Origin of the sequence: Nocardia sp. NPDC006630 (assembly GCF_040611495.1) — a bacterium.
Lineage (GTDB): Bacteria > Actinomycetota > Actinomycetes > Mycobacteriales > Mycobacteriaceae > Nocardia.
The window spans coordinates 1-56,997 of the sequence record NZ_JBEXOK010000012.1; the positions used below are offsets into that span (position 1 = coordinate 1).

54 protein-coding genes, 1 rRNA gene and 1 riboswitch (1 of these 56 only partly in view) are annotated in these 56,997 nt (G+C 67.0%); of the genes, 30 read left to right on the plus strand and 25 right to left on the minus strand.

The window, feature by feature from the left end; all coding sequences use genetic code 11:
• The 4 genes from rrf to ABZX86_RS32400 all read left to right on the plus strand — a co-directional run.
• Positions 1-91 (plus strand): 5S ribosomal RNA (rrf, locus tag ABZX86_RS32385); the annotation flags it as partial.
• A gap of 330 nt (positions 92-421) precedes the next feature.
• On the plus strand, positions 422-2,467 hold the full coding sequence (gene fusA, locus ABZX86_RS32390) for an elongation factor G (protein ID WP_355128988.1): 2,046 nt from the start codon (positions 422-424) through the stop codon (positions 2,465-2,467).
• Positions 2,468-2,656: 189 nt separating this feature from the next.
• The gene (locus tag ABZX86_RS32395) at positions 2,657-3,082 is read left to right on the plus strand and encodes an SRPBCC family protein (protein WP_355128990.1); all 426 of its coding nucleotides are present in this window, start codon (positions 2,657-2,659) and stop codon (positions 3,080-3,082) included.
• Positions 3,075-3,536, plus strand: coding sequence for a MarR family winged helix-turn-helix transcriptional regulator (locus tag ABZX86_RS32400; protein ID WP_355128992.1), 462 nt, complete (start codon positions 3,075-3,077; stop codon positions 3,534-3,536). The genes ABZX86_RS32395 and ABZX86_RS32400 overlap by 8 nt, the downstream gene beginning before the upstream one ends.
• Before the next feature lie 8 nt (positions 3,537-3,544).
• Here ABZX86_RS32400 and ABZX86_RS32405 read toward each other — a convergent pair whose 3' ends face one another.
• The gene (locus tag ABZX86_RS32405) at positions 3,545-4,381 is read right to left on the minus strand and encodes a GNAT family N-acetyltransferase (RefSeq protein ID WP_355129362.1); all 837 of its coding nucleotides are present in this window, start codon (positions 4,379-4,381) and stop codon (positions 3,545-3,547) included.
• A gap of 89 nt (positions 4,382-4,470) precedes the next feature.
• Between ABZX86_RS32405 and ABZX86_RS32410 the strand changes: the two genes are divergently transcribed.
• The 11 genes from ABZX86_RS32410 (at position 4,471) to ABZX86_RS32460 (ending at position 15,020) form a co-directional block, all read left to right on the plus strand.
• Entirely contained in the window at positions 4,471-5,109 is a 639-nt protein-coding gene (locus ABZX86_RS32410; protein ID WP_355128994.1) for an HAD family hydrolase, read from the plus strand.
• Positions 5,110-5,223: 114 nt separating this feature from the next.
• Positions 5,224-5,339, plus strand: a riboswitch (SAM riboswitch).
• A 37-nt stretch (positions 5,340-5,376) separates the two neighbouring features.
• Positions 5,377-6,531, plus strand: a complete 1,155-nt coding sequence (locus tag ABZX86_RS32415; protein WP_355128996.1) for an ABC transporter substrate-binding protein — start codon at positions 5,377-5,379, stop codon at positions 6,529-6,531.
• 4 nt (positions 6,532-6,535) lie between these two features.
• Positions 6,536-8,371 carry an ABC transporter permease gene (locus ABZX86_RS32420; RefSeq protein ID WP_355128998.1) on the plus strand — a complete coding sequence of 612 codons (1,836 nt, stop codon included), beginning with the start codon at positions 6,536-6,538 and terminating at the stop codon, positions 8,369-8,371.
• Positions 8,352-9,302 (plus strand): ATP-binding cassette domain-containing protein, encoded by a 951-nt coding sequence (locus ABZX86_RS32425; RefSeq protein ID WP_355129000.1) that lies wholly within the window; start codon positions 8,352-8,354, stop codon positions 9,300-9,302. Before ABZX86_RS32420 ends, ABZX86_RS32425 begins: the two co-directional genes overlap by 20 nt.
• A complete protein-coding gene (locus ABZX86_RS32430; RefSeq protein WP_355129002.1) occupies positions 9,289-10,080 on the plus strand; it encodes an ABC transporter ATP-binding protein in 792 nt (263 codons plus the stop codon). The genes ABZX86_RS32425 and ABZX86_RS32430 overlap by 14 nt, the downstream gene beginning before the upstream one ends.
• Positions 10,077-11,087 (plus strand): putative FMN-dependent luciferase-like monooxygenase, encoded by a 1,011-nt coding sequence (locus ABZX86_RS32435; RefSeq protein WP_355129004.1) that lies wholly within the window; start codon positions 10,077-10,079, stop codon positions 11,085-11,087. Before ABZX86_RS32430 ends, ABZX86_RS32435 begins: the two co-directional genes overlap by 4 nt.
• Positions 11,084-11,530, plus strand: coding sequence for a hypothetical protein (locus tag ABZX86_RS32440; RefSeq protein WP_355129006.1), 447 nt, complete (start codon positions 11,084-11,086; stop codon positions 11,528-11,530). The genes ABZX86_RS32435 and ABZX86_RS32440 overlap by 4 nt, the downstream gene beginning before the upstream one ends.
• Positions 11,523-12,182, plus strand: a complete 660-nt coding sequence (locus tag ABZX86_RS32445; RefSeq protein ID WP_355129008.1) for a peroxidase-related enzyme — start codon at positions 11,523-11,525, stop codon at positions 12,180-12,182. The genes ABZX86_RS32440 and ABZX86_RS32445 overlap by 8 nt, the downstream gene beginning before the upstream one ends.
• An 806-nt stretch (positions 12,183-12,988) precedes the next feature.
• Entirely contained in the window at positions 12,989-13,621 is a 633-nt protein-coding gene (locus ABZX86_RS32450; protein WP_355129010.1) for a TetR/AcrR family transcriptional regulator, read from the plus strand.
• A gap of 127 nt (positions 13,622-13,748) precedes the next feature.
• Positions 13,749-14,090 carry a hypothetical protein gene (locus tag ABZX86_RS32455; protein ID WP_355129012.1) on the plus strand — a complete coding sequence of 114 codons (342 nt, stop codon included), beginning with the start codon at positions 13,749-13,751 and terminating at the stop codon, positions 14,088-14,090.
• Between the two features lie 69 nt (positions 14,091-14,159).
• Positions 14,160-15,020: an alpha/beta fold hydrolase gene (locus tag ABZX86_RS32460; RefSeq protein ID WP_355129014.1), complete on the plus strand. Its 861-nt coding sequence runs from the start codon at positions 14,160-14,162 to the stop codon at positions 15,018-15,020.
• Positions 15,021-15,069: 49 nt separating this feature from the next.
• On the opposite strand, the gene ABZX86_RS32465 is transcribed toward ABZX86_RS32460, so the two are convergent.
• Entirely contained in the window at positions 15,070-17,127 is a 2,058-nt protein-coding gene (locus ABZX86_RS32465) for a prolyl oligopeptidase family serine peptidase (protein ID WP_355129016.1), read from the minus strand.
• Positions 17,128-17,262: 135 nt separating this feature from the next.
• Between ABZX86_RS32465 and ABZX86_RS32470 the strand changes: the two genes are divergently transcribed.
• The 3 genes from ABZX86_RS32470 to lpdA all read left to right on the plus strand — a co-directional run bounded on the left by ABZX86_RS32470 (position 17,263) and on the right by lpdA (position 20,083).
• The gene (locus ABZX86_RS32470; RefSeq protein ID WP_355129018.1) at positions 17,263-18,267 is read left to right on the plus strand and encodes a membrane dipeptidase; all 1,005 of its coding nucleotides are present in this window, start codon (positions 17,263-17,265) and stop codon (positions 18,265-18,267) included.
• 69 nt (positions 18,268-18,336) lie between these two features.
• The gene (locus ABZX86_RS32475) at positions 18,337-18,645 is read left to right on the plus strand and encodes a nuclear transport factor 2 family protein (protein ID WP_327142553.1); all 309 of its coding nucleotides are present in this window, start codon (positions 18,337-18,339) and stop codon (positions 18,643-18,645) included.
• Between the two features lie 34 nt (positions 18,646-18,679).
• A complete protein-coding gene (gene lpdA, locus ABZX86_RS32480) occupies positions 18,680-20,083 on the plus strand; it encodes a dihydrolipoyl dehydrogenase (protein ID WP_355129020.1) in 1,404 nt (467 codons plus the stop codon).
• Positions 20,084-20,209: 126 nt separating this feature from the next.
• Here the strand turns inward: lpdA and ABZX86_RS32485 are convergent, their stop codons facing one another.
• Positions 20,210-20,596 (minus strand): helix-turn-helix domain-containing protein, encoded by a 387-nt coding sequence (locus ABZX86_RS32485; protein WP_355129022.1) that lies wholly within the window; start codon positions 20,594-20,596, stop codon positions 20,210-20,212.
• A gap of 111 nt (positions 20,597-20,707) precedes the next feature.
• Between ABZX86_RS32485 and ABZX86_RS32490 the strand changes: the two genes are divergently transcribed.
• Positions 20,708-21,553, plus strand: coding sequence for an SDR family oxidoreductase (locus tag ABZX86_RS32490; RefSeq protein WP_355129024.1), 846 nt, complete (start codon positions 20,708-20,710; stop codon positions 21,551-21,553).
• A 39-nt stretch (positions 21,554-21,592) separates the two neighbouring features.
• On the opposite strand, the gene ABZX86_RS32495 is transcribed toward ABZX86_RS32490, so the two are convergent.
• The 5 genes from ABZX86_RS32495 to ABZX86_RS32515 form a co-directional block, all read right to left on the minus strand.
• Entirely contained in the window at positions 21,593-22,069 is a 477-nt protein-coding gene (locus ABZX86_RS32495) for a hypothetical protein (protein WP_327142547.1), read from the minus strand.
• Between the two features lie 190 nt (positions 22,070-22,259).
• Positions 22,260-23,519, minus strand: coding sequence for an RNA polymerase sigma factor (locus ABZX86_RS32500; RefSeq protein WP_355129027.1), 1,260 nt, complete (start codon positions 23,517-23,519; stop codon positions 22,260-22,262).
• Positions 23,520-23,522: 3 nt separating this feature from the next.
• Positions 23,523-23,879: a YciI family protein gene (locus tag ABZX86_RS32505; RefSeq protein WP_355129029.1), complete on the minus strand. Its 357-nt coding sequence runs from the start codon at positions 23,877-23,879 to the stop codon at positions 23,523-23,525.
• A gap of 20 nt (positions 23,880-23,899) precedes the next feature.
• Positions 23,900-24,475 (minus strand): dihydrofolate reductase family protein, encoded by a 576-nt coding sequence (locus ABZX86_RS32510; RefSeq protein WP_355129031.1) that lies wholly within the window; start codon positions 24,473-24,475, stop codon positions 23,900-23,902.
• An 82-nt stretch (positions 24,476-24,557) separates the two neighbouring features.
• On the minus strand, positions 24,558-24,935 hold the full coding sequence (locus ABZX86_RS32515; RefSeq protein WP_355129033.1) for a VOC family protein: 378 nt from the start codon (positions 24,933-24,935) through the stop codon (positions 24,558-24,560).
• Between the two features lie 117 nt (positions 24,936-25,052).
• Here ABZX86_RS32515 and ABZX86_RS32520 point away from each other — a divergent pair, with 117 nt between their 5' ends.
• Entirely contained in the window at positions 25,053-25,826 is a 774-nt protein-coding gene (locus ABZX86_RS32520; RefSeq protein WP_355129035.1) for a TetR/AcrR family transcriptional regulator C-terminal domain-containing protein, read from the plus strand.
• A 175-nt stretch (positions 25,827-26,001) separates the two neighbouring features.
• On the plus strand, positions 26,002-26,643 hold the full coding sequence (locus ABZX86_RS32525) for a GNAT family N-acetyltransferase (protein WP_355129037.1): 642 nt from the start codon (positions 26,002-26,004) through the stop codon (positions 26,641-26,643).
• 40 nt (positions 26,644-26,683) lie between these two features.
• Here the strand turns inward: ABZX86_RS32525 and ABZX86_RS32530 are convergent, their stop codons facing one another.
• From ABZX86_RS32530 to ramB, 8 genes are all read right to left on the minus strand, one after another.
• A complete protein-coding gene (locus ABZX86_RS32530) occupies positions 26,684-27,223 on the minus strand; it encodes a carboxymuconolactone decarboxylase family protein (protein ID WP_355129039.1) in 540 nt (179 codons plus the stop codon).
• 300 nt (positions 27,224-27,523) lie between these two features.
• A complete protein-coding gene (locus ABZX86_RS32535) occupies positions 27,524-28,357 on the minus strand; it encodes a GntR family transcriptional regulator (RefSeq protein WP_355129041.1) in 834 nt (277 codons plus the stop codon).
• A gap of 38 nt (positions 28,358-28,395) precedes the next feature.
• Positions 28,396-29,088 (minus strand): urea ABC transporter ATP-binding subunit UrtE, encoded by a 693-nt coding sequence (gene urtE / locus ABZX86_RS32540; protein WP_355129043.1) that lies wholly within the window; start codon positions 29,086-29,088, stop codon positions 28,396-28,398.
• Positions 29,081-29,944, minus strand: a complete 864-nt coding sequence (urtD, locus tag ABZX86_RS32545) for an urea ABC transporter ATP-binding protein UrtD (protein WP_355129045.1) — start codon at positions 29,942-29,944, stop codon at positions 29,081-29,083. Before urtD ends, urtE begins: the two co-directional genes overlap by 8 nt.
• Positions 29,941-31,131: an urea ABC transporter permease subunit UrtC gene (gene urtC / locus ABZX86_RS32550; RefSeq protein WP_355129047.1), complete on the minus strand. Its 1,191-nt coding sequence runs from the start codon at positions 31,129-31,131 to the stop codon at positions 29,941-29,943. The genes urtD and urtC overlap by 4 nt, the downstream gene beginning before the upstream one ends.
• Positions 31,128-32,012 carry an urea ABC transporter permease subunit UrtB gene (gene urtB, locus ABZX86_RS32555; RefSeq protein WP_327142535.1) on the minus strand — a complete coding sequence of 295 codons (885 nt, stop codon included), beginning with the start codon at positions 32,010-32,012 and terminating at the stop codon, positions 31,128-31,130. The genes urtC and urtB overlap by 4 nt, the downstream gene beginning before the upstream one ends.
• A gap of 331 nt (positions 32,013-32,343) precedes the next feature.
• Positions 32,344-33,618 carry an urea ABC transporter substrate-binding protein gene (gene urtA / locus ABZX86_RS32560; RefSeq protein ID WP_355129049.1) on the minus strand — a complete coding sequence of 425 codons (1,275 nt, stop codon included), beginning with the start codon at positions 33,616-33,618 and terminating at the stop codon, positions 32,344-32,346.
• 346 nt (positions 33,619-33,964) lie between these two features.
• The gene (gene ramB / locus ABZX86_RS32565) at positions 33,965-35,374 is read right to left on the minus strand and encodes an acetate metabolism transcriptional regulator RamB (protein WP_327142533.1); all 1,410 of its coding nucleotides are present in this window, start codon (positions 35,372-35,374) and stop codon (positions 33,965-33,967) included.
• Between the two features lie 127 nt (positions 35,375-35,501).
• Here ramB and ABZX86_RS32570 point away from each other — a divergent pair, with 127 nt between their 5' ends.
• Positions 35,502-37,055 carry an ATP-dependent DNA ligase gene (locus ABZX86_RS32570; RefSeq protein WP_355129051.1) on the plus strand — a complete coding sequence of 518 codons (1,554 nt, stop codon included), beginning with the start codon at positions 35,502-35,504 and terminating at the stop codon, positions 37,053-37,055.
• Positions 37,056-37,329: 274 nt separating this feature from the next.
• On the opposite strand, the gene ABZX86_RS32575 is transcribed toward ABZX86_RS32570, so the two are convergent.
• The 4 genes from ABZX86_RS32575 to ABZX86_RS32590 all read right to left on the minus strand — a co-directional run bounded on the left by ABZX86_RS32575 (position 37,330) and on the right by ABZX86_RS32590 (position 41,884).
• Positions 37,330-37,776 (minus strand): DUF4254 domain-containing protein, encoded by a 447-nt coding sequence (locus ABZX86_RS32575; RefSeq protein WP_355129053.1) that lies wholly within the window; start codon positions 37,774-37,776, stop codon positions 37,330-37,332.
• Positions 37,777-37,850: 74 nt separating this feature from the next.
• A complete protein-coding gene (locus ABZX86_RS32580; RefSeq protein WP_355129055.1) occupies positions 37,851-38,669 on the minus strand; it encodes an alpha/beta fold hydrolase in 819 nt (272 codons plus the stop codon).
• Between the two features lie 48 nt (positions 38,670-38,717).
• A complete protein-coding gene (locus ABZX86_RS32585) occupies positions 38,718-40,283 on the minus strand; it encodes a glycoside hydrolase family 20 protein (RefSeq protein WP_355129057.1) in 1,566 nt (521 codons plus the stop codon).
• Positions 40,280-41,884 (minus strand): CocE/NonD family hydrolase, encoded by a 1,605-nt coding sequence (locus ABZX86_RS32590; protein WP_355129059.1) that lies wholly within the window; start codon positions 41,882-41,884, stop codon positions 40,280-40,282. Before ABZX86_RS32590 ends, ABZX86_RS32585 begins: the two co-directional genes overlap by 4 nt.
• A gap of 303 nt (positions 41,885-42,187) precedes the next feature.
• Here ABZX86_RS32590 and ABZX86_RS32595 point away from each other — a divergent pair, with 303 nt between their 5' ends.
• Entirely contained in the window at positions 42,188-43,132 is a 945-nt protein-coding gene (locus tag ABZX86_RS32595; protein ID WP_355129061.1) for an ATP-binding cassette domain-containing protein, read from the plus strand.
• Positions 43,129-43,890, plus strand: coding sequence for an ABC transporter permease (locus ABZX86_RS32600; RefSeq protein WP_355129063.1), 762 nt, complete (start codon positions 43,129-43,131; stop codon positions 43,888-43,890). Before ABZX86_RS32595 ends, ABZX86_RS32600 begins: the two co-directional genes overlap by 4 nt.
• Here ABZX86_RS32600 and ABZX86_RS32605 read toward each other — a convergent pair.
• From ABZX86_RS32605 to ABZX86_RS32625, 5 genes are all read right to left on the minus strand, one after another.
• Positions 43,874-47,128 (minus strand): BTAD domain-containing putative transcriptional regulator, encoded by a 3,255-nt coding sequence (locus tag ABZX86_RS32605; protein WP_355129065.1) that lies wholly within the window; start codon positions 47,126-47,128, stop codon positions 43,874-43,876. The two genes, ABZX86_RS32600 and ABZX86_RS32605, sit on opposite strands and share 17 nt — an antisense overlap.
• Positions 47,129-47,258: 130 nt before the next feature.
• Positions 47,259-48,047: a DeoR/GlpR family DNA-binding transcription regulator gene (locus tag ABZX86_RS32610; protein ID WP_355129067.1), complete on the minus strand. Its 789-nt coding sequence runs from the start codon at positions 48,045-48,047 to the stop codon at positions 47,259-47,261.
• 13 nt (positions 48,048-48,060) lie between these two features.
• The gene (locus tag ABZX86_RS32615; RefSeq protein ID WP_355129069.1) at positions 48,061-48,948 is read right to left on the minus strand and encodes a carbohydrate ABC transporter permease; all 888 of its coding nucleotides are present in this window, start codon (positions 48,946-48,948) and stop codon (positions 48,061-48,063) included.
• Positions 48,945-49,841 (minus strand): sugar ABC transporter permease, encoded by an 897-nt coding sequence (locus ABZX86_RS32620; protein ID WP_355129071.1) that lies wholly within the window; start codon positions 49,839-49,841, stop codon positions 48,945-48,947. Before ABZX86_RS32620 ends, ABZX86_RS32615 begins: the two co-directional genes overlap by 4 nt.
• Positions 49,838-51,091 carry an extracellular solute-binding protein gene (locus ABZX86_RS32625; protein WP_355129073.1) on the minus strand — a complete coding sequence of 418 codons (1,254 nt, stop codon included), beginning with the start codon at positions 51,089-51,091 and terminating at the stop codon, positions 49,838-49,840. The genes ABZX86_RS32620 and ABZX86_RS32625 overlap by 4 nt, the downstream gene beginning before the upstream one ends.
• A gap of 151 nt (positions 51,092-51,242) precedes the next feature.
• Here ABZX86_RS32625 and ABZX86_RS32630 point away from each other — a divergent pair, with 151 nt between their 5' ends.
• The 6 genes from ABZX86_RS32630 to ABZX86_RS32655 all read left to right on the plus strand — a co-directional run.
• Entirely contained in the window at positions 51,243-52,157 is a 915-nt protein-coding gene (locus tag ABZX86_RS32630) for a sugar isomerase (RefSeq protein WP_355129075.1), read from the plus strand.
• Positions 52,158-52,169: 12 nt separating this feature from the next.
• On the plus strand, positions 52,170-53,108 hold the full coding sequence (locus ABZX86_RS32635; RefSeq protein ID WP_355129077.1) for an ROK family protein: 939 nt from the start codon (positions 52,170-52,172) through the stop codon (positions 53,106-53,108).
• 178 nt (positions 53,109-53,286) lie between these two features.
• The gene (locus ABZX86_RS32640) at positions 53,287-54,426 is read left to right on the plus strand and encodes an amidohydrolase family protein (protein ID WP_355129079.1); all 1,140 of its coding nucleotides are present in this window, start codon (positions 53,287-53,289) and stop codon (positions 54,424-54,426) included.
• An 8-nt stretch (positions 54,427-54,434) separates the two neighbouring features.
• Positions 54,435-55,373 (plus strand): hexose kinase, encoded by a 939-nt coding sequence (locus ABZX86_RS32645; RefSeq protein WP_355129081.1) that lies wholly within the window; start codon positions 54,435-54,437, stop codon positions 55,371-55,373.
• On the plus strand, positions 55,364-56,215 hold the full coding sequence (locus tag ABZX86_RS32650; RefSeq protein ID WP_355129083.1) for a class II fructose-bisphosphate aldolase: 852 nt from the start codon (positions 55,364-55,366) through the stop codon (positions 56,213-56,215). The genes ABZX86_RS32645 and ABZX86_RS32650 overlap by 10 nt, the downstream gene beginning before the upstream one ends.
• A 112-nt stretch (positions 56,216-56,327) precedes the next feature.
• Positions 56,328-56,997: the 5' portion of a hexose kinase gene (locus ABZX86_RS32655; protein ID WP_355129085.1), read on the plus strand. Its footprint extends 278 nt past the window's final position; the window shows 670 of its 948 coding nt (coding positions 1-670); its start codon is at positions 56,328-56,330; the stop codon falls past the right edge of the window.

The following is a 56,997-nucleotide window of genomic DNA, read 5'->3' on the forward strand; positions in this document are numbered from 1 at the left end:
GCCCGGTCCCATTCCGAACCCGGAAGCTAAGGCCACCTGCGCCGATGGTACTGCACTCGACAGGGTGTGGGAGAGTAGGACACCGCCGGAACATCATTCGCAAAACCCCCAGCCTTCGGGCTGGGGGTTTTGTCGTATCCGGACACCCTTCGCACCGATTAATTCGGTTTCGCCGATCGACGGGGTTCCGTACTCTCACAGGAGATCTCGTGCCGAATGGCACGCGGACATCCAGGAGGGAGACCGTGATGCGTGACGCACGCACGCTTGTCGCTCCCCGCCCTCGCTTCGAGGTGATCCTGGTGTCCTCGCCGGCTCGGTGCCGGCTGCGCGGCCGGTACTGAGTTACCCGGGCGACCTCTCTCGTCGTCTCGGGAATCGCGCTGTTCTGTTCCAGGACCAGCACGAAGGACTGACGATCATGCGTACCAATACTTCTCGGCAAGCTCTGGCCACTGTTCGCAACCTGGGCATCCTCGCCCATGTCGATGCGGGGAAGACGACTGTCACCGAGCGGATGCTGTTCCTCACGGGCATGACGCACAAGCGTGGTGAGGTGCACGACGGGACGACCGTCACCGATTTCGATCCGCAGGAGCGGGAACGCGGGATCACCATTTTCGCCGCGGCGGTGGCGTGCGAGTGGGCCGGGCATCGGCTCACTGTCATCGATACGCCTGGGCATGTGGACTTTTCGGATGAGGTCGAGCGCTCGCTGCGGGTGCTCGACGGTGCTGTCGCGGTTTTCGATGCGGTGGCCGGCGTGGAGCCGCAGAGTGAATCCGTGTGGCGGCGGGCGGACCGGTACGGGGTGCCGCGAATTGTGTTCGTGAACAAGATGGATCGGGTCGGCGCCGATTTCGGCATGGCCGTGGACTCCATTCGGGAGCGCCTGCATGCGGCGCCGCTCGCGGTGCAGCTGCCCATCGGGGCCGAGGACGGATTCGCCGGTGTGGTCGATCTGGTTCGTATGCGCGCGCTGCTCTGGGTGGCGGGTGCGCTGACCGTCGCTCCGATTCCGGAGGAGCTGTCGGAGACTGCTCGTCAGCATCGGAGAGAACTGGAAGAGGCTGTGGCCGAGCGGTATTCGGCGGCGCTGGACGAGTTCTACGCGCGGTCGGCACTGTCGGACGAGACCTTGGCGGCGGCGCTGCGCGCGCTCACCCTCACGGGCGAGATCGTGGTGGTGCTGTGCGGTGCGGCGTACCGGAATATCGGTGTGGAACCGCTGCTGGATGCCGTGGTGGCATACCTGCCTTCGCCGTCGGATCGACCTCCGGTGCGCGGCGAGGGCTTCGAGCTCGCCGCGGATCCGGCGGAATCCCTTGTGGCACTGGTGTTCAAGGTGCAGGCGACCGGTACCGGGCGGCTGACGTTCGTGCGCGTGTACGCGGGCACGCTGCGGAAGGGCGCGTCGGTGCTGGATGTCGGCGCCGGGCGCACCGAGCGGATCGGCCGCATCCTGCGGGTGCAGGCCGACCGGCACGAGGAACTGGAGGAGGCTGTGGCGGGACAGATTGTCGCCGTGATCGGGCCCAAGTCGGCGCGACCCGGGGCGACGCTGTGCGCACCGGAGACTCCGGTGCTGCTGGAGCCGCCGACCGTCAGTGATCCGGTGGTATCGGTGGCGGTCGAGGCCCGCACCGCGGCCGATGCCGAACGGCTGGCGACCGCGCTGGCCCGGATGGTGGAGGAGGACCCGTCCCTGGTCGTCCGCACCGATCCGGAGTCGGGGCAGACGCTGCTGTCGGGCATGGGTGAACTGCATCTCGAGGTGGCGGTGGAGAAGATCCGCCGGGACCGCGGGATCGGGATCGCCGTCGGGCGTCCGCAGGTGGCCTACCGGGAGACGGTGCTGCGCGGGGTGTCGGGACTGCGGTTCCGGCATATCAAGCAGAGCGGTGGTCCCGGGCAGTTCGCCGATATCGTCATCGACGTGGAGCCGCTCGTGTTCGAGGCGGAATCATCCGGTGGCGCAGCCGAATTCGAGTTCCACTCGACGGTGACCGGTGGCCGGGTGCCGGAGGAGTACGTGCGGGCGGTGCAGGCCGGGTGCCGGGATGCCCTGGCGGACGGTCCGATCGGCGGCCATCCGGTGATCGGGGTGCGGGTCACGCTCACCGACGGTGCGACCCATCCGGTCGACTCGTCGGAGCGGGCCTTCCGGGCCGCCGGGCGACTCGCACTGCGAGAAGCGTTGCACGCCGGTGAGATGGCACTGCTCGAGCCGCTGCTCGAGCTGACCGTCACCGCTCCCGAGGAGTCGCTCGGTGCGGTGCTCGGTGATCTCGCCGCTCGCCGTGGCCGGGTCCTCGATTCGGTGACCCGGGGCAGCACGGTGGTGGTGACGGCGTCCGCGCCGCTGGCCGAAGTGTTCGGTTACGCAACACGTTTGCGCAGCCGGACCCAGGGGCGCGGCACCTTCACCAGCCGCCCGCTCGGATATGACCGGGCGCCTGGTCGGTAGGAGGTCCGGCCCCGGTGGCTGGGAGTGACCCGGATAGCGGGGCGGGTCTGGAGGTGGTCGGTACGCGTACATGCGGACCGGCCACTTCGCTGTTGTCGAGGGTTGTCCGGAATCAGGGGTTGATTGTTGTCGCAACTACAGTTACTGTTGTCGCAACAACGAAAACGCAAATGAGATCCAGGGGCAGTCATGATGTACTCGTTCATCGAAGAAGCCGTGATCAAGGGCGATATCGACCAGGTCTGGACGGTGGCGACCGATGTGGCACGCTGGTCGGAGTGGGATCCGCACGAGGAGCAGTCGCGGATCGACGGACCGTTCCAGGTGGGAACCATCGGGTGGGTCAAACCGAAGGGCGCTCCGGCGGGACCGTTCACGATCACGGCGGTCGAGCCGGGCAGATCGTGGACCAGCGAGGCGGGCATCCCGTTCGGGAAGCTGCGCGGGCAGCGCACCTATGAGTCACTCGGCGATGGCACGCTGCGGGTGTCCGAGCGGGTGGAGGTCCACGGCCCGTTCGGACCACTGTTCAAACTGATCTGGGCGAAGGCGATGCGGGCGGATATGCCGCTCACCTTCGCGGCATTGGAGAAGGAGGCGCTACAGCGTGGCTGAATCATCGGACGGACCTCGCGGCATCCCGCGGGGTCCGCTCATGAGCCCGGGGTTCTGGCTGCACCACGCCGCACTGGAGTGGCGGGCGACGCTGGAGCGGAATCTGCGGCCGCTCGGGTTGACGCCGACCCAGTTCAATCTGCTGGCGTCCGCGGGCTGGCTGGGCCGGCAGGGTGAGCTGCCGACCCAGCAGCAGGTAGCCGATATGTCCGGCGCGGATCGGATGATGGCGTCGAAGGTGATTCGGGTACTCGAGGAGCGCGAGCTGCTCGCCCGCCGCGCGGATCCGGTGGATGCCCGCGTGCTCCGCATCGAAATCACCACTGCGGGCCGGGAATTGGTGGGTAAGGGCGTGCAGATCGCAGTCGATACCGATGCGCAGATGTTCGGAGCCGCCGGTGAGCAGCTCCGGGAACAACTTAAACCGATTGCCGCGCACCGAATTCCGGACTGAACTCGGACTTACTCGGCGGCGGACTTGACGAGGATGGCGCGGGTGTAGAGCAGGTCGAAGCCGCTGCGCTGGGCGTTCTGCTGGGATTTGGATCCCGGCTGGGTGGTGATGACGGCGATATCGCAGCCCGCGGCCGTGGCCTCGGCCAGGCGGGCGGCCAGGAGTGCCGATTGAATGCCGCGTCGCCGATGAGTGGGAAGTGTTGCGGCTCCGGTGAGTTGGGCAATGCCCTGGGACATTCGCATACTCGCGCCGCCCGCGATCGTGCCCTCGTGCACGGCGACGTAGCGCTGTACTCCGGCGGCCGCGGTGAGATCGCGCATGGCGCTCGCGATGATTTCGCGCGGGAATTCCTCGTGTGAGGCCACGCCCTGGGTGTCGGGGTGCGCGAAGCCGTCGGCAATGACATCGAGCCAGATATCGAATTCGCCTGCGCCGCTGTGCCTTACCTCGACATCCGCAGGGAGAGTGGCATCGGCCGCGCTGTTCAGCGCGATGCCGAGCACATTCTCGAACGAGACGAGCCGGTATCCGCGCGCGGTGAGCAGTTCGCCGAGGGCCGGGTCGCCGAGATGCGCCAGCTCGACCTGAACGGGCGTGTCACGCACCTCGAACTGCTTTTCCAGCGCCTCGAGTTCCTCCGCACCGGGAAGGCCCGCGAACCCCAGGCCCGCCACCTTGTTGAGTGGCGAGCCGTACTCGGCGAAGGCGCCCACACCGCCCGCGATCGGGATGACGAATCCCTCCTCGGTGCCGAGCCGGGCGCTCGCCGCCGCGCCGCCGGTGGCGATCAGTTCCGTCTCGACCCGTTCGATGCGCGCGCCGAGCTCGACGCTGCAGAACAGGGATCCGCGATCACTTGCCATGGCGATAAGCCTAGTTCGAGGTCGCAACCGGTTTCTTTGGGCGAACGGCGTGACCGTATGGTCGGGGCGTGGCCATTGATCGTGCGACCGCCGTTCCGAACGAACTTGTTGTCGGGTTCGACCTGGATATGACGCTGATCGACTCCCGCCCCGGCATTGCCGCGGTGTGGGATGCGGTGGCCGCCGAGACCGGTGTGCCGATCGATTCCGAGCTGGTGGTATCGCGGCTGGGTCCGCCGCTGGCGGTGGAGGCGGCCGAATGGTTCCCGCAGGACCGGGTGCCGGAGGTGGTGGCCATGTACCGGCGGTTCTATCCCGGACTCGCGGTGGAGCCGAGCGATCATCTGCCCGGTGTGGTCGATGCGCTGGCCGCGGTGCATGCCGCCGGCGGGCGGGTGCTGGTGATCACCGCCAAGAACGGCCCGCACGCGCAATTGCATCTCGATCATCTCGGTCTCGAGGTCGATGATCTGGTCGGCGGCGCATGGGCGGAGGAGAAGGGCGAGGTGCTGCGCGAGCACGACGCGTCGATCTATGTGGGCGACCATCTCGGTGATGTGCGCGCCGCGAAGGTGGCCGATGCCTACTCTGTGGCAGTGACGACCGGTCCGTATTCCGCCGAGGAACTGTCCGCCGCGGGTGCCGATATCGTCCTCGCCGATCTCACCGCATTCCCGGCCTGGTTGGCCTCTCACCTGGCACGATAGCCGCCAGACCAGCGGCGGGACCGCCTGCGCAACAGGCGATTCGTCCCATTTTTCACATCACCTTGATTCCAAGGGTGTCTCGGCCCATCCTCGCGTCGCTACATTTGCGCCCACGGTCACGAGTATCAGCATGTTCGAGCCCCGGCTCGCTGATCGGCAACCCTCGCACAGCGGTGGGGTGCCCCGGGTGACGACCAGGTGGTGTCCGCCGGGCATCGCAAGCGCTCTCATGCCCGGCAGTGGTGTGGGTGAGTACAGAGGAATCAGATGAGTAAGCAGTGGTCCCGGTCGCTTCGGGTAGTGGTGGGCATCGCGTCCGCGGCCGTGGTGGCCGGGTCGTTGGCGGCGTGCGAAAACTCGACCGAAAGCAGCGGCGACACCGTGTATTTCGGTGTGTCGGGGCCGAAGTCGGGGACGTCGGCGGAGTACGGGCGGCTGTGGCAGCAGGGCTTCGATCTGGCCATCGATCAGGTCAATGCGGCCGGCGGCATCAATGGTAAGAAGGTGGCGCTGAAGTGGGAGGACTCGCAGTCCGACCCGAAGCAGACGGTGCCGATCGCGACCAAGTTCGTCGGTGACAGTTCGATCATCGCCGAATTGGGCGACTTCTCCTCTCCCGCATCGATTGCGGCGTCACCGGTGTACAACAGGGGCAAGCTGGTGCAGTACGGCTTCACCAACTCGTCGACGGATTTCACCAAGGGCGGCGACTATTCGTGGAGCCCGTCCATCACGCTGGACACGATCCAGCAGGCCGTGACCGACTGGGTGCGGGCCAAGGCCAAGAAGGTTTCCGTCGTCTATCTCGAATCCGATTGGGGTAAGCAGGATTTCGGCTTCTTCCAGCAGTACGCGAAGGAGAAGGGGATCGATATCGTCTACTCCTCCTCGATCCTTCCGGATTCGCAGGACTTCCGGCCGGTGCTGATCAAGGCCCGTGACGCCAATCCGGATGCGGTGGTGCACCTGGGTTATGGACCGGACGGCGCGCTGGTCGTCAAGCAGCTGCGCGATGTCGGGTACACCGGCCCATTCTTCGGCGGCCAGAACACCCCGCAGTTCGTCGAGCTGGCCGGTAGCGCCGCCGAGGGCGACATTGTGAACGGCGTGTTCTCCCCGTCCGATCCGAGCCCGCGGATTCAGGACTTCGTCACCAAGTTCCGCGCCAAATACAATACGGACCCGGGCGATTTCAACGTCTACGCCTATGATGCCGTCAATGCGCTGGTGCAGGCCGCCAAGTACGGCGGCGCGACCCGCGAGGGCGTGCTGAAGGGCCTGCGCGAGGTCAAGGATTTCGGCGGCATCGGCTTCTCGGACACCTTCGCCTTCGATCAGCAGACGCGCCGGCCGGGCAAGATCAAGCCGATCGAGCTGGTGCTGCAGAACGGCAAGTTCGTGCCTGTCACCACGAGTAAGTGACGGCATGTTCGACACGCTCATCGCGGGTCTGGTCCACGGCAATGCGTACGCGCTCATTGCCGTGGGCATCACCCTGATCTTCGGGGTCACCAATGTCATCAATTTCGCGCACGGGGCGATCTTCGCCTTCGGTTCGGTGCTGGGCTGGTGGCTGATCGCCCAGCACGGGGTGCCGCTGTGGGCGGCGATCATTGTGGTGGTCGGTGTGACCGCGCTGGTCGGAGTGGGTATCGACGTGCTGGCGGTCCGCCCGCTGCGGCGGGCCCCCGCCATTTCGGCGCTGCTGGCCACCGTGGCGGCGGGATTGATCATCGAGAACGTGGTGGCGCTGGTCTTCGGACCCGATACCCGGCCGTTCCCGGAAGTGCTGTCCACCAATAACTTCCGGGTCGGCGGCATCCGGTTCGGCACCTCGGATGTGGTCATGTTCGCCATCACGATCTCGGTCATGGTGGGGCTGTGGGCATTTCTGCGCTTCGGCCGCTACGGGCTGGCCATCCGGGCCACCGCCCAGGATCCGGATGCGGCCGCGCAGATGGGCATCAGCGTCGGGCGGATTCAGTCGCTGGCCTTCGCCATCGCCTCCGGGCTGGGCGGGCTGGCGGGCATCTTCGTCGGCCTCTACAACTCGAATATCTCGCCGACCAGCGGCAGCATTGTCGGCATGACCGGCTTCGTGGCCGCGACCATCGGCGGGCTCGGCTCGATTCCCGGCGCGGTGGTGGGCGGTTTTGTGCTCGGGCTGGTGGAGGCGTTCGGTATCTACACCTTCGGGGACGGGTACCGCGATCTGATCACCTTCGGCCTGCTCGTGGTGTTCCTGGTGCTGCGGCCGGGCGGGCTGCTGGCCCGGCCGCCCGCAATCGAATCCGAGCCGCTGACCGGGACCTTCCTCGGTTCCGGGAGGCTGCTGCGGGTGCGCTGGTGGCATGCGCTGATCGCCTTCGCCATTGCGGGACTGGTGATTCCGGCGGTGTCGAACGATTACGGCATCTCGGTGGGTACGCAGATCCTGGCGTACGCGATCATCGCCGTATCCATGACGCTGGTCGCCGGATCGGCCGGGCAGTTGGCCATCGGGCAGGCGGGGCCGATCGCCATCGGCGCGTACACGTCGGCGGTGCTGACGGTATCGCACGGCTGGGCCTTCCTGCCCGCCATCATCGCGGCCGGAATCGTTGCGGCCGTGGTGTCTTCGGTGCTGGCCGCACCGCTGTGGCGGCTGGGCGGGCACTATGTCGCCATTGCCACGCTGGGCATCGGCATTGTCACGGTGGCCCTGATCCGCAATTGGGAATCGGTGACGCGCGGCAGTTACGGCATTTTCGGAATTCCGCCGCCCGAGCTGTTCGGCTTCGAATTCGTCACGCACACACAGATTTTCCAGCTGGAGCTGGTGGTGCTGGCGATTACGCTGGCGGTGATTCTCGGGGTGCAGCGATCGCGTTTGGGCACTGCCATCCGAGCCATCGGCGCGGACGAGGTCGCCGCCCGGTCGGCCGGAGTGCCGGTCCGCGATTACAAGGCGCTGGCCTTCGCGATCGCCGCCTTCTTCTCCGGGATCGGCGGTTCGCTCCTGGCACACCAGTACTCGTACATCGATCCGACCGTGTTCAATCTGCCGATGTCGCTACTGGTGGTGACGATTCTGGTGCTCGGCGGCACCGCCTCGCCGTACGGGGCCGTGCTCGGGGCGGTGGTGCTGATCGGTGCGCCGGAGGCGCTGCGGCTCGCGCCCGAATTGCGGATCGTGCTCTACGGGTTGGTGCTGCTGCTGGTGGTGCGTTTCCGGCCGCAGGGAATTCTGGTGAGGAGGGAACGTGTCCGGGTCACAGCCTGAGCCGGTGCTCGCGGTGCGTGGATTGCGCCGCGCCTTCGGCGGGGTGCGCGCCGTGGATGGTGTCGATATCACCATTGTGCCAGGGGAATTCGTCTCGATCATCGGTCCCAATGGGTCCGGTAAGTCGACGACGGTCAATCTGATCTCCGGCGTATTGAAGCCGGACAGTGGTGACATTCTGGTGCGGGGCAAGAGAATTCGCCCCGGAAAACCGGAAGCAGCCGCCGCAGCGGGCATTGCCCGCACCTTCCAGAACGGGCGCGTGTTCGGCAATATGACCGTTCGCGAGAATGTGGATGTCGGCCTGCAGACCACACTGCGCGCCTCCCGTCCGCTGCGTTCGCTGGCCGGAATTCCATTGCTGCGCTGGATATCTCTGCTGGCGGAACTCCTCGTCGCACTGGTGCCCACGCCGGCCGTGCGCGCCGAGCGCAAGGAATCCGCCGCCAGGATCGACGCCCAGCTGGCGCGGTTCCAGGAGCGGCTCGGACCGCGTGCCGGCAATGCCGCGTACACGCTGTCCTATGCCAACCGCCGCCGCACCGAAATCGCGCGGGCCCTGGCGTTGGAACCGGATCTGCTGCTGCTCGACGAGCCGGCCGCGGGCATGAATCAGACCGAGACCGCCGAAATCGGCAGGCAATTGGCCGAATTGAAGGCGCAGGGGCAGACCGTGCTGCTCGTCGAACACAAGATGGACCTGGTTCACGACCTGTCCGACCGGGTGCTGGTCCTGGACGAAGGGCGCGTCATCGCCGAGGGCACACCCGAGCAGGTGCTGGCCGACCCGCGTGTCATCGAGGCGTATCTCGGCCGCAGCCGGGTCGCGAAGGTAGCCGCGGCCGCTGATCACGCTGCGCCGGAGTCGGAAAGCGAAGTGGTGGAAAGCGGTCGAGGCGTGGAGCAGGTGAGTGCTGATGCCGGACTCTGACGCCGTGGTGATCGAGGATGGCCCGGCCGCGCCGCACTATGACGAGGCCGCAGCTCCGATTCTCGAATTCGACCGTGTAGTAGTGCATTACGGCCCGTCGCGCGCCTTGAACGAGGTATCCCTGCGGGTGCGTCCCGGTGAAATCGTCTCCCTGCTCGGCGGCAATGCCTCGGGGAAGTCGACCACCATGAAAACCGCGCTCGGGCTGCTGAAACCCACCTCCGGCGTGGTGCGCATCGACAGGGTGGACGTGACGAGGACACCGCCCTCCGCACGCATCAGGGCCGGTTTGGCGTCGGTGCCGGAGGCGCGGCGGGTATTTCCGGCCATGACGGTCGAGGAGAACCTCTTTGTGGGCGGTTATATCCGCCGCGAACGCCGCTCGGTGCTGGCCGCGCGCGCCGCCGAGATGTTCGAGCATTTCCCGCGGCTGGCCGAGCGGCGGTCGCAGCGGGCGGGCACCCTGTCCGGCGGTGAGCAGCAGATGCTGGCCTTCGCGCGGGCGCTCATGAGCAAACCCCGGCTCATCTGCATGGACGAGCCGACCATGGGATTGTCCCCGCTGTTCGTGGATCGGGTGCTGGAGGAAATCGCCCGGCTCAACCGGGAATTGGGCCTGGCCATCCTGATCGTCGAACAGCAGGCGGAACTGGCACTGAGCATTGCGCACACCGCGAATGTGCTGCGCGTCGGCGAGATCGTGCTGCACGGCACGGCCGCCGAACTCAGCGACAATCCGGCTGTCCGCGATGCCTATCTGGGGAAGGTGACCATATGAGTTTCCACCGCCTCGGCCTGTTCACCAGGCTGGTGCGCTCCGACGAGAGCGAAGATGCGGCGACCGTGTACCGGCACGCCCGCGAGCAGTTCGACCTGGCCGAGCGGCTCGGCTACGACGGAGCCTGGGTGGCGCAGCACCATCTCGATCCGGCCGAGGGCGGGCTGCCGTCACCGTTCGTCTTCCTGGCGCATGCGGCGGCGCGCAATCCGCGGCTGCGGCTCGGCACCGCCATTGTCACGCTCGCACTGGAGGATCCGATCCGGGTCGCCGAGGATGCGGCCGTACTGGATGTGCTCAGCGACGGTCGGCTCGAAATTGGTTTCGGCGCAGGTGGTTCCGGGCACGCCTTCGAATTGTTCGGCTTGACGGGCGCGGATCGGCAGCAGGTGTACGCCGAGAAGCTGGCGACGCTGACCGCCGCGCTGACGGGTGCACCGCTGGTCGGGGACCGCGGTCTCAATCCACCCGCGCGGACGCTGCGGGACCGGATCTGGCAGGCCACGTTCTCGGCCGCCGGGGCGGCGCGCGCCGGACTGGCGGGCGACGGCCTGCTGCTGTCGAAGGCGCAGCCGCGTGATCCGGCGGCCCCGGACGCCACCCTCTGGGAGATCCAGACGCCACTGCTGGACGCGTACCTGGATGCGCTGCCCACCGGTGTGCAGGCCCGAATCGGCGCGTCCCGAGGCGTTTTCGTGGCCGACGATCACGACACCGCCTGGCGACTGGCCGAACGCGGTGCGGCGCGCTTCCTGGATCAATTGCGCCGCAATGGCGGTCCGGAATTGGCGACCACCGTGCCGGAGGTGCTGCGCGATTCGTTCATCGGCACCCCCGACGAGGTGGTCGCACAGCTTTCCGCGGACGCCGCGCTGCGGCATGCCACCGATTTCATCGTGCAGGTGCACCCGGTCGATCCCGGCCAGGACGCCACCCTGCGCTCCATCGAACTCATTGCCACCAAGGTTGCGCCGCAACTGGGTTGGCGGGAAGGAACGAAACCGTGACCGACGTGATCGACGCCGTACTGGGCGCGCGGGCGGAGGGCGTGCACAAGATCCGGCAGGAGCGCCCGGCCGTGGTGGCGCACACCCAGGGTGTGTACGACGCCCTGCTGGACGGGCCCGCGGCCGCCTCGGTGGGGCGTGAGCGCCTCATCGCCGCGGCGGTTGCCGTGGCGGAGCTGGCGGGTGCGCCGGAGCTGGCCGCGCACTATGCCGGGCTGGGAACTACGCCCGCACAGGGTGATTCGGTACTGGCTGCCATTCTGCTGCACGCGGCGCTGGTGACGAGCACGCCCGCCGCGGCGACCCGCGCGGATATCGAGGCGCTGACGGCCGCCGGACTGTCCGCGGCGGACATCGTGACGGTGGCGCAGCTCATCGGCTTCGTGCACTTCCAGGTCCGGCTGCTGGCCGGTCTCACGCTGATCGGAGCCGGACATGAGTGAACAGACCGTGCGCAGTGCCGAATCGGCCGCCGGTCCACGCGACGGCGAACCGGGCGGCGAGGTGCGCAGCGTCGATTCCGGCCGCCGCCCGGGCGGATTCACGCAGGAGCAGCTGGACTGGGTGCCGTGGGTGGAGCCCATCCGGCTGGCCGACGCCGATGCGCGGCAGGCGCCGCTGCTCGAGGGTGATCGGGGCGTCGGCCCGTACTTCCGGGTGCTGGCGCGCAATCCCGAAGTGCTCGCGCATCGCAGTGGCAATGACAGGGAGATCTTCTACGGTCGCGCCGGATTGGGCCGTGCCGAAAGGGAACTCGCCGCCACCGTCACCTCGCGGCACAACGGCTGCGAGTACTGCGCCTCGGTGCATTCGCGGTTCACCACCGCCCTGTCCAAGCGCGGCGCCGATGTGCAGCGGCTGCTGGACGAGGGCAACGGGGTGCGCATCGACGAAAGATGGGATGCCATTGTCGATTTCGTGGACGCGCTGGCGGCCAACCCGCCGCGCGCCGGCCACGCGCATATCGAACGGCTGCGGGAACTGGGTCTGACCGATACCGAAATCCACGATCTGGTGCTGTCCGCGGCCTCGTTCTCCTGGGCCAACCGGCTCATGCTCACACTCGGTGAACCGGAGGCTCCGCAGGCGGAGTGACGGCTTCCCGGAACCTCGCAAAGGGGGTTGCCAGACAGTCGCAGCAACCGCATCATGTGTGGATCTCCGTGACTGCTTCCCCGGAGCGCCGGCACTCGGCGAGTCTCGCTGAAACCCCAGGTAGGCCAGCATCTAGCCCCGTCTCGAAATAAAACTAGATTTTTCCTCGAAAAGCTTCCCGAGGCGTGGTCCGGCTCGGTATGGTCCCGATGGCAAACAGTCAGTGAAGCAACACTGGCACCCGTTATTCGATCGGAGCACCACCATGACGGACATCATCTCGAACGTACTCGTGCAGACCATCCTGAAGCTGCTCGCGACCGGCTCGGCCAGCGGTTCCGCCAAGTAGCCACGCGAGTGCCACCTTTCGGCTACTGCGCGGGAGCCGACGAGGTACTGAAGGGCCTGATCCATGACGAGGGGATCGGGCCCTTCGTCATGTCCAGGGTGAATGTCCGGTTCGGTGGGGGTATGGCGCTGGTCGCCGCACGACCCGCCATTTGCGCGGAAATATATTCTAAAAAACTCCTTCAAAAGTATTCCGTCCAGTTCGCCCGCTCTGTATCGTGTTGATTGGCAAACGATCAGTGACTTTCGGGCCAATGCGGCATCGGAATGCGTTTCTTCCCCCGGAACCGCGTTCCGAACCTGGGGCGGTTCCCCTGCCTATACCCGCCTCCCCAGGTGCGCCGTACTGGCCCGAAGTAGCTGAGCCAACTTTCGGCTATCGCGCGGGATGTCGAAGGTGCAAACGAAGGGCCCGATCCATGACGAGGGGATCGGGCCCTTCGGTATTGTCTGGCGCAATGTCACAGGAAACGAACGCGGGAAGAATGTACGCCGGGCAGCCCGTAGAAGACCGGCAACGGCAGCGTCGTGCGCGTTTTCTGGAGTCGGGGCTGACGGTGTTCGCGCGAGACGGATACGCAAACAGCTCCGTCGGCGCCATCTGTAAGGACGCCGGCCTCTCCTCACGGCAGTTCTACGAGGAGTTCACCGGTCGCGAATCGCTGCTGCTCGAGCTCTACGAGCAGATCGACCGCGAATCACGGGAAGCCGTGGCGGCCACCATCGCCGAGCACTCCGATGCGAACGCCATCGACATCATCGACGCCGCCGTGCGCGCGTATATCGAGTCCATCGGACGCGATCCGCGAAAAGCCCGAGTCGCGCTCGTCGAGGTCGTCGGCGCCGGGCCGAAGGTCGAGCAGTTCCGCCTCGAGCTGCGCCGCGCCTGGGGCGCTCTGCTCGCCAGCGCCGCCGAGGATGCCGCCATGCACGGCGAAATCCCGCCCGGTGACTACGAGATGCGGGTGCTGGCGATCATCGGCGCCGTCAATTACGTGGTGGATGCCTGGAGCGGTTCCGAACCCCGTTCGCCGCTGGACGAGGTCATCGCCGTGCTGCGCCGCGTCATCATGGGCGCCGTCAGCGCCTGACCGCACGTCAACCGCCCTCGGCCGCACCGATTTCCATTCGCGGGTGCGTACCGGGGGCGGTACCGTGGCGGCCATGTACGGGGGAATCCGCAGTACGCACCAGGTGTGCACCGGCTGTCGTGTGTCGATGAAACGCGCCCTGGGGCACGGCAATCCGGCCCGGCCGTGCCCGGTCTGCCGCCGCCCCATGCGCGATGCCGGCACCGCGCTCGCCATCCCGCGCCGCACCGACCTCTCCGGCTGGCGCGCCCTCGCCACCGTGCTGGACTCCGGATTCACCTACCACTCCACCGGGTGCGGCCAGGACGGCCCGGGCTACCGCCCGCGCAATTTCGGCGGACCGTTCGGTGCGCGCCGCTGGGCGGCCACCGTGGTCCCGGCCTCACGCAACCCAGCCGCCGCAGGCAAACCCCGTAGCGGGCAAGCCAGCCGGTCGTACCGCCTGCCTGGCGACGCCGCCGGGACTTGATCTTGCTGCCGCCGAAGGGTAAGCGCGCCTTGTCTCCTGGAAATCCGGACGCGCGGTAGCGTGCGGGGCGTGGAGAGTGTGCCGATTCAGATGCCGGACGGGTCGACGGTCACCGTATGGCTGATTCCGGCGAAAGGTGCGCATCAGCATCCGATCACCGCCGACTCACCGCGGCCGGTCGTGGTGATCGTGCCGGGCCTGGGGGTGCCGGGGGAGTACTACTCGTTGTTCGGAAATCCCCTGGCGGCAAGGGGATTCGACGTCGCGCTGCTGGAGCTGCGGGGGAACGGCGACAGCCGGCCGAAACCGAATCCGCCCGGACCCTACGGCTATCAGGAACTGGTGTCGGTGGATTTTCCCGCCATGTTCCAGGTGGTGCGCAACAGATTTCCGGACAGCACCCCGTATCTGCTGGGGCACAGCATGGGCGGGCAACTGGGCGTCATGTACGCCTCGCGCATTCGCGGACGCCTGGGCGGGCTGATTCTCATCGCCTCCGGAACGCCGTATCACCGCGGCTACCGGGGTTTGGCCGCGCCGGGATTCCTGCTGGGCAGTGCCGCAATCTCGGTGGCCGCCAACTTCGCCGGCTTCTGGCCCGGTGACAAGATCAACGCTGGTGGCTTCGGCCCCCAATCGAAGGTGCTGCTCGCCGATCTGGCGCGCCTGGCCCGCACCGGGCGGTTCGAGCCGGCCGGTGCGGATATCGATTACGAGGAGCGCATCGGCCGGCTGAAACTGCCGGTGCTGTCCATCACCATGACCGGTGACGAGCGCACTCCGATCAGCTCGGCCCAGCATCTGCTGGACAAGCTTCCCAAGGCCGACATCACGACCTGGCACAACCCGGCGCGGCTGGGCCACAACGGGTGGATCAGCGACCCCGTTTCCACCCTCGACTACGTCGAAAAGTGGCTCAGGGACCGGTGATCAGCGGATCCGGGCGGACGGTCTGCCAGCCCGGATTCGCGGTCACTTCTCAGGCGTCCTTCTCGATGAGTGTCCGGGTGAAGAATTCGTAGATCAGGGATGCCTGGAACGCGGACTGCTTGTTGTCGGCCGCGCCGCCGTGCCCGCCCTCGATATTCTCGTGGTACCAGACCGGATGGCCCTGGGATTCCAAGAGCGCGGCCATCTTTCGCGCATGGCCGGGGTGCACGCGATCGTCGCGGGTGGAGGTGGTGAGCAGGATCGGCGGGTACTTCGCGTCCGGATCGGTGTTCTGGTACGGCGAGTACTTCGAGATGTACGCCCACTCCTCGGGCTTGTCCGGGTCACCGTATTCGGCGATCCACGACGCGCCCGCCAGCAGCAGGTGGTAGCGCTTCATATCCAGCAGCGGGACCTGGCACACGATGGCGCCGAACAGTTCCGGGTAGCGGGTGAGCATGACGCCCATGAGCAGGCCGCCATTGCTGCCGCCGACCGCGCCCAGCTGATCGTGGGTGGTGATGCCGCGCGCGACCAGATCGCGGGCGATCGAGGAGAAGTCCTCGTAGACCCGGTGCCGGTTGGCCTTCTGTGCGGCGGTGTGCCATTCGGGGCCGTATTCGCCGCCGCCGCGAATATTGGTCATCACCCAGGTGCCGCCGCGTTCCAGCCAGCCCATACCGGCCGCGCCGCTGTAGGCGGGGGTGCGGGAGACCTCGAAACCGCCGTAGCCGGACATGACCGCCGGGCCGGGGGTGCCGCGCCGATCCCGGTGCCGCAGTACGAAATACGGGATCATGGTGCCGTCGTCGGAGCGGGCGAAGAACTGCTCGGTCTCGACGCCGGCGGCGTCGAAGAATTCCGGTTCCTTCTTCAGTATTTCGGTGGCGCCGCCGACCGAACTCGTCAGCAGTGTGGTGGGACTGGTGAAACCGCTTGTCGAGAGCATGAATTCGTCACCGCCCTCGAGCGGGTCCAGATTCATGACGCTGGTGGTGGCCATCGGCGGGGCATCGCCGAGGACCTCGCGCACCCAGCCGTCCGGCCCGGGGGTGACCACATGCAGTTTGGTCTGCACGTCCTGCAGGGTGATGAGCAGCAGGTGGTTCTCGGTCCAGCCGTAACCGTGCAGGGCGGTGTGCTCGTCGGGGGTGAACAGCACCTCGAAATCGCGTGCGCCGCTGAGGAATCGCTCGAAATCGATGACCAGCAGCGCGCCCGCCGGATAGCTGACCGCGCCGATCTCCCACGGTGATTTCAGCCGCACCAGCAGCCAGTCCTTGTACCAGGATTCGGAGGCGTCGCTGGGCACCTCGATGAGCCGGCGGCTGCCGTCGTCCTCGAGCAGGAAGACCTCCTCATTGAAGAAGTCGGTGGCGCGACCGGCGAAATGTCGTTCGTAGCCGGGGGTTCGGTCGTATCCGGCGGAGACGGCCACATCCCCGGCCTCGCCCTCGAAGACGGTGACGGCCTCGGCGAGCGGCGTTCCGCGCTGCCAGCGCTTGGCGATGCGCGGATATCCGGAGTCGGTGAGCGAGCCGGGACCGAAATCCGTTCCGACATAGACCGTATCGGCATCGATCCAGCGGATTTCGGATTTGGCCTCGGGCAGAGCGAACCCGCCGTCCTCCGGTTCGCGGAAAGTCCTTGTCTCGATATCGAATTCCCGCACCACCTTGGCGTCCGCTCCGCCGCGCGAGAGGCTGATCAGGGCCCTGTGCTGTTCGGGCCGCAGGACGGCGGCCCCGCTCCACACCCAGTTCTCACCCTCGAGCTCGGCGAGCGCGTCCAGGTCGATCAGCACCTGCCACGCCGGTTCGTCCTTGGCGTATTCGGCGAAAGTGGTGCGCCGCCACAGTCCCTTGGGGTGCTCGCCGTCCCGCCAGTAGTTGTAGAGCCACGGCCCGCGCCGCCCGGGATAGGCGATGCGGGTATCGGTATCGAGCATGTCGAGGATGCGCGCCTCGAGCCCGCTGAACCGTTCCGAGGCCGCGAACCGCGCCAGCACCACCTCGTTGTGCGCCCGCGCCCAATCCAGCGCACGATCACTGGTGACTTCTTCGAGCCACAGGTACGGGTCCGTCACGGTCTCGCCATCACCGGTCATGCCCTACATTCTTGCCGAGTCCGAGGGGACGTGGTGCCCCGACCGGTCGAGGCGAGCCGATCGAGTCCGCCGGTTGTCACATAACGGTCAGTACGATTGCTGGGTCTATGCCGATCCGCTGCAGGAGGTCCCGGATTGCCGTACCAGTCGCCGGAACAGACCGGGCCCAGACTGTGGGAGCAGCACTGCTGCCTGCCCCTGCTGCCGTCGGCCGATATTTCCGAATTGGCCCGCTATCCGCTCGGCTCGTATCTGTCGGTGAACGTGGGGTATTCGCCGCAGTCCACCCGGGATGCGCTGGTGCTGCTGGACCAGTTCCGGCGGGATGCCCTGGCGGACGGCCGATTCCGGCTCGTCGAGCGGATCGCGGATGCTGTCGAACCCGATCCCGACACCATCGCGCTGGCCTTCGATCTGGAGGATTCCGGTCCGCTCGGCGGCGATCTCGACAATGTGAAGATGTTCTACGACCTGGGCGTGCGCTCGCTGCTGCCCAGCTACAACTATGCGAATGCGGCCGGATGTGGCTGCCTGGATGCGGAGGACACCGGACTCACCGCCTACGGGCGCGATCTGATCCGCGCGCTCAATGCGGTGGGCATGTTCGCCGACGGTTCGCACTGCTCGGCGCGCACCGGGCTGGACATCGCCGATATCACCGCAGTCCCGATGATCTACAGCCACTCCAATTTCGCTGCGCTGCGGGCGCATCCGCGCAATATCACCGATGATCAGGCGCGGGCGTGCGCCGGCACCGGCGGGGTGATCGGCATCAATGGCGTGGGAATCTTCCTCGGCCGCAATGAGCCCGGTCAGCGTGCCGAACGCATCGAGGCCATGGCGGACCACATTGCCTACGGGGCCATGCTGGTCGGTATCGAGCACATCGGCGTCAGCTCGGACTTCTCCTTCGACGGCGACGACTTCAACGAGGAGATCGCGCGCAATCCGGAAATCTTCTCCGAGGAGTTCACCCGCTACGGACCGTTGCAGTGGACGCCGCCGGAGGATCTGCTCGGCGGATCCGAGGTGCCCGGCCTGAACGAGGTGCTCACCGGACGCGGTTTCTCCGACGCCGAGCGCGCGGCGGTATTCGGCGGAAATTTTGCCCGGGTAGCGCAGCAGGTCTGGCGTGATTGAGCTGCGCCGCTAGACTCGAACGCGGTGTTTGCCCTGCTCTTGCCATTTTGCCGCCGAGAGGGATGAACAATGACGCAGCTCGATCGCACGGTGCAGAAATTCGTGGACGCTATCAATGCGCACGATTCGGATGCCTTTTTCGAAACCCTGAGCGAAGACGCCAGCATGTCCGATGACGGCAATGAGCGGAATCTCGCTCAGTGGACCGATTCGGAGATCTTCGCCACCAATGCCCGCATGAGCGTCGAATCCACCACCAGCCCGACCGAATTCGTCGCCGACTACAGCAATGACCGGTGGGGGAGCATGCGCACGGCCTGGCGCTTCACCGTCCGCGACGGCCTCATCAGCCGCTTCGAAACCGGGCAGGCTGGATGAGTGCGTTCGGCGCGCCGGGGTTAGGCTCGGGGGCGTGACTTCCCACTACGATGTCGTCGTTCTCGGCGCTGGTCCCGGCGGTTACGTCGCCGCGATCCGCGCCGCTCAACTCGGCCTGCGAACAGCGATCGTCGAGCAGAAATACTGGGGTGGCGTGTGCCTGAACGTGGGCTGCATTCCGTCCAAGGCGCTGCTTCGGAACGCGGAGCTGGCCCATATCTTCAATAAAGAAGCCAAAACCTTCGGCATCTCCGGTGAGGTGAGCTTCGACTTCGGCGCGGCGTTCGACCGCAGCCGCAAGGTGGCGGACGGCCGGGTCAAGGGCGTCCACTTCCTGATGAAGAAGAACAAGATCGACGAGTTCGACGGGAAGGGCACGTTCACCGACGCGAAGACCCTCTCGGTCGAGCTGTCGAAGGGCGGCACCGAGACGATCACGTTCGACAATGTGATCATTGCGACCGGTACCGAAACCAAGCTGCTGCCGGGCACCTCGCTCTCGGCCAATGTGGTGACCTACGAGGAGCAGATCCTCACCCGCGACCTGCCGGGCTCCATCCTCATCGTGGGTGCGGGCGCCATCGGCATGGAGTTCGCCTACGTCCTGAAGAACTACGGCGTGGATGTGCGGATCGTCGAATTCCTCGATCGGGCGCTGCCGAACGAGGACGTCGACGTCTCCAAGGAGATCACCAAGGCGTACAAGAAGCTCGGCGTCACCATCACCACCGGTGCGGCCGTGCAGTCCATCGACGATGACGGCTCCAAGGTCACCGTCGCGATCAAGGACAACAAGTCCGGCAATGTCGAGACCGTCACGGTCGACAAGGTGCTGCAGGCAGTCGGATTCGCGCCGCGGATCAAGGGCTACGGCCTGGAGAACACCGGCGTGCAGCTGACCGACCGTGGCGCCATTGCCATCGACGATGTCATGCGCACCAATGTCCCCGGCATCTACGCCATCGGTGACGTCACCGCCAAGCTGCAGCTCGCGCATGTCGCGGAAGCTCAGGGCGTGGTCGCCGCGGAGACCATCGCGGGCGCGGAGACCCTGCCGCTCGGCGATTACCGCATGATGCCGCGCGCCACCTTCTGCCAGCCGCAGGTCGCCAGCTTCGGTCTCACCGAGCAGCAGGCCCGCGACGAGGGCTACGACGTGAAGGTGGCCACCTTCCCGTTCACCGCCAATGGCAAGGCGCACGGCCTGGGCGACCCCAATGGTTTCGTCAAGCTCATCGCGGATGCGAAGTACGGCGAGCTCATCGGCGGCCACCTCATCGGCCCGGATGTCTCCGAGCTGCTGCCCGAGCTGACCCTGGCCCAGAAGTGGGACCTCACGGTCAATGAGCTGGCCCGCAATGTGCACACCCACCCGACGTTGAGCGAAGCCCTGCAGGAGGCCATCCACGGCCTCGCCGGGCACATGATCAACTTCTGATCCGCCCCGAATCACCAAGGCGCCCCTCGGTTTCCGAACCGAGGGGCGCCTTTTCGTCGCCAACCTGTGGATAACTGTCCGCCTGTGGATGGATGTGCAGAGATTCAGTCCGTCGCGCAGCCGGAATCAGTCGCGGTGGTAGGCGTCCTGGGCAGCGCGGATCTGGTCGATATTGGTCTCCAGCATGTGCACGAGCCCCTCCAGCTGGTCGGCGACCTTGGCGCCGAGGTCGGTGAGGGTGTATTCGACGTGCGGCGGAATGGACTGCTGGACCTCGCGGTGGATCATGCCGTCGCGTTCGAGGGTCTGCAGGGTCTGCGAGAGCATGCGCTCGCTGATGCCGTCGACGCGGCGGCGCAGGGCGCTGAAGCGGGTGGGGCCTTCCTTCAGCGCGACCAGGGCCAGCACTCCCCAGCGGCTGGCAATGTTCTGCAGGACCGGGCGGGAGGTGCAATTGCGCGCGAAGACGTCGGCTTCCAGGGTCGGGTCGTTGTCGTCGGGCGGCGTACTCATGGTTCGAGATTACCCACCCTTCAGGTTGCGGTTTCGGAATAGCATGTGCTTACTATTAGTTAGTACATCCAGACAGTGCATTTTGTTCCCACCGAGAACCTGGAGTAAGTCATGACCGTCGCAGTCACCGGAGCCAGTGGTCAGCTCGGCCGGCTTGTTGTCGAAACCCTCTTGAAGCAGGGCGTCACCCCCGTCGCGGTCGTCCGCGATCCCGCCAAGGTGGCCGATCTGGCCGCACTGGGCGCCGAGATCCGGCAGGCCGGTTACGACGATCCGGCCGCACTGGACCGCGCCTTCGAGGGTGTGGATCGGGTGCTGCTGGTGTCCGGCAACGAGTTCGGCAGCCGGGTCGCCCAGCACACCAATGTGCTTCGCGCCGCCGAGCGCGCGGGTGTGGAGCTGTTCGCCTACACCAGCATTCCGAATATCGACCGCAATGAAATGATCCTCGCCCAGGAACATCGCGGCACCGAGGCGGACCTGGACGAGGCGAGTGTGCCGGTGGTCCGGCTGCGCAACGATTGGTACTGGGAGAACTACCTCAGCGGCCTGGCGCCCGCCATCGAATCGGGCGTGCTGTACGGCGCGGCCGGGACCGGCCGGGTGGCCGGCGCCTCCCGCGCCGACTATGCCGAAGCCGCCGCGAAGGTGCTGACCACGGACGGTCACGGCGGGCAGAACTACGAGCTCGGCGGCGAACCTCTCACGTATGCCGATCTGGCGCAGGCGATTTCGGAGGCATCCGGCAAGCCGGTGCGCTACCAGGATCTGCCGCAGGCGGATTACGCCGCCGCGCTCGCGCAGAACGGCGTCCCCGCGCAGTACGCGCAGGTGCTCGCCGATGCGGATGCCGGTATCGCCCAGGGCATTCTGGATATCGAGACCGGTGATCTGCAGCGGCTGCTCGGCCGCACGCCTACCTCCGCGGTCGAGGTGTTCCGCGCCGCTCTCGCCTGAGCGCCGCCGCAGCCCCGAATCAGTACCGGCGGCCCCGGATCAGTACCAGTGGTGGGCCTGCCAGAAATCCCAGGCCGCGACCGGGCTGCCGTACCGCTCGACCATGTACCGGTAGGCCCAGCGCAGCTGGGTCATCGGATTGACCAGCCAGTCGGGGCCCGCGCTGAACATCTTGAGCGCGGGCAGCGCCTGGGCCAGGCCGTAGGCGCCGGAGCTGGGATTGACGGCGAACACCCGCCAGCTGCTCTCGTGGGTGATCACCTCATCGAAGGCCCCGAACTGATCGAGGGGGACAACGGTGAGCGCCATGGCTTTCAGCACCGGTCTGGGGAACGCCGACGACGGGTCCAAGCCGAGGGCCGTCACCGTGGGAATGAGTGTGGTCGCCACCGGGCCAAGGGATTTCGCCGCCAGTTGCAGCGCGGACGAGGTCATATCGACCAGCTGGGCGACCTGTTCGTCGGGAGTCGCTTGCGCGGTGGGACTGCCTGCGCCGATCACGATCGGTGCGGCCACCACCAGGAGCATTCCGAGGGTTTTCGCTCGGAGTCCCCGCCGTTGCGATGTAGCCGATTCGGGTAGCTGAGCAATCACGAATAGTCGGTCGAAGAATCGTAATCAGGAGTCAACGTACTCGCTCCCGAGGTGTTCGCGGGGGAGCCTTCCCGGCGCGTCGTTCAGTAATCTCTGTGGGTATCTGCGCTGCTCAAGCCTTATTCGCTCGTTCCGTCAACAGGGCCTGCTCAGTAGTGTTGGCGGTCAGTTCCGCGGCGCGCAGGAATGCGGCGCGGGCGTCGTCGGTGTGACCGAGCCGGGCCAGCAGATCGCCTCGGACGGCGTACAGCAGGTGATAGTCGTCGAGGGCGCCGGAGGCCGCCGCCTTGTCGGCCAGTTCCAGCCCGGCGGCGGGGCCGTGCAGCATGGCGACGGCCACGGCCCGGTTCAATTCCACGATCGGTGACGGAAACCGCTGGGCCAGTACGGCATACAGTCCGGCAATACGCCGCCAATCGGTATCGGCGGCGGTCGGCGCCATGGCGTGCACCGCGGCGATCGCCGCCTGCAGTGCGTAGCGGCCCGGGCCGCCGCGGGTGCGGGCGAGGGTGTGCGCGCGGGCCAGCGCGGCGAAACCGCGCCGAATGTAGAGCCGATTCCAGTGTGCGCGATCCTGATCCGCGAGCAGGACCATATCGTTGCCGTCCGCGCTGCGGGCTCCGGTGCGGGACGCCTGCAATTCCAGCAGGGCGGCCAGGCCGTGCGTTTCCGGTTCCCCGGGCAGCAGCGCCGACAGGATGCGCGCCAAACGCAGTGCGTCCTCGCACAATTCGGCGCGCACCCAGCGTTCGCCCGAGGTCGCGGTGTAGCCCTCGTTGAAGATCAGATAGATCACCTCGAGGACCGAATCCAGCCGGGCCGTCAGTTCGGCGCCCTGCGGTACCTCGTAGGGCACCTTTCGGGTGGCGATGGTCTTCTTCGCGCGCACGATACGTTGCGCCACAGTCGATTCCGAGATGACATAGGCGCGGGCTATCTCGCAGACGGTCAGGCCGCCGACCATGCGCAGTGTCAGTGCGGCGCGGGCCGGCGGCGTCAGCACCGGATGGCAGGCGGTGAAGATCATGCGCAGCAGATCGTCGGAGATGGCCTCGGCCGGTTCCGGCGGTTCTTCGTCCAACTCCACCTCCCGGCCGAGCAGTTCGAGCTTGCGGGCGAAGGTGGCATCCCGCCGAATCCGGTCGATGGCACGGTGTTTCGCGGTCAGCATGAGCCAGCCGCCCGGATTCGCGGGCACCCCGTCGCGCGGCCACTGCTCCAGGGCCGCCACGTGGGCGTCCTGGGCGAGCTCCTCGGCCGCGCCGATATCGCCGACCACGCGGGTCAGGCCGGCGACCAGGCGCGGCCACTCGATGCGCCAGGCCGCCTCGACGGCCTGGCGCGCTCGCTCCCGCGGTGACCGCTCGGGCACGGCTCAGTCCTGATCGGCGAGCTGCCGGACCTCGACCTCGATATCCCACTCCGGCCCGTGCACCCGCAGGAAGCGGGAAGCCCACTCCACCGCCTCCTCGGTGGATCGGGTCTGCAGCAGGCAGTAGCCGCCGATGATCTCCTTGGATTCGGTGAAGGGGCCGTCGATGACGGTCTGCTTCCCGTCGACCTGGTGGATGCGGGTGCCCTCCTCGGTCGGCCGCAATCCGGCGGTGTCGAGCAGGACGCCCGCCTTGGTCATCTCCTCGATGAGCGTGTTCATATCCGCCATGAGCTTCTCGTCGGGACCCTGTTCGGGGGCCTTGGACGGATCGAGACGGATCAGCACCAGATTTCGCATTGTCTTCTCTCTTCCTTGGCTCAGGCGACCTGGTAGCGGAGGTAGACCGCACCCGAGTCGAACGTCTTCGATTCCAGCAGATCCACATTCAATGCGGCCTTGTCATGGAACAGCGGCGTGCCGGAGCCGACCGTCACCGGATGCACCATGATCCGGAATTCGTCGATGAGACCGTTGTCGATGAACCAGTGCACCAGTTTCGGGCTGGCGTAGATGGCAAGCGTGCCACCGTCTTCCGCTTTGAGTTCGGCGACACGGGCGGCCGCGTCGGCGGCGATGATCCGGGTGTTCTTCCAGCCCGCCTCCCGCAGCGTGGTGGAGAAGGCGATCTTGCTGACGTTCGTCACCCATTCGGCGTGCGCCTTCTCGCCTTCGGCCGCATCCGGATTGGCGGCGACGCCGGACCAGAAGTCCCGCATGCCTTCGAAGGTACGACGTCCGTACATCGCGGTGTCGACATCGGCGCGCACATGCTGATTACCGAAGGCGTCGACCTCGGGGCTGTAACCCCGGAAGGTCCATTCGAACCCGAGTCCGGTCTGCGAGTCCACGTACCCGTCCAGGGTCATGTTCTCGATTGCCACCACTTTCCGCATGGCTGGTTCCTTCCCGTCGAGGAGCGGGCCGCGGTTCGGCCCATGACTACTCCTCGAACGGGACGGTCCGGAATCGACACGATCAGACCCACTGGACCAATTGGATGATGATTCCGTTCGGATCGACGGCCTGGAAGTAGCGCTCGCCCCAGGGTTCGGTTTCGATCGGGGTGACGATCGGAACGCCCTCGGACCGGACGCGCTCGTACTCCTTGTCGATGTCTTCCACTATCAAGACCACCAGGAGACCCTGTCCGGCGCTGCCCGCAATGGTCGCGGGTTTGAAGGTGGACAGGCCGGTGCGCAGGTAGATGATGTTGAAACCTGCATCTGGCCTGGTCAGGGAGATGAATCCGTCGGCGGACATATCTTCGGCGAAGCCGAAGTGGTCGATCAGAAATTGGGCCGAGGTGGTGGGTTCGGCCACGTTCAGGGAGAGGGCGGACGCGGTGATTTTCACGGGTGCTCCTTGCTGCCGATAAACTCTGTACTAAGTACGCTGTACTTTGTACGTAAATTCCCGACGGGCTGCATCGTGACTAGCGTCACATCTATACGATCGGGGCGGAGGTGAGGCATGGGCGCACGTGAGCGGAGCAGTGCCGGAGATCCGGTGCGCACCCTGGAACTGCTGTGGCGCGAGCCCGGGCAGGGCGGGGCGGCGCGCGGTCCGAAACAGCGCACCACCGTCGACGCGGTGGTCGATGCGGCGCTGGAGATCGCCGACGGTCAGGGGTTGGCGGCGCTCACCATGCGGTCGGTCGCGGCGCAGCTCGGACTCACGCCGATGGCCACCTACACCTATGTGCCGGGCAAGGCCGAACTTCTCGACCTTATGCTCGATACCGTCTATCAGCGGATGACCCGCCATGATCTAGCCGGAATGCCTTGGCGTGAAAGGGTTTCCGCCATCGCCGCCGAGAACCGGGCGCTGCTGGCCGCGCACCCCTGGGTCGCCTACGTTCCGACCACCCGTCCGCCCCTGGGCCCCGGCGTCGCCGCCAAATACGACCACGAACTCCGGGCCTTCGACGGCCTCGGCCTCGACGACGTCGATATGGACGCGGCCCTCACCCACGTCCTCGGCTTTGTCACCTCGGTTGCCCGCATCGCCATCGACACCGACCGCGCCGCCGCCGAAAGCGGTGAATCCGACCATGATTGGTGGCAGCGCGCCGCTCCCCTCCTGGAACGCGTGTTCTCCGCAGACCGCTACCCCCTCGCCGCCCGCGTCGGCGCCGCCGCCGGCCAGGCCCACGACAGCGCCTACAGCGCCGACCACGCCTACGACTTCGGCCTCGCCCGCGTCCTCGACGGCCTCGCCGCCCTCATCGAAACCTCGTCCGGCTGAGCCGCAATGTCGGCGGGCTGCGCTCCCTGCGGCGGAATAGCGTGGCGCGGAACGGCCTTGCGGAGAGCCGGGCCCCGTGGTGTGGGCGACCGTTTCAGGTGGCCCGGGGTCGCGGCCGGGCGGCTGATCGGAATTCCGGCGACACGGGGTGCGGGAGCGGGGCAGAATTTCAGGTATGCCGCGATCGGTGCCGGCAATCATTGCCGCTGAAGTCTTTACCAAGGGCGCGCAGCCGGTGATTCCGGCGGGCGAGGGGTTGGTGTTGCGGCCCTGGCTGCGCCGGGATGCGCCGGAGGTGTTCGCGGCCTTCCAGGATCCGGCGATTCAGCGGTGGCATGCGCGGACGGCCGAGTCGGTGGAGGAGGCGGACGACTGGATCGAGTTGTGGCTGCATGCGTGGAGTGGCGGGGTCGACGCCAATTGGGCTGTGGCCGACAGCCATACCGGGCATGTGGTGGGGCGGGCGTCGCTGCGGTCGATGCTGCTGTCGCAGGGGCTGGGCGAGATGGCGTACTGGGTGGCGCCGCGGGCGCGCGGGCAGGGGATCGCACCCCGGGCCGTTGCCGCGCTCACCTCGTGGGCATTCGACGAAATCGGCTTCCACCGACTGGAACTCCGTCACTCCGTGCACAATCCGCAGTCCTGCCGGGTGGCGATGAAATCCGGCTACGCCCTGGAGGGCACCAACCGCAGCGCCACTCTGCATGCCGACGGCTGGCACGACATGCATATGCACGCCCGGGTCGTGGGGGATCTGTCGACCGAAACCCTGCCGCTCGCACTGGGTTCGCGGGCGCGGCATCGCGCGGACGGCTAGCAACCGATGACGGGGATTGCGCTGGGATGAGGGGGATTGCTCAGTGATCCGTTTGGATTCGGAGGGCGGTGATGGTGCTGGCGAGGCCCTCGTACTGGTTGGTGAGCAGGACGATTTCGATGAGGCGGCGGTCGTCGTAGTGCTCGGCGAGGGTGGTCCAGGTGGGGTCGTCGAGGTTGCGGGTGGTGACCAGTTGGTCGACGGCGGTGAGGAGGGCGCGTTCCTTGTCGGTCCAGCCGGGGGCGGCGGGGCCGAGGCGCAGGCGGTCGAGGACCTCCTGGGTGATGCCCGCGCGCTTGCCGAGGCGAATGTGATGGTCGGTCTCGTACTCGCATTCGCGCAGGTGCGCGACTCGCAGAATCACCATTTCGGATTCGTAGCGGCGCAGCCGCCCGCCGGGCATGAGCTTCCCGGAGAAGTGCAGCCAGCCGCGGAACAGGCCGCCGGTGCGCCCGAGGGTGCTGAACAGGTGCGCGTCATCCGTGCCCGCGGCGCGGGAAAGCGCCTGCCAGACAACCCAGTTGACCGGACCCAGCTCCCGGAGACGCCCGGGCGCGATACGTGGCTGCGTCGACACCATGCCCAACGCTAACAGTCTGTCCCAGCCACTGGCCACCATCCGACGCGCCAACCGCCCGCCTCCGTCATGCCAACCGCCCGTCCCCGTCATCCCGGCATGCCTTTGGCCGGGATCTACACCGCGTCGGTGGATCCCGGCCAAAAGCGCACCGGGATGACGACAGGAGTCACTCGTCGTCGGGATGACGAGAGGGGTCAGTCGTCGTCGGGATGACGAGAGGGGTCAGTCGTCGACGGGATGACGAGAGGGGTCACTCTTCGCTGGGATGACAAGGGCGTTGTTCGCGGCGGGGATGACGAGTCACTCCCGCACTGCCTGGGCGAGTTTCGTCATTTCCAACGCACGGCGGGCGCGGGTGAGGACGTGGGCTCGGGAGCTTGTCAGGTGGGCCAGCAGGGTGCGGAGGGCGGCGTCGAGGTCGCCCATGAGGAGGTATTCGGCAATGGCTATGTGGTCTTCGGCCATGGCGGCGACGCGTTCGGGGGTGGGCATATCGATGGCGCGGACGGGGCGGACGCGGGCGTGCACCGTCGAGAGGGCGTCGGCCAGTGCGGAATTGCCCGCTGCCGCGAGCAGGGTGATGTGGAAGCGCTCGTCGGCGGCGATGAGGTCGGCGTCGGGTTCCGGTGGGTTGTCGCGCAGATACCGCCATGTCTCCAGCTCGCGCAGCACCGCGGCCGCGTCCTGCAGCAGGTGCGCCGCCGCGAAGGCTGGGCCAGGGGAAGGAGCGCGCCGCATGGTGCCGTAGGCGGGGTATTCCACGGCCGCCTCATGCGCCTGTGATCCGCCCGCGTACCCGTAGGCGGAGTCCTGGGGATAGGCCTCCACCGGTATCGGATCCAGGCCGCCGAGTCCGGCGGGGGTGGTTTGCAAGCGCTGGATTCCCCTGGCCTCCAGCACGATTCGCAGCTCGTACAGATCGCCGAGTTCATCCACTCGCGGCCGGTAGGGGTAGAAGCCATCGGGGTGACGTTCGAGCAGTCCGTCGGCGAAGAGCCGGGCCAGGGCCTCGCGGACGGGAGTGCGGGAGACGCCGTAGGTCTCGGCGAGCCGCTCCTCGCCGAGCCGTTCGGTCGGTACCAGCACCCCTGCCGCGAGATCCCGCTGCAGGGCCAGATAGACCCGTTCGGACAACGGAATGCGCCCCCTGCGCGCCATATCGGGACGGCCGATCAGATCGCCATGGCCAGACGGACGTTGGATTCCGCGCCCGCGCCGCCCGCCCCGGAGGAGGTGATGCGGCCCGATTGCAGCACGTAGTACTGCTGCGCGGCCTGCAGGGCGAAGCCGATGTGCTGTTCCACCAGCAGCACGCTCAGACCACCGCGATTGGTGAGATCGATGATGGTGCGCTCGATTTCGGCCACCACCGACGGCTGGATGCCCTCGGTCGGCTCGTCGAGAATGAGCAGTTTGGGTTCGGTGATGAGGGCGCGTGCGATGGCCAGCTGCTGCCGCTGACCGCCGGAGAGCAGTCCGGCCTTGCGAGCGAGCAATTCCTTCAGCGCCGGGAACAGCTCCAGTGATTCGGCGATGAGTTCCTTACCGCGCTTGCGCCCGTCCGCCACCACCTGGAGGTTTTCCAAGGCGGTCAGCTGCGGGAAGGACTGCTGCCCCTGCGGCACGTAGGCGATGCCGCGCTTGACCCGCCGCGACGGCGCCATCTTGGTGATGTCCTCGTCATTGAAGCGGATCCGCCCCGATTTGGCGGGCAGCAGCCCGACCGCGGCGCGCAGCAGCGAGGTCTTCCCGGCGCCGTTGTGGCCCATGACGGCAACCACGCCGTCACTCGGAACCGTCAGCGAGACACCGTGAATCACCTGGCTGCGACCGTATCCGGTCTGTAGGTCGATGATCTCAAGCATTCGCGGCCTCCTCTGCGTCGGTGGATGCGCTCTCGGCGGGACCGGCCGAGTCGGCGGCGGGCGGCAGGTCACCGGCCGCCGCGGTGCCGAGGTAGACCTCCTGCACCTTGGGATCGGCCTGGACCTGTTCGACGGTGCCCTCGCTGAGCACCCGGCCGCCCGCGAGCACGGTGACCGAGGTGGCGAAGGCGCGCATGAAGTCCATATCGTGTTCGACGACCACGACGATGCGTTCACCGCCGATGCGGCGCAACAGGTTTCCGGTCTCCTCGCGCTCCTCGGCGCTCATACCGGCGACCGGTTCGTCGAGCAGCAGTACCGAGGCGTTCTGCACCAGCAGCATGCCGATCTCCAGCCACTGCTTCTGGCCGTGCGCGAGCACCCCGGCGGGCTTGTCGCGCAGGGCCGTCAGGCCGGTGGTCTCCAGCGCCTCCTCGATGGCGGGCAGCACCGATTTGCGCTTGCGCAGCAGCGTCAGCGCGGAACGTCCGGCGCCGGCGGCGATATCGAGATTCTGCAGCACGGTCAGCTGTTCGAAAACGCTGGCGGTCTGGAAGGTGCGGCCGACGCCCAGCCGGGCGATCTGATGCACCTTCTTGCCGATCAGCTCACTGCCGGACTTGCGCGCCGAACCGGTGGCGGCGGCCAGACCGGTGATGGCGTCGATCAGCGTGGTCTTGCCCGCGCCGTTCGGTCCGATGAGAAAGCGCAGATCACCCTGCAGCACAGTGAGATCGACATCGGTGACGGCTTTGAAGCCGTCGAAACTCACCGAGAGGCCGCGGATTTCGAGGTATTCGCTGTCCATTCCGGCATTGCCGCCGAATTTGGGTTCCTGCGCGGCAGCGGTCGTCATGCCTTCACCTTCTCTTCGTCCGCGGGGGCTTCCGGCTCGGTGGCGGGTTCGGCGGTCTCATCGGCCGGTGCTTCGACGGAGACGGCCGAGGCGGTGACCGCCGGGCCGGAGCCCGGCGCCGGGCGCATCCGCTCCGCCAATTGCTTTGCCAGCGGCAGCAATCCGGCCAGACCGGCGGGCAGGAAGCCGATCACCACGATGAACAGCGCGCCCTGGAAGTAGGTCCAGGCCGACGGGAAATTCTCCGAGAGCGTGGTCTGCGCCCAGGCCACGCCGATCGCGCCCAGCACCGGGCCGAGCAGGGTGGTGCGGCCGCCGATGGCGACGCCGACCAGGAAGGCGATCGAGGGCACCACGCCGATATCGGCGGGGGAGATGATGCCGACGATCGGGGTGAACAGCGCGCCCGCGATGCCCGCGAAGAAGGCGGCCACCACATACGCGACGATCTTGATATTGGCCGGGTCGTAGCCGAGGAAGCGCACGCGCTCCTCCTGATCACGCACGGCGACAAGGAGTTCGCCGTAGCGGCTGTTCATCAGCTGGCGCGCGATGGCGACCACCACGAGCAGGGCGCCCGCCGCGATGAAGAACAGCATGCGCCGGTTCACCGGATCGTCCAGGCGGAAGCCGAAGAAGGTCTTGAAGTCGCTCAGACCGGTGAAGCCACCGATGGTCTGCTGACCCGTGAGCAGAATGGCCAGCGCCGCCGCGAGCGCCTGGCTCAGAATGGCGAAGTACGCGCCCTTGACGCGGCGCTTGAACACTCCGAAGCCGAGCACCGCCGCGACCAGTGCGGGCACCACCAGAATGCCCAGGATCGCGACCGGTGCGGAGGCGAAAGGCCGCCAGTACGAGGGCAATTCGGAGATGCCCGCGATGGACATGAACTCCGGCACATCCTCGTGCGCCTTGCTGGCGTCGGCCATCTGCATATGCATGGCCATGATGTACGCGCCGATGCCGAAGAACACGCCCTGGCCCAGGGTGAGCATGCCGCCGCGACCCCAGGACAGGCCGATGCCGACCGCGACAATGGCGAAGCAGAGGAATTTCGCCAGCAGGCTCAGCCGGAAATCGCTGAGCATCGCGGGTGCGATGCCGAACAGGACGACGGCCGCCAGGACGAAACCGCCCACGACCTTGTACGACGACGCGTCTTTGAAAGTGCGCTGGATGAGAGTCATGCCAGACTCCTCGTGCGAACGGTGAACAGGCCCTGCGGGCGGGCCTGCAGGAAGATCACGATCACGATGAAGACGATCACCTTGGCGACCGACGCGGTGGTGGAGTACTCGACGAACGAATTCAGCAGGCCCATGCCGAAGGCCGCGATGACGGTGCCCTTGATCTGTCCCAGGCCGCCGATGACCACCACCAGGAAGGCGTCGACGAGATACGACTGTCCGATGGTGGGGCTGGTGGAACCGATCAGGGTGAGCGCCACCCCGGCGACCGCGGCCAGGCCGGAGCCGATGAAGAAGGTGCTGATATCGGTGAAACGGGAAGAGACGCCGGAGGTTTCGGCGAGGCTGCGGTTCTGCACCACGGCCCGGATGCGCCGGCCCAGCGGAGTGGTCTTGAGCGCGGTGGCCAGCGCGATGACCGCGACCAGGGCCAGCACCATGATGAAGATGCGGGTCTTGGGAACCACGGTGCCGGCAATGGTGATGCCGCCGGTCAGCCAGTCGGGGGCCACCACATTCTTGGCGGGAGCGCCGAAGATATTGCGGGCGGCCTGCTGTAGCACCAGGCCCACGCCGAAGGTGACCAGCAGGGTGTCCAGTGGTCGGTCGTACATCCAGCGGATGAGACCCATTTCCAGGGCCGCGCCCAGTAGCCCGCCGACCAGGAAGCCGACGAACAGCGACACGATGAGTGCGACGCCGGTCGAGTGAATGACCTGCTGCACAACAAATGTGGTGTAACAACCGGCCATGATGAATTCGCCGTGCGCCATATTGATCACGCCCATCTGACCGAAGGTCAGCGACAGGCCCAGCGCGGCGAGCAGCAGGATAGAGCCGAGGCTCAAGCCCGTGAAGAGCTGTCCGACAGCGACTTCCATGTGATTACCTCTGTGATTCTCTCGCGCTGCGGGGGCGGTGGCGGCGCGTCGTGCGGGCGGGAGCGGGTCGCGTATGCGGCGCTCCGGTGCCGCGATGGTCGCGGACGGGCGGCTCGCTGTGCGCTGCGCTCCTCCGTCCGGCAGTTCGGGAGGGGCGGATTGCGGTGCGTACGTGCGGCTGTCGCGGCGGTCGGGGATGGCGGCTCGGCGGTGCGGGTGGACTTCGGCGGTGCGGGTGGACTTCGTCGTTGTGACGTGGGTAGCTGCCGTGTACGGCCGGTGCGGAGTGATTCCGCACCGGCCGCCCCTCAATCGGCGGCTACACCGATGGCTATTTCAGGCCCTTGGCCCAGTCGTAGGTGGTCAGGTACGGGTCCGGCTGGATCGGCTTGCCGGAATCCCAGACGGTGTAAATGAGGCCGTCGGGGTGGATTTCACCGATGCGGGCGGTCTTGGTGATGTGGTGGTTGTCGCCGTCGATGGTGACGGTGCCCTCCGGTGCGTCGAAGGTGACGCCATTGGCCGCGGCCTGAATGTCGGCCACTGCGAACGACTTCGCCTTCTCGACGGTGTTCTTCCACAGGTAGACCGAGGTGTAGGCGGCTTCCATCGGGTCGGAGGTGGGCTTGTTGGCGCCGTAGGCGGCCTTGTACGCGGTGACGAACGCCTTGTTGGCCGGGGTGTCGACGGTCTGGTAGTAGTTCCAGGCAGTCAGCTGGCCGGTGATGTTCTGCGCACCGATGCCCGCGACCTCCTCCTCGGCGATGGAGACCGAAACCACCGGCATCTCAGCGGCTTTCAGGCCCGCGTTGGAGTACTCGCGGAAGAACGCCACATTGGAGTCGCCGTTCAGGGTGTTGAACACCGCACCGGCATGCGAGTTGCGAACCTTGTTGACGATGGTGGAGAAGTCGGTCGAGCCGAGCGGCGCGTAGTCCTCGCCCTTGATCTCGATGCCGTTGGCCTTGGCGTACGCCTTGATCTCCCGGTTGGCGGTCTGCGGGAACACGTAGTCCGAGCCGACCAGGTAGAGGGAGGTGATGCCCTTCTGCTTCAGGTAGTCCAGCGCCGGCACGATCTGCTGGTTGGTGGTCGCGCCGGTGTAGAAGATGTTCTTGCTGTCCTCCAGGCCCTCGTACTGGACGGGGTAGTAGAGCAGCGAGTTCAGCGATTCGAACTTGGGCTTCATGGCCTTGCGGCTGGAGGAGGTCCAGCCACCGAAAACCGCTGCGACACAGTCGGAGCTGATCAGCTTCTCGGCCTTCTCCGCGAAGGTCTTCGGGTCGGACGCACCGTCCTCGAGCACCACCTCGAGCTTCTTGCCCATGACGCCGCCGGACGCGTTGATCTGGTCCACCGCCAACTTGGTCGCATTCGCGACGGTGACCTCGCTGATGGCCATGGTGCCGGTCAGCGAGTGCAGCGAACCGATCTTGATGGTGTCCTTCGAGGTATCGACACAGGACTTGGCGTTGGAGCCCGACGCGGTGTTGTCGTCGCGCGAACCGCAGCCCGAGACGAGCGCTACGGACAGCACCAGGGCGGTCGGGATGGTGATTGCTCTGACCAGGCGCGCAGTTCGCTGTCGGCGGTGGGAATCTTGCATGGGGCGGACCCTTCTCACTTCACGGGGTTCGGCATCAGCCGGTTACCAGCACAGCGACGCCACGTGCGCCGCTTGCGAATACCGCCGCGTATACAACGGCTGTATTCGTGGTGCGAACGGTAAACGGGAAGTGTTGCGCCGGAATGACTCTCGGTGACGGTCCGATTGCTGATGTTTCCGTGAAGTGAATTTCCGCTCACCGCAATAACTTCCGGTTCGCGTGCGGCGGCTATAACAGCAGGTGAGAAGGGGTGACGAGGCCCGATTTGGTGTCAATGGGTGCTGGCATCCGACCGAATCGGACTGTGAGATGTCCTACCCGGAAGTAACTTTCCGGATGCTGCGGTTACTGGATCACGTAGGGGGAGATGGAACTTCGGTGTTCGCTGATATCGAGGGATTTGCCGAGTGGGGGGAAGGCGCGCTGGGGGCAGTTGGAGCGTTCGCAGACTCGGCAGCCGGCGCCGATGGGAGTTGCTTTGGGCTCGTTGAGATCCAGGCCGTCGGCATAGACAACGCGACCGGCGTGGCGGAGTTCGCAGCCGAGGCCGATGGCGAATACCTTGCTCGGTTCGCCGTAGCGGGTGGCGCGGCGTTCCACGGTTCTGGCCACCCACAGATACTTTCGGCCGTCGGGCATCTGGGCGATCTGGGTCATGATCTTCGCGGGGTAGGCGAAGGTCTCGTAGACGTTCCACAGCGGGCAGGTGCCGCCGCTGGAGGAGAAGTGGAATCCGGTGGCGGACTGGCGTTTCGACATATTGCCGGCGCGGTCCACCCGGACGAAGGAGAACGGGACGCCGCGCAGCCGGGGGCGCTGCAGGGTGGAGAGGCGGTGGCAGATGGTCTCGTAGCTCTGGGTGAAGAAGGCCGACAGGCGTTCGATGTCGTAGCGGAAGTCTTCGGCCATCTCGTGGAAATGCGTGTACGGCAGCACCGTGGCCGCCGCGAAATAGTTCGCCAGGCCGAGTTTCGCCAGTACCCGTGATTCGGGACTGGAGAAGTTGCCCTCCTCGACCAGCTTTTCGATGAGATCCCCGCACTCCAGATAGGCGAGTTCCGCGGCAAGTTTGAATACCCGCTGCCCGCCGGAGAGATGCGGCGCGATTTCCAGGCGGCGCTGTTCGGGGTCGTATCTGTGCAGTACGCCGTCGTGCAGGTCGATGCGTTCCACGATCTGCACTCCGTGCGCGGTGGTGAGGCGGCGCGCGATCTCCCGTTTCAGATCGCCGCCGTGGAAACGCATGCGGTTCGCGAGTTCCTCGGCCGCGGTATCCAATTCGTGAATGTAGTTCTGCCGCTGATAGAAGTAGTCGCGCACTTCCTCGTGCGGTTTGGAGATGGCGCCGGACCCGCTGCCGTCGGCGAAGCGGTCCTCGGTGGCGGCCGCCAGCTGCGCGGTCGTATTGCGATAGCGGCGGTGCATATTCACCATGGCACGCGCCAAAGCCGGGTGCGCGGAGACCATTTCGGCGATTTCCTGGGCATCGGCCTCGATGCTGAGCTCCTGGTCCATCACCACCTCTTGCAGTTCGGCAATGAGGCGGGTGTCGTCCTGGGAGGAGAAGAATCCGGCGTCCACCCCGAAGACCTCGCTGATACGCAGCAGGACCGGTACGGTGAGCGGGCGAACGTCGTGTTCGATCTGGTTGAGGTAGCTGGCCGAAATCTCCAGCTTCTTGGCGAGGGAGACCTGGCTCAGCCCGCGTTCGGTGCGCAATTGCCGCAGGCGCGCGCCGACGAAAGTCTTGGCCATGTGCCCAGTTTATGGGCGGTTTCGCAGGCCTGCCAACCCGGAATTAGCAACTCTGCTGAGTGCTGCGTCACAGCGGGCGCGGCGCGAAGGTCCCAGATCTGTCATACCCCGGCGCTACCGTCGTTTGGTGCTCTTGTCGCAGGTGGTTCAGGCGTCACAGGCCGTGCGCGCGACGTCCTCGCGCAAGACCAAGATAAATACGCTGGCGCAATTGCTGGGCGCGGCCGATCCGCTGGAATTGGCCCAGGTCGTGGCCTGGGTCTCGGGGGAATTGCCGCAGGGGCGAATAGGTACCGGGTGGCGGACGCTGACCTCGATGGAAACCGACCCTGCCGAGCTGCAGACGCTGACCGTGCAGCAGGTGGATCAGGTCTTCACCGAATTGTCGGAGGTCGCGGGCAGCGGGTCGACCGCCCGGCGCAAGCAGTTGCTGGCGCAGATGTTCACCGTCGCCACCGCAGTCGAGCAGGAATTCCTGATCCGCCTGCTGACCGGGGAGATGCGGCAGGGCGCGCTCACCGCGGTCGTGGCGGAGGCGGTCGCCACGGCCTTCGAGGTGCCGATCGAGCTGGTGCGGCGGGCGCACATGCTGTCCGGGCGCCTGCCTGTGACGGCGCTGGCGGCTCGGACCGGTGGCGCGGAGGCGCTGGCCGCCTTCCGGCTGGAGGTCGGGCGGCCGATTCAGCCCATGCTCGCCTCGCCCGGGGCCGCGCTCGATGAGGCGCTGAGCGAATTCGACGGTGCGGTGAGCGTCGAACACAAGATGGACGGTGCGCGCATCCAGGTGCACCGGGACGGTGACCGAGTGTGGGTGTTCACCCGCACGCTGCGCGATATCACCGGCAGCGTTCCCGAATTGGTCAGCCTGGTAAAGGAACTCGACTGCACCAGTGTGGTGCTGGACGGGGAGACCCTGGCGCTCAACGACTCCGGCCGGCCCCGGCCCTTCCAGGAGACCATGAGCCGATTCGGGGCCGCCACCGCGCAGGAGCTGCTGCTGCACCCGTACTTCTTCGACTGCCTGCATCTGGACGGTGTGGACCTGCTCGACGCCCCGCTGCGGGAGCGCCGCCTCGCGCTCACGAAAGTGGCTTGCGGACTGAGCATTCCGGCTCTCATCGCCCCCGATGCCGAGGCCGCCGCCGAATACTTCGACGGCGCCCTGGCGGCCGGCCACGAGGGCATCATGATCAAATCCCTGGACGCGCCCTATGCGGCCGGTCGGCGCGGCCGCGCCTGGCAGAAGATCAAACCCACGCACACCCTGGACCTCATCGTCCTCGGCGCGGAATGGGGCTACGGCCGCCGCACCGGGTACCTGTCGAATCTGCATCTGGGAGCCCTGGATCCGGACGGCGGTGAGCCCATCATGGTCGGCAAGACCTTCAAGGGCCTCACCGATGCGCTACTGCACTGGCAGACCGCCGAATTCCCCCGGCACGAGCGCCGCCAGGACGGCAATACCGTCTACCTGCGCCCGGAACTGGTCGTCGAGATCGCCATCGATGGCGTCCAGGTCAGCCCCCGCTATCCCGGCGGCATCGCCCTGCGCTTCGCCCGCGTGGTCCGCTACCGCCCGGACAAGGAACCGCACCAGGCCGACACCATCACCACCCTGCGCGCCCTGCTCCCCGAATCCTCAAGCCTCACAGCACTGCCCGGCGAATCTTCCGAGGTCTAGGGCGCGTCGGACATCTCCCAGCGGATTCACAGGTGGATCGACAGGGTCCTCCGAGGTTGGGGGTGCAGGATTCGTTGTGTTGATAGCTCGGGCCTGGTTGTTGTCAGGTGACGGGGAGTGGACACTGCCTCCGCATCTCCCATGTGGGTTCTGCTCTCCGTGTGCCGGGCCGGGGCTTTCAACGGTGGGTTGCGCATGATCCACCTGTGCTGTCGGCGGCGTCCCGACCCCTCGCCGGGCGCCGCCGACGTACGTCTGCGGCATTCCGCCGCGATCAGTACTCGTATTCGCGATTGCCCGTCAGGTTGGGCAGGCGCCGGCGGCCCGCGGCCAATTCGGTCGCCAGATGCTCGTAGGCGATGGAGAGCTCGGTGAGCCGCAGCGCCGCATCATTGATCGCATCGTCCGGCGAGCTGGCCAGCGTCACATAGGCCAGGGCCGAGAACTGCGCCAGGCGATCCACCACCGTGCCGACGGTTTCGGTATGCAGCTGGGCATCACGGGCGGCCTTGGGGAGTTCGGCTGCCACCCAGCGGTCGATATCGAGCACCATGTGCGCCCGTTCCTGATCTATGCGCCCGGTTGCCACCGCGGTCAGTCGTCGCTCGTGCAGATCCGCCAGCAGCCCGGCGCAGCGCAGCACCGGATGATCTTCGGGGGGCAGGCCGCGGCAGGCCTGCAGCAGCAGATGTTTCGGGGGGAGCAGAGGCACGGCCGCCATAGTGCTACGCGAATATCTCCGATTGGCAACAACATTCGCCGGACCTGCGGTGCAACCCCGTGCCGGAGCGGTGATTACCGGCCGGATCCGAGTTGGTCCAGGACCCACCGGCCGACGGTGGCATCGAGGGGCAGGTGCTGATGTGCGACGCTGCCGGGTCGCAGATCCTGCACGAATTGGTTTGTCACGCCGGGCTCGTCGATGAACGAGGCCGGGCCCGCCGGGGTGACCGTGGTGTCGTCGCGGGTGGCCAGGACCGCGTAGCGCACGCCCGGCTGGGCGATCGGGCCGTCATCGAGGGCGTTCATGAAGGTCGAGCCCACCTCCAGATCGGCGCAGGCCGCGCAGAACGCGGGCAGTACCTCGTTGTCCACGGCGCTGCGCACCGCGGGCGCCTGATCCACGAGACCGACCAGGCCCGACAGGGTGGTGCCGTGGGTACCGGGGGCCAGCAGGAGTTCGGTGTGCACGTGCCGCGCCTGCCCGAGATTCTTGGCGTAGTACTCGGCGATGGTGCCGCCCTGGGAGTGCCCGACGATATCGACACGGGCCGCACCGGTCCGGGTCAGCACCCCGTCGATATAGGTCGCGACCTCGGCGGCGGCGCGGGCGATGGGTGCGATGCCGCCGTAGGGCAGGGGTGAGCCGTCCTGCCCGTAGCTGGGTGCGAAGACGCAGTATCCGGCCGCGGTCAGGTTGGGCGCCAGCACATTCCAGGCGCTCGCATCGTCCATGGTGCCGTGCAGCAGCACCACCGGGTACGGATGGTCGGCGGTGGGGCGGCAGGTTCCGGCCGGATCGGCGGGCCCGGCGGCCGCGGGTGTGGCGGCCATACCGGTGAGGACGGCTGTCGCGACCGCTGCCGCCAGGGCTGTGCCCGAGATTCGAACCATTGCCCTCTCCTATCATGAATTGTTTTGTGTTGCGCCAGTTCTCGGCATTCAGCCGGCAGGGTTACCCACGGCGCGAACCTGATCGGCGAATACCGGATAAGGGTTGCCCTTGGTGCCGGACCACAGCTGCTGCGCCATGATGGGCAATCTCGCCCGGACCGGATCGACCATCTGCTGTTCGGTCATGGCATTCGGATCGTCGGCCCAGACGAACAACTTCGAACCCAGCAATCGATCGTGCTGATCGGCCCGCAATCGGGTGCCGTTGACAAACAGTCCGGGGTCCCAGGCGTAGAGCAGTTCCGGCGGTGAGTTCAGTGCGGCGGCGGTACCGCCGGTGGCCCAGTAGGTGGGGGTGAAACTCGCATTGCTGAGCGTGAAGCCTTGGTCGGCAAGGGATTCGGGGCCGTTCTGAGTGCCGATCCAGGGGATCAATCCGTTTCCCCCCGTCCAATAGTCGACGATGATCGATCGGTCGACCGGTATGCGTCCACCGGCCGGAATGCCGTCATTCCACATGCGGGGAGTCTTACCGTAGGACCGGACGATGCCCGCCGCCCGGTTCACGGTGTCCGAGACCAGATCCTGACCGGTGAACTGCGGGCCGAGCGTGGTGTGGGCGTAGTCGGTGAGCTGCGGAAAGCGGCTGTAATCGCTGACGTACTCATCGCCGCCGACGTGGAAATAGCGGCCGGGGAACAAGGGCACGAATTCCCGCAGCAGATCTTCGATGAGCGGCCGGGCGGCCGGATTCGACAGATCGATGCGGCCCTGCGCGGTGCCCGCGAGCAGACTGTCGGTGGCGGCATCGACCGGACTCGTGGTGGCCGGGTGCAGGATCAGGTCCGGATGCGATTCCAGAATGCCGTTCATATGGCCCGGAAATCCGATCTCGGGCATCACCTCGATGCCGTAATCGGCGGCATAGGAGATTATCTCGGACATTTCAGCTCGGCTGTAATGCTGCGGCGAGGTGATCTCCGGATGCGAGATGCTCGCCAGCCGGAACCCGTAACTATCCGAAAGATGCAGCTGGATGAGATTCATCCGGTAGTAGGCCATCTCGCGGATGCGCTGCTTGATCCAGTCGACGGTGAGGAATTTGCGTCCGAGATCGAGCAGCAGGCCGCGCTCGCCGTAGTCGGGCCAGTCCGTCACGGTTCCGAACGGCAGGGCCGTGCTCTGCGAGAACCATTGCAGCAGTGTCTGTGTGGCGTGAATCGCGCCCTCGGTGGTGCGGGCGGTAACGGTGACGGTGTCGCCGATATCGATGCGGTACGACTCCGGCTGCGGCGGGCCGGAATCGTCGATGCGCAGTGCCACCGCACCCGGACCCGCCGCGCCGCCGCCTGCGGTCGCGACGTGACCGGCGCGAGTCAGATCACCGGCCAATCGGGTGGCGATCGGCGCGGCCGCGCCGGAGGCCACGATGTGCGCGCCGCCCGCGAGATCGAAATGTCCTGAGCCCGGCGTGAATTCGCGCACGCTCGGCACCGTCACCGGCAGGACGGGCGCGATATCGGCCCGTCCCGCCGGTGCGGGCAGAGTGAGACTTCCGGTGAAGAACGCGGCCGCCCCCAGTACGGCCGCGATCGTCAACGGCAGCCGGCTCACGAGGCGCGCACCGGCAGTTCCGCCACGGACGGCGCGGAGAAGACGACCCGACTGCCCATCGGGGTCGAACTCTCGAACGGGATCGGGTCCTGGGTGGTGACGGTGAGCGTCAGGCGGTGGCCCGGTGCGAGATTCCAATAGGTCGGTGCGAGATCCCACTGCACCGTGTTCGGAGCGCCCGCGGCGAGACCGTGCCGGGTGATCGGCCAGTAGCTGATCGTCTTGCCACTGCCGTCGGGGCCCTCGTCGTAGAGGATCCCGATCATGGTCAGATCCGAAGTCGACGGCGCGACAGTGAGATCGAGGTGCACGCTGCCGGAGACGACGCCGCCGTTCGCGAACGGCTCGGTGCGCCAGACGCCCGCGTCATCGCGGTCGACACTGCTGATCGGGATGGCCGGAGCCAGTCCCAGCTGTGCCAGGGAACCGGTGACGTAGGGGACCGCCGCGATGGCGGTTGTCGGTCCGGAAGTCAGTGGCTGACTCCAGGATTCGTTGGGATCCCCGCCCAGCACTCCGGCCGCGGGGGCCGAGAGCGGGAAGTCGCGGAGCGGGGCCCGCGCATCGGCGACCGAGTCGAAGTGCACCAGCGCCTGGGGATCGGGCAGCAGGCTGACGGTATCGGCGGCCTGGATATTCACCGTCGGCTCCTGGTCGATGCCATTGTCCGTTCCGTTGACGTAGTGGTCCAGCCACCGAATTCCGGCGTCCCAGTACGAATTCGGCAGCCCGACGATCTGGCCCGCGCCGCCGGCGGTCGAATGATCGCCGGGCGCCAGATACAGCATCTTCGGCCCGGTGAGCTGATCGAACAGGGAGTACACGGGTCCGACGGGCAGCAGGCTGTCCTGCCAGTCGTGGGCCAGGAAGACTGCCGTGCCATTGGCATTGAGCTTCGGTATGGCGTCGGCCAGCACATGCCGCGAAGCCAGCGAATCGAAGGCGACGCCGTTGCCGCGCACGATCGCGTCGAGGCCGCGCCGCACGAGCTCCGGACCGAACCGGTTGGTCGCGACCCCGGCCAGCGCGAGGGCGACCGGGCCGCCGGTCTTCGGGGTGCCGTTCGGTGCGAGCGCATCGGCCAGATCACCGGGCGGGGAGTCGGCGACAATGGCCTTGATGCGTGAATCATGCGCTGCCGCAAGCACGCTCAGCCCCGCACCGTACGAGCCGCCCGCGACCGCGATGCGCTCCGGGTCCACATTGAGATTGGCGATGGCCCAGTCGATGATCGCCGACGCGTCCTCGGCATCCTTCTCGCCGAACACGTCCACATCGCCACCGGAGAGGTACATGCCGCGCGCGGTGTATTCGATGGAGACGAAACCGTCCGCGGCGGAAAGCTTGTAGGCCGATCCGAGGCTGCCCATCGCGGGCACTCCCCATCCCGACGGCTGCAATACCAGCGCGTTCCGGTGCGCGGCGAGGTCCGGCGGCGCCGTGATCACGGCATTCATCGGCACCCCGTCCGCGCCCGGGATGAAGAGCGTGGTGATCTGCCCGCCCGGGATGGGCACAGCGGCGGCGGGCGTGAGGGACAGGGTGGCGCCCGCCGCGAACAGCGCGGTCGCGGCGAGTGCGCGGAGAAGTCGATTGCTCATGATCGCGTCCCCTCAGTGCAGATTCGCGATGAGCTGGCCCAAATTCTGCAACAGCGACACCGGCGACATGAGCAGGTAGCCGAGGATCGTGCCGAGGAGGTCGGGTGCGGGAAGTTCATGCATGAGGTGTCCTCTGCAGCCGGAATCGATTCACCGAGAGTAATTGAGCGTTTATGCTCTGTCTATACGGAAACCGATCATTAACAATCACAAACATTGGGTTGATCCCTGGGTCTCCTCATGTCAGGAGCCATGTCAGGTCTGCGTCAGGCCCGTATCAGGCGGGCTGGCGAAGGTATTCCCATGACAAGTTCAGCGATCGCGGCCTCCGGGTTGCGAAAGACGTACGGGGACAAAACAGTTCTCGATGGCATTGACCTCAATATCGGCGCAGGCACGATCTTCTCGCTGCTCGGCCCGAACGGTGCGGGGAAGACGACGGCGGTCAATGTGCTGACCACACTGCTGACCGCCGACGGCGGCACGGCGAGTGTGGCCGGGCACGATATCGCCACCGAACCCAAGGCGGTTCGCAAGGCGATCGGCGTCACCGGGCAGTTCGCGGCGGTGGACGATCTGCTGACCGGCGAGGAGAACCTGCGATTGATGGCGGATCTGCATCGCCTGCGGGGCAGCGAGAGCAAGCGGGTGGTCGCCGGCCTGCTGGAGCGATTCGATCTGGTGGAATCGGCGCGCAAGCACGCGTCGACGTACTCCGGCGGTATGCGCCGGAAGCTGGATCTGGCGATGACGCTGGTCACCAGGCCGGAGATCATCTTCCTGGACGAGCCGACCACCGGACTGGATCCGCGCAGCCGGCGCACCATGTGGGACATCGTGCGGGATCTGACGGCCGACGGTGTGACCGTCTTCCTCACCACCCAGTACCTCGAGGAAGCCGATCAGCTGGCCGACCGGGTCGCTGTGCTCGATCAGGGGCGCATTGTCGCCGAGGGCACGCCCGCCGAGCTCAAGCGCCAGATACCGGGCAGCCACATCCAGGTCACCTTCACCGCTGTCGCGGAAATGGATGCGGCGGAACGGATTCTGCCCGGTTCCACCCGCGACGACGAGGCGCTGGCCCTGCGGATTCCCGGCGACGGGAGCACCAAATCGCTGCGCGAGCTGCTGAATCGGCTCGCCGACCACTCGATCGAGACCGCGGACGTCTCGATCCACACCCCCGATCTCGACGACGTTTTCTTTGCCCTGACCGGACACGCGACCACGGAGGCCGACGCATCATGAGCACCCTTTCCGCACCACTGGCAGACGCGTCGATCATGTTGCGGCGCAACTTCAAACACACCGCACGCACGCCCGTCACGATCTTCAACGCGGCCCTGATGCCGATCATGATGTTGCTGATCTTCGTCTACGTCTTCGGCAATGCCTTCAATGTCGGCGAGAAGTACATCAACTACGCCCTGCCGGGCATGATCCTGCTGGCCATCAGCTACGGACTGTCCTCGACCGCGGTATCGGTGAACTCCGATATGACCAAGGGCATCATCAACCGGTTCAAGGTCATGGACGTCTCTCGCGGCGCGGTGCTGACCGGCCACGTGGTGGCCACCATGCTGACCATCGCGATCTCCACCGCGGCCGTCATCGGCGTCGGCTTCGCACTGGGATTCCGTTCTGCGGCAAGCCCGCTGGAATGGCTCGGCGCGATCGGAGTCATCGCGGCGACGGCCTTCGCCACCGCCTGGCTCACCGTCGCACTGGGCATGGCCGCGAAGACTCCGGAATCCGCGGGCATGACCACCGTGCCGCTGATCATGCTGCCCTTCGTGAGCAGTGCGGTCGTGCCGGCGCACCAGATGGGCCAGGGCATCCGGCAATTCGCGGAGTACCAGCCCTTCACTCCGATCATCGAATCGCTGCGCGGCCTGCTCACCGGCAACCCGTCGGGCGGCTACACGGCCGCCGCGCTGGCCTGGTGCGCCGGTATCGCCCTGGTCGGATACCTGTGGTCCCGTGCCACATTCAGCAAGCGAGCGTAGTTTCGATCAGCTCATGCCAGCTGGTCTGCGCACCCTCCCGCATCGCCTCGGCGAACTTCGGTTCGCCGAGGCTTTCGCGCGTGGCCTGTTCGATGCGGGCCGCATCCGGATGCGACCGATCCGGCAGACCGCGCACCGTCGCACTCGCCGCGAGCAGTCGCGCGGCCTGCTCGTACTGTTCCCCGCGCAGCGCCTGGTCCGCGATTCCGATGAGCACCTGCGCGATCAGGGGTGCGTACCCCGTCTCGGATGCCGCCCGGAATGCCGTGACGCGGTGCTCGCGGGCATCCTCGAGGCTGTCGACGACATAGCCGAGCAGATCATGGGTCACCGCCCGGATATTGGTCGACTCGGTATCCAATGTGACTGTCGCGACGTCGATTTGGCGGTAGACCTGATCGGTGTCGCCGCTCCAGCGAGCCAGCTCCGCCTGCGCCAGGGCCAGCTCGGCCAGTGCGTTCGGCCAGGCGCAGCGCTGCGCGCACCGCTGCGCCTCGGCCATGGCGGCCGCGCTCGCCTCGGCATCATCGAGCAGCCAGTACAGCTGCGCCTGCCGCGCCCGCAGCTGCACCACGTCCTCGAGCGCGCCGGCCTCGGTGACCACCGCGATCGCCTGGTCGAAATGTTCGATCGCACTGCGGAATTCGCCGCGCATGGCGATGCGATTCGCCACCTCGGTCAGCGCGAACGACATACCCCAGCGCTCGCCGATCGCCCGGAATTCCGTGAGCGCCTGCTCCAGATACGCATCCACATCCTGCATATCCCGGCCGAGCACGATCCGCATCTTGCCCATCTGCAACCGGGCCAGTGCGCGTACCCACGGGTCCTCATCGGTGAGCAGCGGTTCGAACGCGGTCAGAAACGCATCCGGCCCCTGCAGCATGCGCTCCAGCGCGCCGACGAATCCGAGCAGCGGGTTGCGGATCTGGGAGTCCCGGCTGTAGTGGTGCGCCCGGTGTATCCAATCCTCCACTTGGAACTCGTCATTCCGCCCGGCGGACACGAAATGCACGACCAGCGTGTACACCATGGCCCGGGTGTCGTCGTCCACCTCACCGGGCGCCTCGGCGGCCGCGATGATGAGCTCCATGCCCTCGGCCTTGTGCCCGCCGAGCCACCAGTACCAGCCGGCGGCCGCCGCGAGCCGCATGGCCCCGGTCGCATCGCCGGCCGCGAGCGCGGCGCGCAGGGCGGCGGCGATATTGTCGTGCTCGGCCGCGAGGGTGGCGAGCCACTCCAGCTGCTCGGCGCGGCGCAGATGCGGATCGGCGGTGGCGGCGAGCTCGGTGAAGTACGCGAGATGCGCCCGGCGCGCGGACTCCGATTCCCCTGCCTCCGTGAGCCGTTCCCGGGCGTACTCCTTGATCGTCTCGAGCATCCGGTAGCGCGGTGCGCTATCGCCCGCCGCGGGCCCTGCGCTGCTCGCCACGGTGCGCAGCAGCGATTTCTCGGTCAGCGCGGTCAGCAGCTCGAGCACCTCCCACTGCTCGACCGCACCGCTTGCGACTGCTTGCAGGTCGCTCGAAATGGCACCGCTTGCGTCTCTCTGCAGGTCGCTCCACAGGGCATCCCCGGCGCAGACCTGCTCGGCGGCGTCCAGGCTCGCGCCGCCGGCGAACACCGAAAGTCGGCGCAGCACAGTGCGTTCGGCGTCGGTGAGCAACTCCCAGCTCCAGTCGACCACCGCGCGCAGCGTCCGGTGCTGCGGTATCGCGGTACGACTGCCGCCGGTGAGCAGACGGAATCGATCGTCGAGGCGGTTGGCGAGCTGATCGAGGGACATGGTGCGCAATCTGGCCGCGGCGAGTTCGATGGCCAGCGGTATCCCGTCGAGCGCGCGGCAGATGCGCGCCATATTCGAGAGTGCGTGGGCGTCCGCCGCCAGCGACTGGCTCACCGCGCCGGCGCGGTCCTGCAGGAGCTGAACAGCGGGGGAGGACTCGATATCGGCGGGAGCCGCGTCCGCGGCCGGTAGCGCCAGCGGCTCGACCTGCCACAGCGCCTCACCCGTAATGCCGAGCGGCTCCCGGCTCGTCGCGAGAATCCGCAGTTGCCGGCACTCGCCGAGCAACCGGTGGGCGAATTTCGCCGCCGCCTCGATCACATGCTCACAGTTGTCCAGAATCAACAGCGCTTCGCGCCCGCGGAACGCGGCGATGAGCCGGTCCATCGGTTCCGCATCCGGTGCGCCGCCGAGCAGCGCCTCGCGGAGTCCGAGCGCGGCCAGCGTCGCCTGGGCCACATCACCGCTCGCGCCGATGGGCGCGAGTTCCACCAGCCAGGCCCCGTCCGGCAGTTCGCCGAGCAGGGTCTGCGCGGTTTCCACGGCCAGCCTGGTCTTACCGGAGCCCCCGGGCCCGCTCAAGGTGGTGAGCCGGTGCTCCGCAACAAGTTCGGCCACCGCGGCGACGTCGGCGGACTTGCCGACGAAGGTGGTCAGCTCGGCCCGCAGGTTGGTCTTGCGGACCTCCTCGGTCGCCGGAGTCGGCTCCGGTGCGTCCAATTCGCCGCGCAGTAGCGCGACGTGCAGTGCGGACATCTCCGGCGAGGGGTCCACGCCCAGCTCGTCGGCGAGCGCCTCCCGCGCCCGCTGGTACACCTGCAGGGCCTCGGTGCCTCGGCCCGCGGCGCCGAGGGCGCGCATGAGCGCGGCGGCGAGTCGTTCCCGCACCGGATGCCGGGCTACCGATTCGGTCAGCTCCGCGACCAGTTCCGCACCCCGGCCGAGGCGGATCTCCACCTCGTAGCGATCCTCCAGCGCGGCGAGATGCAGCCCCTCGAGCCGGGTGACGACGGCGTCGAAGGCCTCGCTGTCCTGCAGGCCGACGTCCTGCATCACGGTGCCGCGCCACAGTTCCAGGGCCTCCCGCAGCAGCTGGGCGCGGCGCGGGTCCGCGCTGCCGCGGGCCTGGTCGAGCAGCTCTTCGAACCGCACGGCATCGACCGCGTGCGGTTCCACGGTCAGCCGGTATCCGCCCGTCTGCACCTCGATCGAACCGTCCGGCAGCACCCGTCGCAGCCGGGAGACCAAGGCCTGCAGCGCATTCGCCGCATCGGCGGGCGGCTGCTCACCCCAGATCCAATCGACCAGCTTCGCTTTCGAGACGGCACGCCCGGGTTCGAGGCCGAGTGCGATCAACAGCGCACGCAGCCGGGCGCCCGGCACCTCTATCGCACCGCCGTCATCCGCCCGAATAACCAGCGGTCCAAGCATCCCGATCTGCACCCGGCTCATCTTGCCGTGCACGCTCGCCGGGCCGCCAGCCTGCCCCGTGCCCGGATTGTCGGCTCTCCCGCGGCAACCGGTCAGCAATCGGGGTGGAATCGGAGTGCACCGATTCGCTCGGCGGCCCCGGGCATCCGGCTCACACCAGATCGACTCGCACACCGGCGGCGCGCAGCCCGGCGACGGTCTCCGGGTCGGCGTCGGAATCGGTGACCAGGACGTGGATCCGCTCGATCGGGCAGATCCGGGCCAGTGCGGTGCGCTGGAGTTTGTCCGAGGTCGCCACCGCGATGACATGCTGTGCGCGGCGGACCATTTCGGCATTCACGCCGGACTCGTCGAGGTGGGTGCACTGCGCACCGCCGTCGACGGAGAGCGCGTTGACGCCGAGAACCAGTGTGTCCAAGCGCAATTCGGCCAGGGAACGCTCGGCGAGCGGGCCGTGCAGTTCGTAGGACTCGCGGCGGGCCATACCGCCCAGGCAGATGGTGCGCAGATACGGGCGCAGGACCAGCTCGGAGGCGATGTTCAGCGCATTGGTGACGATGGTGAGCCGCTCGTCCGTGGCGGTGGCCAGGTCGGGGCGGCTCGCCAGCGCGCGGGCCACGGCGGTGGTGGTGGTGCCGCCGTTGAGCCCGACCACCGCATGCGTATCGATGAGCCCGGCCGCGTGTTCGGCGATGCGCTGCTTGGCATCGTCGCTGTGCCGGTACCGGGCGGGCAGATCGTAGGCGACCGAGGTCGCCACAATGCCGCCGTGGGTGCGGGTGGCCAGCTGCTGGTCGGCCAGCGAGGTGAAATCGCGGCGGACGGTAGCGGCGGAGACGCCCAGTCGTTCGGACGCCTCCTCCACCGAGAGCCGGCCGGATTCGGCCAGCAGCTCGAGCAGCCGGTTCCAGCGGGTGGATCGATCGGCCGCCGCGGTCATTGCACCCTGCCTGTCATTTCACGCTGCCGGCCGTGAGACCGGCGACCAGACGTTTTTCGATGAATGCGAAGAGGATGACGACCGGCACGATACCGACGGTAGAGATGGCGAACACGTATTGCCAAGCCGTGTCGTACTGACCGATGAACTTCGTCAAGGCCACCGACAGCGGCTGGTTCTCCGGCGTGGTCAGGATCACCAGGCTGGCGGCGAATTCGTTCCAGCACGCCACCATGACGAAGATGGTCGCGGTGACGATGCCCGGCCACACCAGCGGCAGGCTCACCCGGCTCAGGATCTGCCACCGGCTGAGTCCGTCCAGCTGTGCGGCCTCCTCGATCTCCACCGGGACAGAGGCGAAGAAGCTGTGCAGAATCCACACCGCGAAGGACAGGTTGAAGGCCGCGTTCACCAGGATCATGGCCAGCCAGGTGTCATTGATGCCGAGTGCGAAGAACTCCCGGATCAGACCGGTCACCAGCACGGTCGGCTGCAGCATCTGGGTGATCAGCACCACGCCGAGAAAAGCGGCGCGGCCCGGAAAGCGGCGGCGCGCAGTGTAATACGCGGCCGGAACGGCCACCGCCAGCACCAGCAGGGTCGCACTCACCGAAATGACGATCGTGCTCACCAGATTGAACGGCAGCGGCGTTTCCGGGGTGTTCCACATGGTGGAGTAGTTGTCCGGATGCCAGACGTGCGGCAGATAGGTGGGCGGAATGCGCAGGATCTCGGCGCGGGATTTGAGCGAGCCGAGCACCATCACCACATAGGGGATCAGGAAGAGCGCGGCGAGCAGCACACCGACCGCGGTCAGTTCCCAGCGGCGTCGTTTCCGCCGGGGCGCAGGATGTTTCGCCGCGGCGGCGCTCGCGTCGGGTGTGGGGAGCGTAGTCGTCACGAGTCCACCTGATCGGTCGGGCGGATCACCTTCACGTAGATCGCGATGATCACCACGATCAGCACGAAATTCAGCACGCTCATGGCCGCGGCGGTACCGATCTGCTGGTTCTGCCGAATGAGCTTGAAGGTGAGCGTGGTCGTGGTGTCGGCGGCGAATCCGGCGATGCTGCCGGTCAGGACCTGCAGAATCGGCAGTGAATTGAACGCGTTGATGATGTTGATGATGGCGGCCACCGCCATGGCCGGGCGCAGCTGCGGCAGTACGAGATGGCGGTAGCGCTGCCAGGAATTCGCGCCGTCCATCCGGCCCGCCTCCACCACCTCGGCCGGAATCGCCTGCAGCCCGGCCAGAATCGTGTAGGTGGTGAAGGGGATGGAGACGAAGACGCCGACGCCGATCGCCACCAGGAAGGCCTGGGTGGGCTCCTTGGTGAAACCGAAACCCCGGTCCAGCACGCCGATATCGACCAGGAACCGATTGGCGATGCCGACATCCGGGTCCAGCATGTAGTAGAAGATCGTCGTCGTCATCATCACCGACGCGGCCCACGGCACCAGCACCGCCAGCCGCACCGCGGTCCGTCCCGGGAAGTCCCTGTTGAGGAACTGTGCCAGTCCGGCCGACAGCACCAGCGTGATGAATACGACCCCGATCACCCAGAACGCTGTGTGCCACAGCACCGATCCCAGCTCCGGAATCGCGAACAGCGTGCGGTAGTTCCCGAATCCCGCCGAGCCGCGATCCTGGCCGTAGGGGGACAGATTCCGGGTGCTGGTCCAGAACATGTATCCGGCGGGGAAGACGACGATCGCGACCACCAGGATCAGTACCGGGCCGACCCACGGCAGGGCGGCCAGCCCTGCCGTGAATCTGGTTCCGCGCCTGCTCAATTCGCGGCCTGCTGGATCTTCTTCAGCACATCGGCCGGATCGGCGCCCTGGGTGATGGTGCCCAGCTGCTGCTTGATCGCGCCCTGTGCCGCCGCCCATTTGGGATTGTTGCTCGGGTAGAACTTGGCGGCCGGCAGGGTGGCAGCGAAGGCCTTGGTCACCGGATCGTCGGCGAGGGCGGTGAGGCCGCTGACGGTGATCGGAATGAAGTGTTCGGACTTCACGAAATTCGTATAGGCGTCCGGCGCGTAGAAGTAGTCGAGCAGCTTCTTGATGGCGGCCTGCTTACTGCCGTCCTTCTTGAAGGCCATCAGATGATCGGCCACACCGAGGGTCACCGGCTGCCCGGATTCGGTCGGCGAGGGCGCGGTCGCGTACTTCAATCCCGGGTTCTTGTCGGCGATCATGCCGATCAGCGGCGGCAGGCCCTCGATCATGCCGATCTTGCCCTGGATGAAGGCATTGAGGACGTCCTTGCGGTCGGTCGCACCCGGATTCGGCTGCGTCACACCGGCATCGGCGAGCGACTTCATGGCGCGCACACCGGTCAGATTCTCCGGGGTGTCGACGGTGACCTTGCCGTCCGCCGACCAATTGCCGCCCGCGCCGAAGGTCCAGATGGAGGTCTCGCCCTGCGTTTCCTCACTGCCCAGCGGCAGGCCGTACCCGGAGACGCCGCCGCCGAGCGCCTCGACCTTCTTGGCCGCATCGGTGAGATCGGCCCAGGTCTTGGGCGGGGTGGTGACGCCGGCGCGGGTCAGCAGGTCGGTGTTGTAGAACAGGGTCCTGGTGGAGGCGAACAGCGGTAGCGCCCACTGGGTTCCGTCCATGGTGGCGTTCTGCTTGAAACCGGGCTGGATATCGGCGAGCACCGAATCGGAGACGATATCCGAGGCCGGATACAGCATCTTGTCGCCCGCGAAGCTGGAGTAGGCGTCGATATTGAGCACGTCCGGCGTGCTGGAGGTCGACTGCAGATCGGTCCGCACCACATCATTGATGGTGTCCCAGGACTCCACCTGCAGATTCACCGTGATGTCCGGGTTCTGGTCGTGGAAGCCCTTCAGGATGCCCTCCCACAGCGCCTTGGTGCCGTGCGGGCCGTCGCTGTAGGCGGGAACCAGCAGGTTGAGGTTGTTCGGCCCGTTATCGGAGGAGCTCTTCGAGCCGAAGCCGCAGGAGGAGGTGGCGAGGACGGCTGCCGTCAGCACTGCCACGCCCGCAATGGTCTGGTGGAGGGATCTTTTCACTTGTGGAACCTTTCGATACACGCACCCGGGCGAAACCGAGGATGATGAGGTCGAACGGGTGATTGTTGTCGAATCTAACGCAGGCGTGATCGATTGTGACTGCTTTGGCTGTAAATTTGACATGTACGATCACTGAGCGCAGGCTGGGCTGGTGCTGTCCTCCGCCGAAAAACCCTCAGCCACTCATCTCTCCGCCGAGATCGCCTCGCAGCCCGACAACTGGACCGGGGCGCGGACCGTTGCCGCGGCCCATCGCGCACTGCTTCCGGTCTCCGGCGACAGTGTGGCCGCGATCGGTTGCGGCACATCCCTTTTCATGGCGCGCGCGTACGCGGCGCTGCGCGAGGGGTCCGGACAGGGGCTGACCGATGCCTGGCCTGCCGGGCAGATGCCGATCGGCCGCCGGTACGACAGGTATGTGGTGATCTGCCGGTCCGGCACCACCACCGAGGTGATCGATGCGCTGCGCGCGCTTCCGGCCGGGGCGCCGCGCACGATCATCTGCTCGAGCCCCGGCACACCCGTGCTCGCACTGGGCGATTCGATCCTCATCGATGAGGTGGACGAGCGGTCGGTGGTGCAGACGCGCTTCGCCACCACCGCGCTGGCCATTCTGCGCTGGAGCCTCGGCGAGGATCTCACGCCCGTAATCGCCCAGGCCAGAGCGGTATTGGCCGAGGACCCCGCGACCGCTCTCGGCGCGGTGCGGTACGCGGACCAGATCACCTTCACCGGAATGGGTTTCGCCGCCGCGCTGGGCGAGGAGGCGGCGCTCAAACTGCGCGAATCCTGCCAGTCCTGGACCGAGTCCTACCTGTCCACCGAGTACCGGCACGGGCCGATCAGTATCGCCGCGCCCGGGCGTGCGGTGTGGGCGCTGGGTCCGCTGCTGCCCGGATTCGCCGCGGATATCGCCGCGACCGGGGCACATCTGGAGCACCGGGCCATCGATCCGATGGCGGATCTTGTTCGCGTGCACCGGCTCTGTGTGCTCCGTGCGGCCGATCTGGGCCTGGATGCCGACCATCCGCGTAGCCTCACTCGCTCGGTAGTTCTCGATTCCTGAGCGGAGCCCGGCATGAATCTGCAAACCGTCATCGGACTTGGAGCGGACGCGCTCGTGCTCGGTCTCGATGTCGGCGGCACCACCATCAAGGCGGAAATCACCGACGCCGAGGGCGTCGCACTGGCCGCCGGTGATATCGCCACCCCGCGCGGAGCGGCGGCTTTCACGGCCATGCTGGAGCTCGGGGATGCGCTGCTGGGCAAGCTCTCCGCGGCGGAGCGGTTGCGGGTGGAACGCGCGGCGGTCCTGCTGCCCGGGGTGGTCGACACGGACCGGTCGATCGCGGTGTTCAGCAGCAATATCGGCTGGCGGAATGTGGCGGTGGGTACCCGGTTCAGTGATCGGTGGGGGATGCCGGTGCTGCTCGAACACGATGTGGCGGCGGCCGGCTGGGCGGAATGGCGGTTCGGCGCGGGGCGCGACCGGGATTCGGTCTGCGTGGTCATCATCGGCACCGGAATCAGCGGAACCCTGTCCGTGGGTGGGCGATTCGTACGCGGCGGCATCGGCCAGGCCGGGGAATACGGCCATATCGCGGTGCGCAAGGACGGCCTGCCCTGCCCCTGCGGCAATACCGGCTGCGTCGAGACGGTGGCCTCGGCCGCCGCCATCGCCCGCGCCTACGCCCGGCGCACCGGTACCGAATGCCTCAGCGCGGCAGTCGTCTTCGACCGTCTCGCCCATGATTCGGAGGCGCGTGCCGTTCTCTACGATGCCGTCGACGCCCTCGCCGCCGGGCTGCTCGGCGTCGTCCATGCCACCTGTCCCGAACTGATCGTGCTCGGCGGCGGCCTCGCCGGCGCGGGCGACGCCCTGGCCCACCCGCTGCATCAGGCCCTGACCGAACGCCTGCGTGTGGTCCCCGCGCCCGAAGTGGTCATCGGCGCCTTCGGTGCGCGCGCAGGGCTCACCGGCGCCGCCCTCTTCGCCAGATGCGGTGTGCTCGCATGACCACTGCGAGAGGCGCCGACCCGATAAGCCCGTGCCGGTGGCGGACCCCACACCGAGCTTCGGGCCGCGCGCGGAGGTCGGGCGCATGAGCGGCGCTTGGCGGAATCCCGCGCGCCTGTCCACGAGCGGAGGAGGCCGGGCGGAGCAGGGTGCCGGCAGGTGGGGCTCTGATGCGGGGATGCATATTCGCGGGCGAGTCCTCTCGGCCACACAAGATGTCGCCGACGGGGTGATCTCTGTGGCGGGGGAGCGGATCACCGCGGTGCACACGCTTGCCGAATGGGCTGTGAGGCATCCGGATTCGGCGGAACCGTCGTTCGAAGGGCTAGTGCTACCGGGGTTGGTCGACATTCATGTGCACGGGGGTGCGGGGCATCGGTTCGACACCGTGGATCAGGGGGAGGCGGCGGGGGCTGCGGAGTATCACCGGTCACGGGGGAGTACCACCGTGCTGGCGGGGATCGTGAGCGCCGCACCGGACGCGATGGTGGCGCAGGTCGCGGCGCTGCGGGAACTGGCCGAGTCCGGGGTGATCGGGGGGATCTATGCCGAAGGGCCCTTCCTGGCGGGAACACGCTGTGGGGCGCACGATCCGCGGTATCTCATCGATCCGGATGCGGGGCTGGTCCGGCGGTTGCTCGCAGCCGCCGGTGGGCAGCTGAGGATTATGACTGTGGCACCGGAGCTACCCGGATTCGACTCGGTCGCAGGGCTATTGGCTGATCACGGGGTGACGGTCTCGCTCGGTCACAGTGATGCCGACTTCGCGTGCTTCCGGGCGGCCTTGCGGCCCAATGGTCCGGCGAGATCGGTGACCCATCTCGGGAACGGGATGCCGCCGCTGCACCATCGATCGGCCGGGCCGGTGGCCGCCGCGCTCACGGCCGCGGCGGGTGGCAATGCCTCGGTGGAGCTGATCGGGGATGGGGTGCACGTCGACTCCGGTTTCGGCGCACTGGCTTTCGCTGCCGCTCCGGGCCGGGTCGCGCTGATCACCGATGCCATGGCGGCGGCCGGGATGCCGGACGGCGCCTACCGGCTCGGATCGCAGGATGTGCGGGTCAGCGATGGGGTGGCGCGTATCGCGACTGGTTCCATCGCCGGTGGCACCGCGCATCTGCTGCGGTGCCTGGTCTGGGCGGTGCATGAATGCGGTGTGTCCCTGGCCGACGCGGTGCGCGCGGCCACCGCGACACCGGCGGGCATTGCCGGTCTGGCCGGTGTCGGTGAGGTGAGGGCCGGGGGATATGCGGATCTTCTGGTGGTCGACGACGAATTGGCGTTGCGCCGGGTGCTGTATCGGGGGCGCTGGCTGTGATTCTCACGGTGAGCATGAATCCCGCCTACGACCTGACCTATCGGCTCGATCGCTTCGAATACGCTGCGGTGCAGCGGGTTCCGGTGCTGACGCAGCGGATCGGCGGTAAGGGAATCAATGTCTCGCGGGTGCTGAACGCGCTGGGAAACAGTTCCGTGGCAATGGGATTCGCCGATCACGCCTTCGCCGTCGAGGCGGCGCGTGAACTGCCGGTCGACTTCGTGACCGCGCTGCCGCGGGTGCGGCGCACCGTCGTCCTCAGTGAGGCCGACGGCACCACCACCGGACTGTGGGAGCCGGGTGCGGAATTGGCCGATCCGGAGCGGGCCATGGCGGATCTGCGCCGCCGGATCGGTGAGCTACTGCCGGCGACCCGGGGCCTGGTGATCTCCGGTTCGCTGCCCGGCGGGGTGCGGCCCGACTTCCCGGCCGAGCTGGCGCGGCTCGCGGTCGCCGCCGGAATCCCCGTCATCTGTGATGTCGACGGTGCGGCGCTGCACGCTGCGGTGCGGGTGCCGGGCGTGGTCCTCATGCCCAATACCGATGAGCTGCTTGCTCTGACAGGTGTCGCGCCGGGCACTTCGGCCGAAGTAGTGACGGTGGCGAAGCCCCTGCTGGATGCCGGAGTCGCCGCGATCGTCGCCACCCGGGGCCACGCGGGCATGGTGGCCGTCACCGCGACCTGCGCCTGGTCCGCGCACTCGCCGGAGGTGATCTCCGGTAATCCGACCGGTGCGGGTGATGCCGCCGCCGCTGCCGTCATTGCCGGGTTGGCTGCCGGAATCGGCTGGCCCGCACTGCTTGCCGATGCCGTCGCCACCTCGGCGGCGGCCGTGGCCCGGCCGGTGGCCGGCGAGATCGACCACGAACTGCGGGATCGCCTCATTCGACAGGTTCGAGTGGAACCGGTGGGCGGGCCGAACATCCAGGAGCAGCCATGCCTTTGACACCTGTCCCGAGACTGATCGAGCTGGCCGGGCCGGGCGGACTCGGCGCCTTCAATGTCATCACCCTCGAGCATGCGGAAGCCATCGCCGCTGCGGCCGAAGCCACCGAAAGGCCTGCGATACTGCAGATTTCAGAGAATACGGTGAAGTATCACGGTGGTCTCAGACCACTGGGCCGCGCTTGCCTGGCGATCGCCGAGGACAGTACGGCCGCTCTCGCGGTGCATCTGGATCATGCGACGGATACCGCACTGATCCGGGAGGCGGTCGAGCTCGGGCTCGGCTCGGTCATGTACGACGGCGCCGCGCTCGCGTACGGCGAAAATGTCGCTGCGACAGCAGAAATCACGCGCTGGTGTCATGAGCGGGAGGTTTTCGTGGAAGCGGAACTCGGCGAGGTCGGTGGCAAGAACGGCGCACACGCGCCGGGCGTGCGCACCGATCCGGACGAGGCGGCCGCTTTTGCCGCCGCCACCGGTGTGGACGCCCTGGCCGTGGCGGTCGGGTCGGTGCACGCCATGCAGACGCGGGCCGCGCTGCTGGACGAGGAGCTCATCACCCGCCTCGTCGCGGCTCTCGATATTCCACTGGTGCTGCACGGCTCCTCCGGCGTGCCCGACGAGGGTCTGCGCGCGGCCGTCCGGCACGGCATGGTCAAGATCAATTACGGCACCCGCCTGAATATCGCGCTCACCGAGGCCGTCCGCATCGCCCTGGCCGCCGCCCCCGGAACGTCGGATCCGCGAAAGTACCTAGGCCCGGGGCGTTCCGGCATTCAGCGGGATGTCGAACACCACCTGCGTGTCATTGCGGCCCGCACGCTGCGTGCCGTGCCTAACTGAGCTGTCGACCAGCAAGTATTCCTCGCACGAATTGCTGCCTTTGCGAACCTCTTTGCTGCCCTTTCGCGAGGTTTGGGGGTTGCGTCCGTTGCTCGGACGTGGACTAGCTGTAGTGGTGATCCTCACCGTGACCATGAACCCCGCCTACGACATGACGTACCGGGTCGAGCATTTCGAGCGGGGTCGTGCGCATCGGGTGCGATCGGTGGACCAGCGGCTCGGCGGTCGCGGCATCAATGTGAACCGGGTGCTCAATCAGCTGGGCAAGTACGCGCGCGCCACCGGGTTCTCGGACCACTCCTTCGCCGCCGCGGCCGAATTGGAGATGCCGGTCGACTTCGTGCACGCGCTGCCGTGGGTGCGCCGCACCGTCGTGATCAGCGAATCCGATGACGGCACCGCCACCGCGCTGTGGGAACCCGGACCGCGCATCTCCGAACCGCACGCCGTGGACCAGCTGCGGGTGCGGGTGGCCGGAATGCTGTCCGATATGAGCGGCATGGTGATTGCCGGATCGCTGCCCGGCGGCGTCGACGCGAGTATGCCCGCCGAGCTCGCCCGGACCGCCGTGCGCGCCGGGGTGCCCACCATCTGTGATGTGGACGGCGCGGCCCTCGAACTCTCCGCCAAGGTGCCCGGGGTGGTCCTCATGCCCAATATCGAGGAATTGGAACGGCTCACCGGCCGTCCCGCCGGTACCGCCTCGGAAATCCTGGCTGCCGTGGATCCGCTCATCGCGGACGGCGTCGGCGCGGTCATCGTCACCCGCGGTGGGCTCGGCA

What these genes read in the sequence shown, in the direction of transcription:
- ABZX86_RS32455 (WP_355129012.1), top strand. Translation starts at nt 13,749, where the DNA reads ATGAAACGCGCCCTGGGGCACGGCAATCCGGCCCGGCCGTGCCCGGTC.
- ABZX86_RS32575 (WP_355129053.1), bottom strand. Translation starts at nt 37,776, where the DNA reads ATGGCGGCCGTGCCTCTGCTCCCCCCGAAACATCTGCTGCTGCAGGCC.
- urtE (WP_355129043.1), bottom strand. Translation starts at nt 29,088, where the DNA reads ATGCTTGAGATCATCGACCTACAGACCGGATACGGTCGCAGCCAGGTG.
- ABZX86_RS32490 (WP_355129024.1), top strand. Translation starts at nt 20,708, where the DNA reads ATGACCGTCGCAGTCACCGGAGCCAGTGGTCAGCTCGGCCGGCTTGTT.
- ABZX86_RS32590 (WP_355129059.1), bottom strand. Translation starts at nt 41,884, where the DNA reads ATGAGCAATCGACTTCTCCGCGCACTCGCCGCGACCGCGCTGTTCGCG.
- ABZX86_RS32525 (WP_355129037.1), top strand. Translation starts at nt 26,002, where the DNA reads ATGCCGCGATCGGTGCCGGCAATCATTGCCGCTGAAGTCTTTACCAAG.
- ABZX86_RS32635 (WP_355129077.1), top strand. Translation starts at nt 52,170, where the DNA reads ATGAATCTGCAAACCGTCATCGGACTTGGAGCGGACGCGCTCGTGCTC.
- ABZX86_RS32610 (WP_355129067.1), bottom strand. Translation starts at nt 48,047, where the DNA reads ATGACCGCGGCGGCCGATCGATCCACCCGCTGGAACCGGCTGCTCGAG.
- ABZX86_RS32485 (WP_355129022.1), bottom strand. Translation starts at nt 20,596, where the DNA reads ATGAGTACGCCGCCCGACGACAACGACCCGACCCTGGAAGCCGACGTC.
- urtA (WP_355129049.1), bottom strand. Translation starts at nt 33,618, where the DNA reads ATGCAAGATTCCCACCGCCGACAGCGAACTGCGCGCCTGGTCAGAGCA.
- ABZX86_RS32435 (WP_355129004.1), top strand. Translation starts at nt 10,077, where the DNA reads ATGAGTTTCCACCGCCTCGGCCTGTTCACCAGGCTGGTGCGCTCCGAC.
- ABZX86_RS32640 (WP_355129079.1), top strand. Translation starts at nt 53,287, where the DNA reads ATGCATATTCGCGGGCGAGTCCTCTCGGCCACACAAGATGTCGCCGAC.
- ABZX86_RS32580 (WP_355129055.1), bottom strand. Translation starts at nt 38,669, where the DNA reads ATGGTTCGAATCTCGGGCACAGCCCTGGCGGCAGCGGTCGCGACAGCC.
- ABZX86_RS32510 (WP_355129031.1), bottom strand. Translation starts at nt 24,475, where the DNA reads ATGCGGAAAGTGGTGGCAATCGAGAACATGACCCTGGACGGGTACGTG.
- ABZX86_RS32395 (WP_355128990.1), top strand. Translation starts at nt 2,657, where the DNA reads ATGATGTACTCGTTCATCGAAGAAGCCGTGATCAAGGGCGATATCGAC.
- ABZX86_RS32605 (WP_355129065.1), bottom strand. Translation starts at nt 47,128, where the DNA reads ATGAGCCGGGTGCAGATCGGGATGCTTGGACCGCTGGTTATTCGGGCG.
- ABZX86_RS32420 (WP_355128998.1), top strand. Translation starts at nt 6,536, where the DNA reads ATGTTCGACACGCTCATCGCGGGTCTGGTCCACGGCAATGCGTACGCG.
- ramB (WP_327142533.1), bottom strand. Translation starts at nt 35,374, where the DNA reads ATGGCCAAGACTTTCGTCGGCGCGCGCCTGCGGCAATTGCGCACCGAA.
- ABZX86_RS32520 (WP_355129035.1), top strand. Translation starts at nt 25,053, where the DNA reads ATGGGCGCACGTGAGCGGAGCAGTGCCGGAGATCCGGTGCGCACCCTG.
- ABZX86_RS32475 (WP_327142553.1), top strand. Translation starts at nt 18,337, where the DNA reads ATGACGCAGCTCGATCGCACGGTGCAGAAATTCGTGGACGCTATCAAT.
- ABZX86_RS32650 (WP_355129083.1), top strand. Translation starts at nt 55,364, where the DNA reads ATGCCTTTGACACCTGTCCCGAGACTGATCGAGCTGGCCGGGCCGGGC.
- ABZX86_RS32450 (WP_355129010.1), top strand. Translation starts at nt 12,989, where the DNA reads ATGTCACAGGAAACGAACGCGGGAAGAATGTACGCCGGGCAGCCCGTA.
- ABZX86_RS32595 (WP_355129061.1), top strand. Translation starts at nt 42,188, where the DNA reads ATGACAAGTTCAGCGATCGCGGCCTCCGGGTTGCGAAAGACGTACGGG.
- ABZX86_RS32505 (WP_355129029.1), bottom strand. Translation starts at nt 23,879, where the DNA reads ATGCGAAATCTGGTGCTGATCCGTCTCGATCCGTCCAAGGCCCCCGAA.
- fusA (WP_355128988.1), top strand. Translation starts at nt 422, where the DNA reads ATGCGTACCAATACTTCTCGGCAAGCTCTGGCCACTGTTCGCAACCTG.
- urtC (WP_355129047.1), bottom strand. Translation starts at nt 31,131, where the DNA reads ATGACTCTCATCCAGCGCACTTTCAAAGACGCGTCGTCGTACAAGGTC.
- ABZX86_RS32530 (WP_355129039.1), bottom strand. Translation starts at nt 27,223, where the DNA reads ATGGTGTCGACGCAGCCACGTATCGCGCCCGGGCGTCTCCGGGAGCTG.
- urtB (WP_327142535.1), bottom strand. Translation starts at nt 32,012, where the DNA reads ATGGAAGTCGCTGTCGGACAGCTCTTCACGGGCTTGAGCCTCGGCTCT.
- ABZX86_RS32600 (WP_355129063.1), top strand. Translation starts at nt 43,129, where the DNA reads ATGAGCACCCTTTCCGCACCACTGGCAGACGCGTCGATCATGTTGCGG.
- ABZX86_RS32415 (WP_355128996.1), top strand. Translation starts at nt 5,377, where the DNA reads ATGAGTAAGCAGTGGTCCCGGTCGCTTCGGGTAGTGGTGGGCATCGCG.
- ABZX86_RS32465 (WP_355129016.1), bottom strand. Translation starts at nt 17,127, where the DNA reads ATGACCGGTGATGGCGAGACCGTGACGGACCCGTACCTGTGGCTCGAA.
- ABZX86_RS32445 (WP_355129008.1), top strand. Translation starts at nt 11,523, where the DNA reads ATGAGTGAACAGACCGTGCGCAGTGCCGAATCGGCCGCCGGTCCACGC.
- urtD (WP_355129045.1), bottom strand. Translation starts at nt 29,944, where the DNA reads ATGACGACCGCTGCCGCGCAGGAACCCAAATTCGGCGGCAATGCCGGA.
- ABZX86_RS32430 (WP_355129002.1), top strand. Translation starts at nt 9,289, where the DNA reads ATGCCGGACTCTGACGCCGTGGTGATCGAGGATGGCCCGGCCGCGCCG.